Here is a 57,671-nt window from a genome sequence, read left to right as displayed (position 1 = left end):
AGCCGCAGGATTGGCAGCACCTCGCCCCGCAGGTCCAGGTAGCCGGTTTCGGTGCTCCGCTGAGGGGCCAGCTCGATACACTCCTCCACCATGTTCAGCGGAATCACGTAAGAAGCCTTGCCCACCCCGATCAGGAAACCGTCAATGATCGCCAGCGTCAGCGGCAGGCGGATGCGCACCGTGGTGCCCTGCCCGACTTCGCTCTCGAGGCTGACGCTGCCGCGTAACGCCGTGATATTGCGCTTCACGACGTCCATGCCTACGCCACGCCCGGACAGGTTGCTGACCTGGTCGGCGGTGGAGAATCCCGGCTCGAAAATCAGATTCAGAATGTCTTTGTCCGACGGCTGCTGGCCCTCTCCCACCAAACCACGCTCACGGGCCTTGGCCAGGATCTTGTCCTTGGCCAGGCCACCGCCGTCGTCGGACACCTCGATCACGATGCTGCCGGATTCGTGATAGGCATTCAGGCGTACCGTGCCCTGGGCCGGCTTGCCCCGCTGGAGGCGCGTCGACGCAGGCTCGATGCCGTGGTCCATGGCATTGCGCACCAAATGGGTCAGCGGGTCGCCAATGCGTTCGACGACGGTCTTGTCCAGCTCGGTCTCACCGCCGCCGATGTGCAGCACGATGTCCTTGCCCAACTCTTTTGAGACGTCCCGCACCACCCGCTGGAACCGCGTGAAGGTTGCGCCGATCTGCACCATGCGCAGGGTCAGCGCCGAGTCGCGTACTTCCTCGACCAGCCGCGATAACAGGCTGGTGGCTTCGATCATCTCGCCAATCCCACTGCGTACCGCCACCAGGTTGGCGCCGGCACCGGCAATGATCAGCTCGCCGACCAGGTTGATCAGTTGGTCCAGCTTGGCGGCATCGACCCGAATCAGGTTGCCTTCGTTACTCGCCGCGCTTTTGCCGGCCTTGACCGGCGGCGTTGTCGAATCCTGGACATCAGGCTCGCTGCGCGTTTCGACCGGTGCCTGCTCGGCGTCCTGGGTCACGAGCAAGGCCTGGGCCTCGGTCAGTGTGCCGCAACGCACCAGCAGCTCGATCAGCGCGGCGTTGTCTTCCGGCAACTCGTCGAGATGGGTCCGACACGCCTGCACCGTGGCATTCGGCGCAAGGATGCGAACCAGCGCGTCCTCGCGGACAAAATCAAAGGCGCCGTCGATGACCTCCAGGGACGCGTCGCTGGCCAGTGCGAGTTCAAACCCGAGGTAGTTGGTTTCCGGGTCCATGGCGGTCATGGGCGGCAACCCATCGAACAAGGTAACGGTGTGCAGCAAACGCCCCAGCGTGCTCAGATAGCGCAGGAACGCCAAGGGGTCCATGCCATTGCGCAACACATCCGGGCCAAAGCGCAGCGACAAATGCCAATGGCCGGGACTGGCGCCTGGCTCATCCGCCGGCGCCGGCGCTTGAAGGGTAGGCGCCGGGGTCGAGACCGCCGCGTCCAGATACAGCGACAGCCGCTCAATGATAGATTGACCCTGAGCCCGCACCGGTTCGTCCAGGCGATCCAGGTTGCCGTCCTCGGCCAGCAGGTCGATCAATTGGCCGATATGGTCACGGGCGTCGAGGAACAACGCACTCAACGCCTCGTCGACGCGCACTTCCAGGCTGCGCACCCGGTCCAGCACGCTTTCGGCGACATGGGTGAACTCAACGATCGGCATCAAGCCAAACAGGCCGGCCGACCCCTTGATGGTGTGGGCCACGCGGAACAGGCCGTTGATGGTGTCCAGGTCCTGGGGCGACTTCTCGATCTGCAGCAGCGCATCTTCCATTTGCAACAGAAGCTCGCGACTTTCGGCAATGAACGTCTGCAGCACGTCATCCATGTTCATACGCTTACGCTCCGACCGACTGGGTGAAACTCGCATTGGTGAAGTAGTCGTCAAGGCCGCTGAGGCGAAAGGCTTCGCTCACCGTCGAACTGGGGTTGCTCAGCAACAGCTGGGTGCCCTCCTTGAGAGACTCGCGCTTGATGAGGATCAACAGCTGCAAACCGGCACTGTCGAGTTCATCGACACTGGACAGGTCCAACTCGACTTCATGGGCCAGGGGAAACAACGACAACAGCACGTCCTTTTGCTCGGCAGCCGTGTAGATCGTCAAGGGGCCCTCCATGACCTGGATTCGACGTAGCATCGGGACGGAGCTTTTCATGCAAACCTCCTGGCCAGCGGTCGCTGGTCATCGCTATGGCAGGATCAACTTGGAGACGGCAGTCAGCATTTGCGCAGGCTGGAAGGGCTTGACCATCCAGGCCTTGGCACCGGAAGCCTGGCCTTGCTGCTTCATCGCATCGCTGGCTTCGGTGGTCAGCATGATGACCGGCGTAAACTTGTAGGCCGGCAACAGCTTGGCGGCCTTGACGAAACTGAGGCCATCCATGTTGGGCATGTTCACGTCGCTGACAATCAGGTGGATTTTGCGGCCGTCCAGTTTGCTCAGGGCGTCTTTGCCATCACAGCCTTCGATCACGTCGTAACCGGCGCCTTTGAGGGTGATGCTCACCACCTGGCGGATGGAGGCCGAGTCGTCGACGATCAGAATGGTTTTGCTCATCGGAAAAACTCCTCTAGAAAAACGTGATTTCGTTGGCAGCGGCCTGGGCAGGCGCTTTACCGCCATGAATGGCGTGCTGCTCCGGCATGGTGTAGGCCGTTGACAGCTCCTGCAGCCAACGGTCACTGCTCATTGGCGCCAGGGACTGTCCGCTGAGGCTCGACTCATGACGTTCGTCCAACTGCTGCTGCAACTTGTCGAGGTCGCGGGTAATCAAGGTCAACATCTGGCTGACGCGGTCCTGGAACTGCAGGGCAACCAGCACCTGGGCAATCTCGTCGGCGACGTTGGCGCTCTGCTGCTGCAGGTCATGGCTGTTGCGCACAATGGTCTGGGCGGTTGCGCGAAAATGTTCGATAACCTCCGACACCACGCGCTCCGAATCGGCGAGGGTCAGGGTGTCTTGTTCGGCGTGGTGGCGGGACATCTGCACCGTACGGGCGATGGCGGCGTTGACGGTGATCACGGTTTCGCTGATCTTGCGCCCGGTCTCGCCGGACATGCTCGACAACTTGCGCACTTCATCGGCGACCACCGCAAACCCTCGCCCCGCCTCCCCGGCTCGCGCAGCTTCGATAGCCGCGTTGAGGGCAAGCAGGTTGGTTTGACTGGCGATGTCGCCGACAAACTTGGCCATCTGCTGAAGCTGCTCGGTGAAGCCCGAGAGCTGCATGACTTCCTTGAGCTCATTCTCCTTATTGGTGAGCGCGGCGCGCAGGGCCACGACGATGGAGTTGAGGTCGGCCTGGCCCACCTCCAGCAAGTCGACCAATTGTTGCGAAGCGTCCTGGCCGCCATTGCTGGAGACGCTGTGGCTGATGTTGGATGACAGCGCGCCAAAACGCTCGCTGAGGCTGAGAATCGAGGTTTCACTGATCGAACGCGCCGCTTCTATCTGCCGCGACCAGATCGGCAGCACGCTGACGCACACCTGTGCCAGGCCGTTATCGACGGCCAGCGTCGGAGCAATGGATGCCGGTTGATCGAGCTGCTGTTGCAGGCCACGCCACTGCGCCCGGCACCTGCTGTTTGCCCACAGGCCCATGCCGATACACAACGTAAACAAGGCGCCACCAGCGGCCAGCGACACCATGCTGAAGCGCTCGCTCCAGGCAATCGCAAGCCCGCCCAGCAGACCCGCGAACGCAACCGGAAACAGGGTCAAAGCAGCGGAAGGGGGTGGTGTCGGTGCGCTCACGGTTTGTCTCCCTGTCAAGGCATGTCGTCACGACCTGACCGGTCATTCGACTGCTTGAAAGAGATACTGGCCCGATAATGGCACTGCCACCATCGGAGCATCCCTATTCTGGGGTAGGGATCCTGGAAAACCGCCTAGGAAAATCCCTACCCCCGTACACGCTTCACGAAATACCCAGGGTCATGGCGAAGCGCACAATGTCTGCGGTGGAGGAAAACCCCATTTTTTCCATCAGCCGGGTCTTGTGGGTGCTGACCGTCTTGTTACTGATGACCAACTGCTCGGCGATCTGGTTGACGCTCATACCGTGCGCCAGCAGGCGCAGGATCTGGAACTCGCGATCGGACAAACTCTCGACAAAGGTCTGCTGCTTCAAGCCACTGCTTTGCAGCGCGATCTGTTCCGCCAGCCCGGGGTCCAGGTAGCGTTGGCCACTGACCACTCGACGCATCGCGACCAACAGGGTTTCGGGATCGCGGTCCTTGGTCAGGTAGCCAAGTGCACCGGCGCGTAATGCCCGTTGCGCGATATGGATTTCGTTATGCATGCTCAACACCAGAATCGGCAGTTTCGGGTATTGGGTATGCAGGCGCGCAATCAGAATCTCGCCGCTGATACCCGGCATATTCATGTCGAGCAGCAACAGGTCGATCTCGACTTGGCGCAACAGTTCGATCAGTTGCGTACCACTCTCGGCTTCGGCCACCACCTGCACGTCGGCGACCAGCGAGAATAGTTGCTTGAGCCCTTCGCGCATGATGGTGTGGTCATCGGCGATCAGCATGCGAATCATCAATACCTATCCTTGTGCATCGGAATGAACGCCTGGACCGTAGTGCCCTGCCCAGGATGACTGAAAATGATCACTTTGCCGCCCAGCATCAGGCCGCGCTCACGCATGCCGGCCAAGCCCAGGGTCTGGCGGCCGACGGCATCGGGGTCAAAGCCCTTGCCGTTATCCTGGACCTCGAGCACCCAGTGCGTCTCCTGCGGGCTCAGGGTGACGCTGACCTGCGTCGCTTGGGCATAACGCGCGATATTGGTCAGCGATTCCTGCACGATGCGAAACGCTGCGGTCACGTGGGTATCCGGAAGGGTCAGGGGAATCAGCGGCAGGTTCAACGCACAGGGAACCTGGGTCAGGGTGACGAATTCGGCTGTCAGCCATTCAAGACCGGACACCAGCCCCAGGTTCAGCGCGGAGGGGCGCAGGCTCGTGGACACATTGCGCACGACCTGGATGGTCTTGTCGGTCAGCCCCATCAAGCGCTCGACCTGAGGGGTGAGCTCAGGCGTATCGGCGCCGAACTGAAACCTCAGCAACGAGATGCCCATGCGCAGCGCCGTCAGGTGCTGGCCCAGTTCGTCATGGATCTCCCTGGCAATCAGTTTGCGCTCCTCTTCCCGCGCCGTTTCCCGGCGGGTCGATAGGTCGCGTAATTGTGCGTTGGAATTGGCCAGGCGCCGCTCCGCCGCGCGCAGCTTGGAAATATCGCGCCCGACGGCCAGCACGCTGACAACGCGCTGGCCGTCGACCTCGGGAACAAAGTGGATCAACACCACCTTGGGCGCGGTTTTCAAACCCGACAATAAGAACTCCTGTTCCGTGGCTTTATTCTGGCGAATCACCTGGGCCACCAATTCTCGAAAAAGCTGGGACTGGGCGTTCAGGGGCACCACTTCATCCATGGGCATGCCCATCAGTTCCGGCCAGGCCCCGCCCACCCATTTTCGCAACTGCGCATTGACGTAAAGCACCTCCCCGAGAACACTCAAGCGAGCGACGGCGTCCGGGCTGTTTTCCACCAGGGCGTTGATGTCGTGCTGGCGTTCCAGTTCTTTCTGTCGGGCCCGGGTCAAATGGGTCACATCACGACCGATCACCAAGACCCGCGGGCCCAAGCTGCCCGAGTCGGCGACTGGCACCAGGGTAAAGTGCAGGTTGCGCACTTCGTTGCGCAGCACCATGCCCTCCTCTGACTCCACCACCCGTTCGGCGGCCCCGCATTGGTCATGAAGGGCCTGGATTTTTTCCGCGTTGAGCCGGCCAAAGATCGACGCCAGCGCCTCGCCAATAACCTCGCCATGGGGTTTCCCAAGTACCTGCAACAGGGCCGGATTGACCTCGACACAACGCAGCTCACCCCGTGGCGCTGCTTCCAGCAGGCACAACATGTCCAGGGTATGGTCGAAAATATCCCGGTAGCGGCGCTCGCGCTCCCTGAGCAAGGATTCGGAGCGCCAGCGTTCAATGGCAATCGCGGCAATGTGGCAGGTCTGGCGCACGCGCTGCAGGTCGCTCTCATCCAGCGCAGAGCCGGGCGAGCGCGACAACGCGAAAGCCCCAAGGGTCTGCCCCTGATTGTCGAGGATGGGCTCGTACCAGCAGGCGGAAGAAGGCTTGGATACCGACGAATCGAGGCTTTGCGGTTCAGCAAGCACTACGCCACAGGAACAGTGAGGCAAGGCCAGTTGAAGATAGCTCACCAGCAACCCCAGGGTTTCGTCCAGTGAGGCGCCCGTGGCCATTGTTTCGAAGATGCGCAGACGTGCGTCCTCAAGCACTTGCTGTTTGCGCAACTCAGTGATGTCGTGGGCCAGTGCCAGCACGCCTGCCACCTCACCGGATGGGCTGCGTTCAGCCATCAGGCTGACGACACAACTCACCGCTTCACCACCGGGGCCGGCCGGCCAACTGTTGAGGAATTGAGCGGTCTCGCCTGTGGATGCCACATGACGCAGATGGTCGAGGTAATCGCCGGGCTGCTCCCTGGGGCTGGCGCCTATGGCCTCGTCATAAGACATGCCGGTCAAGAGCAGGAACGTCGGGTTGACGTACGTACGCAACAGGTTGCGATCGTAGCGAACAATGATGTTGGGGGAATTCTCCGCCAGGGTGAGGAATTTCAGCTCGCTGCCCAGCAAGGTTTCGCGAAGCTGCCAGTTCTCGGTGATGTCTTCCAGTTGGGAGACAAAACAGATCGGCTGCCCCTGGTCGTCCCGCACCAGCCCCACGGTCAGGCGCACCCAGACAACCTGGCCGTCGTGGTGGATGTAGCGTTTATGCAAGGTAGCGCCCTGCCGTGCACCGCCCTTCAACTCTTCTATCAGCTGCTTGCCCACTTCGCGGTCTTCGGGGTGGGTCAAGGCCATGAACGTGGTGTTTTGCAGCTGTGCCTCGCTGTAGCCAAGCAGCCTGCAAATGACGCTATTGGCCCTCAGCCAACGACCGTCCAGTGACACGAGGGCCAAGCCAGTGCCGGAGGAATCGAAAATGGCTTCAAGGGGGATCTCGGAGAAGCGCTCGCTGTGGGAATGCGCGGTTGGGGGCCCAGGCAGGGGAAGGATTTCAACAATAAAATAGTCGTCGCGCCACGGTGTCATCGACAGGTTCAACCGGCCGGACTGCCTCGCGGTCGCCTCGAAACACACCCGGGATTGCCCATCGGCCTTTTCCAGCGCCGCATAAAAAAGCTGGCTGTCCTGCGGGCGCAGCAAGGAGAGAAACTCGGTGTTTGCCTCAGGAGAGACGCCGTTCTGACACTGCAACGTTGAAAACGCAGGGTTGCCCAACACGACCCGTGCAGATCGATCCAGGACCACAACCGCACCCGACAGGCAGGCAAATACGCCTTTAAGGGTTTGCAGCACTTCCTTGACTGCCATTACCGCTCCTGCATACGTCCACGCTTACGATGAAGACCCCACCGTAAATACTTCAAAAGTTGTTGCTGGTTCGGCCCATAAAAGCCTGGGTATCTGGCGAAGCCGGTAACCGAACCAGTCAATTGAATGTATGCCCAACGGGTGCCCACAAAAACAACACCCTATGGATAGCGTTGCCCGGCACTTGATGGAGACTATCGTAGTCTCATTTACGGCCGGCGCCAGCCAGACTAAAGATTTACGTTCAGCCGCAGGGAATCCTCACGCCGACCTCAGGCATGCCACCCCACGTCGATGTTTTGGATGTCGAACACTCAACCCACGCCAAGGCCCTACACATAATAAAAATAGATGATCTTATAAATTTACAAGATAACAATATCTAATAATTAGCTTATTCCAAAAAAGACTTTCCCCACGGTTTTTTATAGGGATATCTTCATTCCACACACCGACCCCATGCCTGGCGGAGGACGTACCCCCGATCACCAGGAGCCTTCAGCAGGCTTACATGGACCCTTCCCGACATGCCAGACATCGCCGCCCCCCTACCCCGCAGAAGATTCCACCTGTCACTGCTGACCAGTTCCCTGCTGCTGGCCGGCGCGCCCTCCTTCGCCGAAGCCGCCGCCGACGAGGCCAAGCTCGATACGGTGACCGTGATCTCCACCGGTTTGCGTGGCCAGCAACGCACCGTGGCCGACAGCCCGGCACCGATTGACGTGATCAACAGCGAACAGTTGCTCAAGACCGGGCGCGCCGAGTTGTCCGAGGCGATTGCCAAGCTGCTGCCGTCGTTCAACTTCGGCACCAATATCGCCGGCTACAACTCGGTGACGCGTCCGCTGAGCAACCGCAGCCTCGGCCCGGCCTATACCCTGGTGCTGGTCAACGGCAAACGCCGGCACAACGGCGCCACCGGCCAGCGCGGGTCGATCGACAACAGCGGCGCCAATGCGGTGGACATCGACCTGATCCCGGTCAGTTCGGTGGACCACATCGAGGTGCTTAAAGACAGCGCGGCGGCCCAGTACGGTTCCGATGCCGTGGCCGGGGTGATCAATATCATCCTCAAGACCGGCAACAGCGGCGGGCATCTGGAAACCAGCTACGGCCAGTTGTTTTCCGGCCAGGGTGAGACGATCAAGGTGGCCGGCGACCAGGGTTTCAAGCTGGGCGACGGCGGCTTTTTCCACCTCTCCGCCGACGCCCGCAAACGCGGCGAGGCCGCGTGGAACGACAAGGCCGACAGCAGCGTACGCGCCTTCAACGACCCGGCCAGGGAAGCGGCCTGGGACCGCGTGGCAATCAAGAACGGCGACCCCGACCTGAAGGCCTTCAACCTCGCCTACAACACCGAACTGCCCCTGGAAGACCTGACGCTCTACTCGTTCTCAACCTACGGCGAGCGCGATGCCGAGGCCGCCAACTACTTCCGCCTGCCGACCGGCCGGGCCGCCGTGCCCGAGGTGTTCCCCGACGGCTACTACCCGCTGAACAACATCAAGGACCGCGACTACCAACTGCTGTTCGGCGGCAAGGGCCAGGCGGCCGAGTGGAACTGGGACCTGAGCACCACCTACGGACGCAACAACGTCCACCATTCCAGCGACCTGAATATCAACCCGTCCCTGGGCACCGCCTCGCCGACCAGGTTCGACAACCTGGCGACCTTTCGCTTCGAGCAGTGGGTGAACAACCTGGACGTCACCCGCCGCTACGACAGCCTGTTCAACCTGACCTCGCCGGTGCAAGTGTCGGCCGGCCTGGAGCATCGCTGGGAACATTTCAGCACCTTCGCCGGTGACCCCGAAGCCTATATCACCGGCACCTACCCGGCGGCATCGGGCGCACAGGCGGCGGTGACGATTCGCCCGGAGGATGAAGTCAGCCTGATCCGCAACAACTACGCCGGCTACCTGGACCTGGGCTTCGACCTGACCGAACGCTGGTTTCTCGACGTCGCCGGGCGCATCGAACATTACGATGACGACTCGGGCAACACCTTCGGCCTCAAAGTGAATTCGCGCTACGAGTTGACCGACAGCGTCGCCGTGCGCGGCACCGTCGGCACCGGCTTCCGGGCGCCATCCCTGACCCAGATCGGCTACACCGTGGCCGACAACCGGGTGGCCGTCGACGTGAACGGCAACGTGGTGCCCGCCGTGACCCGCCTGACCCCGTCGGGCAGCAACCTGGCCAAGGCCTTGGGTGGCGATGACCTCAAGCCGGAAAAGTCACGCAACCTCGGGCTGGGCTTGACCTGGCAGCCGGCACCGCGCACCAGCATCACCGCCGACGCTTACCTGATCGACATCGACGACCGCATCGCCCTGACCAGCAATATCTACGATCAGGGCAACGGCGTGATCAACGGCATCCTCACCGCCCAAGGCGTGCCCTCGGGGACCTGGGTCAACTACTACACCAACGCCTTCGATACCCGCACCCGTGGCCTGGACGTGGTCGCCGACCACACCACGCCGCTGGATGCCTGGGGCGATGTGCGCTGGAGCCTGGGCTTCAACTGGAACAAGACCACTATCGAAGGCACACGGGACACCCCGAGTGCGCTGGCCAACTCCGGCGTCACCCTGGTGGGCCGCGACCGCGAAGGCGATCTCACGCAAGCCTCGCCCAAGACCAAATGGATCCTGGGCGCCAACTGGAAGGTCGAGGACCTCGCAGTGAACCTGCAAACCAGCCGCTACGGTGCGGTCAAGACCCTGGCGGTAAACCCCTCCGGCGACCGCAGCTTCGGTGCGAAATGGATCACCGACCTGGACGTCAGCTACACCTTCGTCGACCAGATCACCGTCAGCATCGGCGGCACCAACATCTTCGACGTGCGCCCCGACCGGCACGCCGTCTACAGCAACCTGGGCCTGGCGCCCTACGGTAACCCGCCGTTCTACCCCGGCGGTGGCTACTGGTACACCAAGCTGGCCTACGACTTCTAAGCCAATCGCCATACGAGGGCATCCCATTGAACACCTCCAACTTGATGAGCCGTCTATTGGCCCCTTGCGTCCTGATGTTAAGCCTGGCCGCCTGCTCACCTGCGGGCAGTGACAGCCAGGCCGGCAAGACCCTGAACATCGCCTTCTTTGGCGACAACACCATCCTGGTCAGCATTGATCCGTTCCAGGTCTACTGGCTCGAACACCGGGTGCTGCTGCGCAATATCGCCGAATCCCTCACCGACCAGGACCCGCAGACCGGCAGGATCATTCCCTGGCTGGCGAAAAGCTGGGAAGTCAGTGACGACGCGTTGACCTACACCTTCCACCTGCGCGACAACGTCACCTTCAGCAACGGCGAACGCTTCGATGCCAAGGCCGTGAAAACCGCGTTTGACAGCAACAAGGCACTGGCGACCGAGCTGCCGGCCACCTTCGGCGCGACGTACCTGGCAGGCTTTGATCACGCCGAAGTGGTCGATGACTTGACCGTCAAGCTGGTGCTCGCCAAACCCAATGCGGGCTTCCTGCAGGCGACCTCCACGACCAACCTGGCCATCCTCGCGCCGGCCTCCTACGCGCTGAGCGTCAAGGAACGCTCACTCGGCAAGATCATCGGCACCGGCCCGTTCGTATTGGCCAGCTACACCCCGGAAGTCGGCGCGCACCTGACCAAGCGCAAGGGTTACGCCTGGGCGTCGGCCAATATGAAAAACCAGGGCGAAGCGCACCTGGATGCGGTGGACGTCACCTACATCCCCGAGGAAAGCGTGCGTAACGGCCTGTTCCTGCAAGGCAAGGCCGACATCCTGTGGCCCCGCAACCCGTTCTCGGAAGTCGACCTGAAACTGTTCCAATCCAAGGGCGCCACCATCCAGAGCCGCTCGCTGCCGGGGCCCTCCCTGAACCTGTTGCCCAACACCCGTGGCGGTCGCGTATTGGCCGATAAACAGGTGCGTCTCGCCGTGCAGAAAGCCATCGACCGCAAGAGCTACGCGAGTACCGTCTACAACGACGAGTTCGCGGTGGTAGACGGCATCTTTGATGTGACCACGCCTTACTTCAAGAGCCAGGGCGCCAAGCTCGCCTATGACCCGGTGGGCGCCGAGCGCCTGTTGGACGCTGCCGGCTGGGCCAAAGGCGCAGACGGCTATCGGCAGAAGGACGGTAAGCGCCTGAGCCTGAACTACAACGTCATGCAGGCCGAGACCGCCGGCGATGTGCTGCTGCAGGACCAACTGCGCAAAGTCGGCATTGAGGTAAAACTCAGCGTGGTAACGCGTGCCGAATGGGTCGCCAACAACTCCGCCGGCAACTACGACCTGACGATCAGCTACATGACCCGCGCCGATCCGATCATCCTGCAAACCATCCTTGATCCACGTACTGCCAACAGCTCAACCGTAGCGACGAACATCTTTGAGCCGCAGGTGCTTGAGCGCGCCAAGGGCCTGTTTGACGCCGGCATCACCGCCACCCAAAGCGCTCAAAGGGCGGCAGCCTACGGCGACCTGCAGGACCTGCTGATCGACGAGGGCTCGGCGTTCCCGGTGTATGAGCGCGTGTGGCAGGCCGCGACGTCGCCCAAGGTGAAAAACTTCCGCTGGACCGCCGAAGGCTTCGCGCTGCTGGGCGATATCGAGGTCGGCACGCCATGAGCCGCTACCTGATCGGCCGGGTCGGCCAGGCGCTGCTGGTGCTATGGGGGGCCTATAGCATCACCTACTTCATCCTTTATCTGCTGCCGGGCGATACCTTGTCGATCATGCTCAGCGCGTCCGGCATGGAAGCCGACGCCCTGTCGGTGGAAGACCTGGCCAAGGCGCGCGCCTACTACGGCTTGGACAAAGGCCTGTTCGAGCAATATATCGACCTGCTGCTGGGGGCATTGCGCGGGGACTTCGGGCAGTCGCTGTCACTCAATCGCCCGGTGGCCGAATTGCTCGCCGAACGCCTTCCCCAGACCCTTTCCCTGGCCGGCCTGGCGATTGTGCTCTCGCTGCTCGGCGGTAGCGGCCTGGCTTACCTCACCGCGTATATCCGCTGGCAACCGTTGAAAAAGGCATTGGCGCGCTTGCCGTCCCTGGGCTTTTCGGTGCCGGTGTTCTGGATGGGGTTGCTGTTGATCCAGGTGTTTGCGTTTGGCCTGGGTTGGTTTCCCGCCACTGGCAGCCGCGGGGTTGAAAGCCTGGTGCTGCCGGCGATCACCCTGGCGATTCCCAGCGCAGCGGTGTACGCCCAGGTGCTGCAACGCAGCTTCCAGGGCGTGTGGAAAGAGGCCTATATCCTCACTGCGTACGCCAAGGGCTTGAGCCGGGGCCAGGTGCAGGCGCGCCACGGGTTCAGGAACGCCGCGCTGCCGATCCTCACCCTGATCGGCCTGCAGGTGGGTAACACCGTGTCCGGCGCGGTGCTGGTGGAAACCATCTTCGCTCGCTCCGGCATCGGCCGCCTGGCCCAGGAAGCGGTGCTGCGCCAGGACATTCCGGTGGTGCTGGCCATCGTCGCGGTCTCGGCGGCGGCATTTGTCCTGGTGAACCTGCTGGTGGACCTGCTTTACCCCTGGCTCGACCCGCGCATCTCCCACACGCCCAAGGTGTCCTAGACCATGACCACGCTTACCCGGAAACTGATCCGCAGCGAACCACTCTGGCGCCGCCGCAGCCCCTTACAACGCGCAACGGCGACACTCCTGCCATTGCTGCGCCGCCCAGGGTTCAGCCTGGCGGTGCTGGTGGTGCTGTTCTCGCTGGTCGCCGCCGTGACGCCGCAGTTGCTGAGCAGCTTCGACCCTTACGCCACCGCGCCCGCCGCCAAACTCAGCGCCCCCAACCTGACCCACTGGTTCGGCACCGATGAGCTGGGCCGCGACCTGTTCACCCGCGTGGTCTACGGCGCCAGCCTGTCAGTGCTGGCCGCCTCCCTGGCGGTCGGCATCGCCCTGGTGGGCGGGTTGGGGCTGGGCATTTTGTCCGGGTTTGCCGGTGGCCGTATCGATGCCCTGATCATGCGCTTTGTCGATGTGCTGCTGGCCCTGCCCGGCCTGTTGCTGGCCCTGGCGATTGTCACGGCCATTGGCTTCGGTACGGTACCCGTGGCGATTGCCGTGGGCATTGGCATCATTCCCGGCTTTGCCCGCACCACCCGTGCCGAAGTGCTGCGGGTGAAAACCCTGCCCTATGTCGAAGCCGCTCGCCTGGGCGGTGCCAGTTGGGGCCGCACGTTGTTGCGGCACATCCTGCCCAACGCCTGGGGCCCGGTAGCCGTGCTGGCGACCCTGGATTTCGGCGCCGCGATCCTCGCCACCGCAGGCTTGAGTTTTCTCGGTTTCGGCGCCGCCCCACCGGCGGCGGAATGGGGCACCTTGATAGCCAACGGCCGCCACTTCCTGATCACTGCTCCGTGGGTGTCCTTGTTGCCTGGCCTGTTCCTGGTGGCCGTGGTGTTCAGCCTCAACCATATCGCCCGCACGTTCGAGGAGATCCAGCGATGAGCACCCAGCCGCTTTTAATCGATGTGCGCCAACTGAGTGTCGACTACCGTTCCGGCGGCCAGCTCAATCCGGCGGTGCGCAGCCTGTCGTTTTCACTCACCCAGGGCGAGACCGTGGCGATTGTCGGCGAGTCCGGCTCGGGCAAATCCACCCTGGCTAACGCCATCCTAGGCCTGCTGCCCGAGAATGCGCAGATCGGCGCCGGTGAACTGTGGGTGGATGGCCACAACCTGACCCACGCCAGCGAACGGCAGAAACGCAAGCTGCGTGGGCGCACCATCGGCCTGGTGCCCCAGGACCCGATGGTCAGCCTCAACCCCACATTGCGCATCGGCCAGCAAATCGCCGAGGCGCTGGTACTCGCCAAGGGCAAACGCTACCCCGCTGTCGACGCCGACATTGTCGAGCTGCTGCAACAGGTGGGCATCGACAAGCCGGTACTTCGCGCACGCCAGTATCCCCATGAACTCTCCGGCGGCATGCGCCAGCGCGTGCTGATCGCCATCGCCCTGGCCGGCAACCCGCGCCTGATCATCGCCGACGAGCCCACCAGCGCCCTCGACGTGACCGTGCAGCGCAAGATCCTCGACCACTTGCAGCGCCTGGTCAGTGAACGCGGCATTTCCCTGCTGATCATCACCCATGACCTGGGCGTGGCGCTCGACCGTGCCGACCGCATCCTGGTGATGCAACAGGGTGAAGTGGTAGAGCAAGGTCCGCCACGGCAGATCCTCGCGCACCCCAGCCACGACTACACCCGCGCGCTGATCGCCGCCGCACCCGCCTTCGCCAGGCGGCGTGAACCGTTGCTCAACCTCGACCTGGGACGTGAGCCGATCCTGAGCCTGCACAACGTCGGCAAGACGTTTGCCCTGCCCAAGGTCAAGGGCGAGCCCTCGACCTTCGTGGCCCTGGAGGATCTGAGCCTGGAGGTCTACCCCGGCCAGACCCTGGCCATCGTCGGCGAGTCCGGCTCGGGCAAGAGCACCGCGCTGCGTATCGCCCTGGGCCTGGAAAAGCCGACCCAGGGCCGGGTGCGGTTCGAGCAGCAAGACGTCACCGACCTGAGCTGGCGCGACTTCCGCCCGTTGCGCCAACGCCTGCAACTGGTGCAACAAAACCCCTTCGCGGCGCTGGACCCGCGCTTCACGGTATTCGACAGCATTGTGGAGCCGCTGGTGTCGTTTGGCTTGCTCAAGGGCGCCGCCCTGGAGCAGGCGGCGCGGGCGTTGATCAGCCGCGTGCACCTGCCGGTGAGCTTTCTGGATCGTCTGCCCCGTGAACTGTCGGGTGGGCAGTGCCAACGGGTCGCCATCGCCAGGGCCTTGGCGTTGAAACCCGACCTGCTGTTGCTGGATGAACCGGTCAGCGCCCTCGACGTGTCGGTGCAGGCGCGCATCCTCGACCTGCTGGAAGAGCTGCAACGGGAGATGGGCATTGCCTATGTGCTGGTGTCCCACGACTTGTCAGTGGTGGCCAACTTCGCCCATGAGGTGCTGGTGCTGCGCAATGGCCGCGTGGTTGAGCAAGGCTCGGTCGCGCAGATCTTCAACCAGCCGGCCAGCGACTACACCCGCGAACTGATTGCCGCCATCCCTGGCCGGCAACTTACGGCAAGCGCCGCCTGAGGTTTACTGTGCCGAGCAATCACGCGCCACGATGCCCTTCTCCTGGGCATACGCGGCGGACTTGGCTTCGATCAACGGACGCAAGGTGGCGCGATCGGCCTGCAGCCAGTCGGTCACCAGCACCCATTTTTGCCCATCCCACTGCTGCACCCGGGCGGAGCCGCCACCTTCGTGGTCGGCGCAGGACAGCTTCAACGGTGCCAGCAGACCTTCGAAGCCCATGGCCTTGAGGCGCGCGGCGTCGATGTCCAGGTGCTCGAACGCCCAGCGGGTTTCCTCGCCGTTCAGCGCGCGGTTGCCGAATTTGGCCTGGCCGGTGCGCAGCGCTTCGACGGCAATCGCGGCGTTGATCAGGCCGATGTTGTAGTAGACCTTGCCGAAGTAGCTGGGGTCCTTGAGGTTGCTCTTGCCGGGATCGAGGATGAACTGCCTGAGCTTTTTATGGATGTCGAAACTGTCGCCACCGGGGAACGGCGCCAACGCCTGGTAGCCTTTAGCGGCGGTGCCGGCGGGTATCACGTCGGCTTCGGAGCCGGCCCAGACATCACCGATCAGGCGGTCCACGGGGATGCCAAAGCGCACGGCGGTCTTGATGCCGACGGGGGTGGACACGCCCCAGGTGCGCAGGAACACCCAGTCCGGGTTGATCTGCCGCACCTGGCGCCACTGGGTCGACTGCTCGTTGCCGGGGTCGGCCACGGGGATCTGGATGTTCTCGAACCCGTATTTTTGCGCCAGCAATTGCATGGCTGCCTGGGTTTCGCGGCCGTAGGCGGAGTCGTGATAGACGGTGACGATCTTCTTGCCCTTGAGCTTGTCCAGGCCGCCTTCGCGCTGGGCGATGTAGTTGATGCCCACCGACGCCTGGCCGTAGTAGTTAAGCAACAACGGGAACGCGTAGGGAAACACGCGGCCATCGGTGGATTCGGTACGCCCGCCGGCGCCATCGATCAGCGGGATGTGGTCAATGGCGGCACGGTCCATCAGCGCATAGGAGGCCGGTGTGCTGTGGGTGAAGAAGAACCCGGTGGGTGCGCCGTCGAGACCGGCTTTGTAGCGCTCATAGCATTCGATGATGCGGTCGGTCTTCCACTCGGTCTCGCACTCCTGCCAGACCAGCTTGACGCCGTTCACGCCGCCTTCGACTTCGTTGATGTAGCGGAAGTAATCAATCTCCCCCGCCCACCACGGAATGCCGCTGGAAGCGTAGGCGCCGACCCGGTAGGTGGCCAGCGGGATGAACTGTTGATCGTTGGCGGCCTGGGCAACCGGCCCGCCCAAGGCGCCGAGTGCCAGCAGGCTGGCGATGACTGTGCGATGCAAGACGTTGTGCATGGGTGTGGTTTCTTATGAAAGGTGAGGTTTCCCTCCCGTTGTCGGGTCAGCGCCAATCGGGTCACAACACAATTCATGCCAAGCCTGGAAGCCCCTCACTTCGAGGGTTGGCGCTGTACCAGTCACCCTTCATCGCCAGGAGAATCGAACACTTTATTGAACCGCTGTTGCGCCACCAACACCGCGCTCGGTCGTCAGGGTTGACCTGCAACTGAAAAACCTCACCAACCGCTACTACGGGTACGCCTGGTATGGCCCGGACGGCGCCAAAGCGTCGCTGCACTCACCGGGTGACGGGCACACCGAGCCTGGGCGAGGTGCCGAGTGGTGAGGGTGGTTGCTTCCGTGGCGGCCTTCGGGCCGACCATGCGCTGGATTTGACCGAGTACATATCCGTTGCTGCGGTCACGGCTGCTTATGGTTCCGCTCTTACAGCGGGTCACTTTTGGAAAAGAGCCCCAAAAGTAACCAAAAGGGCTCTTGCCCCAACACTCGGCACCTCGCCTAGGCTCGGTGTTCCCTCACTCCGGCTTGAATCCGTGGGCCGCCGTCATGGGCCATCCTTGGCCCAGGACGGCTAACCCGGCGTCCTGCCGGGTTACCCACGGATTCAAGCCTGCGTTCGGCCAGCGTGTTTAACGGGGCGCCTGAGATCAAGATCAAAAGCCAGAGCCAGAGCCAGAGCAGATCAAAAGATTGCTGACTTCGTCAGCGATTAAGGAAGTAGAAGCCATACCGCGTACGCTTCAAAGATCAGGTCGGCTTTAAGGCCGCCTCGCTTTGTTTTTGATCTGGGATCGCCCCGTCAAACACGCTGGCCGAACGCAGGCTTTGGAGCGTGGGTAACCCGGCAGGACGCCGGGTTAGCCGCACTGGGCCAAGGATGGCCCATTGCGGCGGCCCACGCTCCAAAGCCGGAGTGAGGGCACACCGAGCCTAGGCGAGGTGCCGAGTGTTGGGGCGAAGCGTTTTTGGTTACTTTTGGCGCTCTTCCAAAAGTGACCCGCTGTAAGAGCGGAACCCTAAGTGGCCGTTACCGCAGCAACGGATATGTACTCGGTCAAATCCAACGACATGGTCGGCCCGAAGGCCGCCACGGAAGCAAACCACAGACCTCTGAAAGTTGTGTAGATACCTATGACCATCGGAGGCCCCCTCCCACATTTAGGTCGCAGGGCATCAGTTGGATAGGCGCCGGATCCCGAGCCGTCACAGCAACAATCTCCCAGCCCCAACAAAAAAATGCCCCCCCGCCAAGGGATGGGCATTTTCCCTCCAACCATTACTGCTTGGCGTGCTTGGCCTGTACTTCAGGCATCGCCGAAGAATGATGGTTAAGAATTTTCCACTGGCCACCCACCTGCTCATAGACGAAGGTGTAGCGCGCCTGCACCTGACGCACCTTGCCATCCGACTCGGTCAGGGTGAAGGTGTAGACGCCACTGTCCATGGCCACGTTGCTGCCCAGCTGGCGGATCTCGCGGTAGTTGATCTGGCCCACCGGCTTGAGCGCCAGGAAGTGGTCGAAGTAGTCGGTGATCTGCTCCGGCGTCGTGCGCACCTGGTTGGAAACGGTCGGCTGCAACACAGCGCCCGGCGCGTAGAGGTCGACCACGGATTTCGCGTTGCCGGTCTGCAGGGCGCTGTTCCAGCGGTCGAATAAACCGGCAATCTCGCGGTCTTTGACATTGGCCGGCGCCTGGGCGACTTCACGGTAGACATACGGGGCCGTCTCGGCGGCATGAACAAACGGTACGCTCAGGGCAAACATCAGGGCGATCGGGGCGATATCGAATTTCATTGCATTACTCCAGTGGTCGTCGTTGAGGCCACTTTGCCAACCTGCCCGCCAGCCGCCATCGGCCAACCGGAGGTATTTACCTATGCCATTTGGCAGATAGCGCCCAAGGGGTCCGACCATGTCTAATAGATCCCCCTCGCGCCCGCAGCAATGGAGCATCAACCATGCATGACACGCCCCATGATCCCGGCAGCGCCCTGGCCATGCGCGCGCACTTTCGCCAATCGCAAAGTCGTACGGCGCGCCTGCGCCTGTTGGTGGATACCGGCCAGGAATTGCGCCAACTGGCCCCCGACGCCATGCGCGAACGCGTGCTCGCGCGGGCCTGCGCGTTTCTGGCCATGGACCACGGGCTGCTGCAGGAGTGGGACGCCGAGGGCATCGCCTATACCAGCGCCCGCCATGGCAACCCGTCGCGCTTGGGCAGCCTGGCCGCCCTCGCCGACCGCAGCCTGCGCACGGCGTGCTGGCAGGAGCGTCCATCCGAGGACGTGCCCAGCGTCTTGCAAGTGCCGTTGCGCGCCGGTGACGGCGATGCCTTTGGTGTACTGGTGCTGGGCAATAGCGTCAGCCTGCGGGCGCCGGAGCACGAAGACAGCGAGTCCCTGCAACTGCTCGCCACATTACTGGCCGCCCACCTGGAAAACGACCGGCTGCTGAGCACCCTCAAGCTGCGCGACAAAACCCTGTCCGACCTGGTCAACCGCTTGCTCCGCGCCCAGGAAGACGAACGCAAACGCGTCGCCTACGACCTCCACGATGGCCTGGCGCAAACCCTGGCGGGCCTGCACCAGCGGCTGCAAGGCTTTGCCGGGCGCTGCCCGCCGCTGCCGGAGGCATTGGCCGCCGACCTGGAGGCGATTCTTACCCTGGCCCAACACTCGGTTGGCGAGGGCCGGCAACTGATTGCGGGCCTGCGTCCCACGGTGCTGGATGATTTCGGCTTGTTCAAAGCCCTCGATAAGGAAGCCGACCGCCTGCGTGACGCCGGCATCAACGTGGTGTGGCTGGCGCACTGTGAGACGCGCTTACCCAGCCAGGTGGAAATCGCCTTGTTCCGGATCGGCCAGGAAGCCATCAACAATGTGCTCAAGCATGCGCGCGCAAGCCAAGTGCAACTGGTCCTGGCGCTGCACGACGGCCAGGCGTCCCTGCGGCTGGACGACAATGGCCGAGGCTTCAAGGCAGAGCCATCAGCAGATGACGTCCAGCATCTGGGCCTCGCCACCATGCAGGAGCGCGCCAGCCTGTTGGGCGGCAGCTTCACCTGCGTCAGCACCGTCGACGGCGGTACCCGGCTGCACGCCCGCGTGCCTGCGCACTTGATTGGAGTCCCGCAATGACCCACGTCCTGCGCCTGGTGCTGGCGGACGACCATGAAGTCACGCGCACCGGCTTTGTCTCCCTGCTGGCCGGCCACCCGCAGTTCGAGGTGGTCGGCCAGGCCAGTGATGGCCTGCAGGCGGTGGAACTGTGCGAACAGCTTCTGCCGGATATCGTCATCCTCGACATCCGCATGCCCGGGCTCAACGGCCTGGGCGCCGCACGCTTGCTGCAACAACGCCTGCCGGCGGTGAAGGTGGTGATGTTCACCATGGACGACAGCCCCGAGTACCTGGAGGCGGCCATGAATGCCGGTGCGGTGGGCTACTTGCTCAAAGACGCCAGCCGCGCCGAGGTGATCCATGCGCTACAACAAGTGGCCGCCGGTGGCGAGGCGCTCAACACGGCGGTCAGCGCCCGGCTGTTGCGGCGCATGACCGAACGCCAGGCCAGCGGTGCCGCCCCCGGCGAACCGCTCACCCCACGGGAACGCCAGGTCCTCGGCTTGGTCGCCAACGGCATGAGCAACCGCGCCATCGGCGAACACCTGGGCATTACCACCGGCACGGCCAAGGCCCATGTCGAGCGGGTGATCGGCAAGCTCGGCGCGGCTGACCGTACCCAGGCCGCCGTGCGGGGCATCGCCTTGGGCCTGGTGACACCCACATGAGGCGGCCCAAATGAGAAAGCGTTGGGCCGACCTGCCGCTGCGCGGCAAGGCGCTGGTGGTGATTTCACTGCCACTGGTGGTGCTGTTGCTGTCCCTGGTGCTGATCTACACCACGGAACGCCAGACCGCCCGTGCCGAAGAGGATGTGCGCCGGGTTTTACGCGTGCAAGGCGATATCCAGGCCGTGCATACCCTGCTCGCGGAAGCCGCCGCCAGTGTGCGCGGTTACCTGCTCACCCGCCGCGAAGACTTCCTGCCCAGCTACCTGAACGCCAAGCCCCAGATCGAGTCGGCCCTGCGCCGACTGGACCGCAACGTACGCGATCAACGGGTGCGCGAGCAGCTCAGCGCGATCAAGCCGCTGATCGACGGCAAGGTCGACGGGCTGGAGGAAATGCTCAAGGACAGCGACGCCACACCGGAGTCCATCAGTGCCATCCTGATCAGCAACAAGCACATCCTCGATGCCCTGCGCCAGCACATCAGCACCATGCTCACCCTTGAGGCGTCGTTGCTGGCCGAGCGCAGCGCCGCCGCCTCCGAAACCCGCCAACGCTTGTTGCTGTCGACCTGGCTGGCGGCGATCTGCGGCTTGTTCGGGGCGATTGTCGCGGTGCTGTTTCTGTCCAAGGGCATTGTCGCCCGGGTGCAGAATGTGCAGCGCAATGCCCAACGCCTGGCCCTGGGCTCGCCGCTGCTGCCACAGCCGCCGGAAAAAGACGAAATCGGCCAGTTGGGCACCAGCCTGGTGGAGGCCGGACTGTTGCTGGCCGAACGCGAACGCGCCTTGCGCGACAACGAAGAACGCTTGCGGCTGATCATCGATGGGGTCAAGGACTACGGGATCTTCGCCCTCGACACGGCGGGCCATGTCACCAGTTGGAACAACGGCGCCGAGCGGATCAAGGGCTATACCGAACAAGAGATAATCGGCCAGCATTTCTCGCTGTTCTACCTGCCCCAGGAATGCCCGCAGCACCCGGACATGGCGTTGCGCGAGGCCACCCGCAACGGTGATTACACCGAAGAAGGCTGGCGCTGCCGCAAGGACGGCACGCGGTTCTGGGCCAGCGTGGTGATCACGGCGCAATACGACGGCACCGGCGCCCTGCGCGGTTTTTCCAAGATCACCCGCGACATCACCGACCGCCGCGCGGCGGAGATCGCCCTGCGCACCGCCCGCGAGGAAGCCGAACGCGCCAGCCGCGCCAAAAGCCAATTCCTGTCGCGCATGAGCCACGAACTGCGGACCCCGCTCAACTCGATCCTGGGCTTTGCGCAACTGCTGGACATGGACGCGCCCAAGGCGCAAAAGGCCGATGTCGGTCATATTCTGCGCGCCGGCCAGCACCTGCTCACGCTGATTAATGAAGTGCTGGACATCGCCAAGATCGAGGCCGGAAGCCTGGCGTTGAATATCGTGCCGATCCCGCTTGCGGGCACCTTGCAAGAGGCGCTGACGCTGGTGTCGCCCATGGCCGCCGACGCAGGCGTGCAGTTGCGGCCGCTGCCGGCACTGGCGGCGGATACGGGCATCGTTGCCGACCGCCAGCGCCTGACCCAGGTGCTGCTGAACCTGCTGTCCAATGCGATCAAATACAACCGGCGCGATGGCCAGGTGAGCCTTGAGGTCGATATCCGTGGACAACGAGTCAGCGTGGCTGTGTGCGATACCGGCAACGGCATCGCAGCCGATCATATGGGGCAACTGTTCAAGCCTTTCGAACGCCTGGGGGCCGACCCGAATGTGGAAGGCAGCGGCCTGGGCCTGGCACTGAGTAAAAGCCTGCTGGAGAACATGGACGGCCGACTCAAGGTGCAGAGCCAGCCCGGCGTCGGCTCGCGCTTCACCCTGGAACTGCCCTTCGTGCGCGTGGCCCACGCCCAGAGTATTGCCACGCCCGGCATCGACACCGAATTGAAGCGCCCTGCTCCCGTCGTCAGCACCTTCGAGGGCAAGGTGTTGTGCATCGAGGACAACCTCTCCAGCCTGGCGCTGATCGAAACCCTGCTGCAACGTCGGCCCGGCATACGCCTGCTGTCGAGCATGCAAGGCCAACTGGGCCTGGACCTCGCCGCGCAGCATGCGCCACAGCTGATTCTGCTGGATGTGTCGCTGCCGGACATCAATGGTTTGAAGGTGCTGCAACGCCTGCGTCAGTCACCGATCACCCGCGAAACACCGGTGCTGATGATCACCGCCGACACCAGCGACCTTACCCGCCAGACCTTGCAGGAAGCCGGCGCCACCGCGGTATTGAACAAACCGATCAACGTGCCGGCGTTTCTCGCCCACCTCGACCAAGCTTTTCCGGAGCCCGCGTGAACCTCGACCTGCGTATCCTGATCATCGACGACCAACGCCCGAACCTCGACCTGGTGGAGCAACTGCTGGCACGCGAAGGGCTGACCAACGTGCTGAGCAGCACCCAGCCGCTGCGCACCCTGGAGTTGTTCAACAGCTTCGAGCCGGACCTGGTGATCCTCGACCTGCACATGCCGGAGTTCGACGGCTTTGCGGTGCTGGAGCAACTCAACCGGCGCATCCCCCAGGGTGAATACCTGCCGATCCTGGTACTCACTGCCGACGCGACCCGCGACACGCGCCTGCGTGCCCTGGCCCTGGGCGCCCGGGACTTCATCAGCAAACCCCTGGACGCGCTGGAAACCATGCTGCGGGTATGGAACCTGCTGGAAACCCGGGTGCTGTACAAGACCTTGCGTACGCTGGTGCCGGCGGACCGGATTGAGTTGTTGCAACGTAGCGGATCAACGGCTATTCGACGCTGCTAGGGCGATTGGCTCACAAATCCACCACGTCGCCACGCCGGGATGTTGTATACGGCGGCCCGACACCGGACAATCCCGCGCCCGTCCATTTCGCACTACAGGGATATTCCGCGCATGGCTGCTTCCAATAAATGGCTGATGTCATCGGTTGCTTATTACCTCGATTTCTTCACCGTTCCGCTGTTTGTGGTAGCTGCCCTCTATCTGGCGCCCTTTGAGCCCTGGCTGGCACTGTCGGGCCTGCTGGCCTGGACGCTGGTGGAGTATTCGGCGCACCGTTTCCTGTTCCATTCGCTGTATCGCCGCGAGCATTGGACCCACCATATCGACGTGCTGGCCTACATCGGCGTGTCCAGCTGGAAAACCAGTTCGACCTTCGCCGTGCTGTTGTTGCTCGCCTGGTCCATCGGCCTCACCTCGGCGTTTATCGGCGCGGTGACGGGCTATTTCGTCTACATCTCGCTGCACTACGTGATGCACCGCCCGCAGCATTGGGCCTACGCCTTTATTCCGGGATTGGTGGCCAATCACGACCTGCATCACCGCAAAGGCATCGAGAAGAACTTCGGTGTGTCTTCGCCGCTGTGGGACCATGTGTTTCGCACTTATATTCGGGTTGAGGCGGATGCAGAGCCGGCCTGAGCCCCCTCAGTGCTGATAAATCTCCCCAGGGGGGATGCCTCGGGGAGCAGCAATTTACTGCGCTCAAGGCAAAACGGCAGGATCCAGAGTTTCAAGCCCTCGGCGCTCTTGAAATCGAAAACGGGCAAGGGTTCGCAGAACGACTCTGTCCATGGATAGATCAGAACGGCGTGCCCTGTGTCCTTCAAGTAGAGGTGGGCGTACGCATGGAGCTGGTAAAAGTCGGCCTGGCTGAGCTTGTACTTCTCGAAACGGTTGCCTTTGGCGCGATCCAATAACTTCCATTTGGTGTCGAGCACCATTCGCGGCTGCGTGCCCTCTTGAACCAGCAGGTCGGGCTTCAGGCGGAACCAGTTCTCGTCCTTGTGCACCACCAGGTGCTCGCGGCTGACCTGGGTTTTCAGGCCAAAGCCGTCCTCCAACTGGCGCGCCAGATGCTTCGCCACATAGGCCTCAAAAACCGCCTCCATCGGAAACAACAACGACGGCACGTGATGCTGGCCGGCGCCCGGTACGGGGCTGTTGCCCTGCAGGATGAGCCGCGCCCATTCAAGGGCAGGTTCGTAATATGCCATGCCCCGGTCCAGCCGGATGCGTTTGAAGTCCTGCGCCACATCGGTGGGCAGCGGCACATCAGCGAAAACAAAACACAACTCGCGCGCCAGACGCTGATTGGCGGGCGCGCTGCACATACCCAGTGCTTTGCGCAGGGCCGCATGAATCAGGCGATTTTCAGCACGGTCCGGAGTGAACTCATCGTGCTCGGTAAAGAACCGGTCGCGCCGCACCAGATTCTCCGAGAGGTGACGCGCCATCACCAGCTTGCCGCGCAGGCTGGATAAGTTGGCTTGCCGGGCGGTGTAATCACTGCGCAGCCCTTTCCTGACGACATGCCTGACCGTCTCGAGAAACTGTTGCAGGAACACCTCGAGTAGCGGCATTCGGTCAGCCTGAAGATCGGCATTCAGCGTCTTGAGGTGACGAAAACCGCGCAGGCACTTGAGCATCTCGATCAGTTTCCGGCGCGCCAGGGACGCTGATGTTTCGCTGCCGATCTTGGGCAGGATCTCGATCTGGAAACCGCAAGGTGCACGCAGGACGCCCACGTAGCTGGTCACCTGGATAACGCGCTGCCCTCGGCGGCTGGTCAGTCTGAGCCAGGCAGGTGCGTGCTCGTCGGCTTTCAGGCATTGCTCTTCCAGCCAGGCAAATACGCGCCCGGGGATTACCGTTGCGCTCACCCCGTCGCCAGACTCCACCAGCCTGCCGTACTCAAAGATCTGTACGGCACTCATTCGGCGACAGGCTTGAATAGCGTCGAATAGATACCGATGTACGCTTGCGGTGTGTTGAAGGTGTCAGCATTCAGGCTATAGCGTGGCCGTAGCGCATACTCGTCCCACTCATCACTCGAACCAAACAGGTTCGTGGCCCCTCTGCCCGACTCAACATCGCGTACAAACTGGAGCTCAGGCGCTTTCTTTTGGTTGTCGCCCAGTACCAGCCTTATTTTCTGCCAATCGTCGAAAAAGTACTCCTCCAGCAGCGGGATGATCCGGGTTCTGAAAAGCGTGGCCAACGCCCCGAAACGCTGCTCCGAGGACATGCCTTTCAATGGCGTGAAATAGGCATGCCCGATGGTGTGCTCACGGTCATACAACGCTTCGATGCGCATGTTCAGGGCGGTCAACAGTTGTTCCAGGTCAATCTGGTGATCGCCCTTGGACACCGTGACACCCTTCAATACACGGGGATCCGGCATCAGTTCGATGAACTCGAAGCGGCGGCGCAAGGCGGTATCGACCAGCGCCAACGAACGGTCGGCGGTGTTCATCGTGCCGATCACGTCGACGTTCAAAGGCACGCTGAACGGCTTGCCTGAATAGGGCAGTGTCAGTGTCACCGAATTGACCTCACCTTCACGCTTGTCGAGTTCGATCAAGGTGATCAGTTCGCCGAAAATCTTGCTGATGTTGCCTCGGTTGATTTCGTCGATCACCATCGCGTACTGATGCGCAGGGTCCTTCCTGGCCCGCTCGCACAGGCGCAAGAAAGCACCCGGTTTAATCTCATAACGAACGTCGCCGGTGGTGGTCGCATCCGCATGAGCAGCGGTGCTGTCGAAAATCACCGGACGCAGCCCTTCGACAAATTCTTCGTAGCCGTAAGACTGGTGGAAGGTAACGAATTCGAAGCGTTGCGAAGGGTAGTCGGCCTCGAGCAGACGTTGCAAGGTCCAGGTTTTGCCCGTGCCGGGCGGCCCGAAATAGATTTGATTGCGGGTGATGATATTGGCCTCAGACAGCGCACTGTCACCCAGCAATACGTCCTCTTCCATGGCGACAACCTCTTCGATGCGGTACTGATCCGGCCAATAGCCAATGCGGCTGGAACGCTGGCCTCGTTTTGCCGAAACGCCCTGTTTCTGCGCATTGGCCGCTTCAACCAACGCCACCAGTTCAGGGCTCAACTTCTGGTTCAGCGGCACGGCATCCAGGCCGTCAAACGCCAACCATCGGACTTCGACACAATCAAAGCGCACAAACAGTGCCGCCATCGTCGATCCCCGAATGGCGCTTTTTTCTTTCCCGCCGAATACCAACTGCGTGTTGGTGGCTTTCGTGGCCCACCAGTCAAAACCCAACTCATGAACCGCGATGGCAAGACGCACAAACAACTGCGTCATTTCGCTGCTCCACTTTGGCTGCCGTTCTCTGAAATCCTTGCAGCACTGAAAATGCTGCAACAGTTGCGCAGCGTTCGGCGTTGTAATCAAACCCAGTTGTTCGGCCACTTGGTTGTACCCGATTGGGAAATGGTTGATGGCGTGTGCGCTCCACTCGATGATTCCCGAGAGGCCTATCGCCAGGCCTTCTTCGGCCGACATGAGCGCAACAATCGGCGAGTCGTGGTAAGGCCCACGGATTTCGTCGTAGCGCCTGCGCAGGGAGGCATCGTCGAGTTTGGCGTCGACCAGATCGATCTTGACGAAGAAACCGTCAACGGCGTCGATGCCTACGGTGTAGGCCAGCTCCAGGGGAGCATCCGCGTACGGATAGATACGCGACCAGTTGTAGGCCACGAACTTTCTGTTCCACTGGTCTATGGGTCGGCGAATGGTTTTAGTGGTGCCTTGGGGGAAGAGACGCTCCTGTAAAGTCTCAGCCCACCGCTTGGTGATGTCATAGGCGTTGCGCAGTTGGCTGTAAGCGTCGCGATGGGTGGTATCGGTCTTGTCGAAGACCTTTTCGTGCCATTCGCTCAGGCATGCGAATTGGTCACGGGTAAAGTTGGTGGGTACCACGTGCTGAAATTCCTTCCCTTGAAAGTGATTTCATACTGCCATCAGTGCTTAAGACTTGGATAGTAGCGAGGTCAAAATGTTTACGGAAAGTCGCGCGTCTGCTCCACAGCCTGCTTGGCGATTGTTTTTATTACGAACAAATCTAGCCGCCCATACACCTGCGCCGCCAACCTTATCTACGCTCTAGCCCGTGCCAGGAGGCGCATTGAAGAGTCCATGACGGACCCACTGTCTCCCGGCGCCTGATGCCTAGGAGATACCGATGAGAATGGAAACCCATCGCCCCCGGCCCGGGTTCGGCTGTGCGCTGTTTGGCGCGTTGCTGAGCCCCCTGGTCGTCGCGGCCCCCACGTTGTCTACGCAAATACCCTTCGATGTCACGGCGACCCCGCCCTTTTCCCTGTCCAGCCTGCAAGCCAACTTCGATGAAATGTCGTGGCAGACGTTCATCGCGCTGAACTGGCCGGCCCTGGACACGGGTCAACCCAACAGCGCTGTGCAGATCGGCCAGCAGGACGCGGCCACCGTGTGGGAAAGCTATAAGGAGAGCTATCAGATATTCCTGGCCCAAGGGCAGAAGCCGCTGCCCTTTCATGCGCCCGCCAGCGTGCCGAAAGCCTGTGAAGGCAAGGGTTCCGGGCGCTTGCTGCAACAGATGGGCAAGGTTCCGGATGTGCTCGACGAGTTTATCCAGCCGTTTGAAAGCGGCCCCCTGGTGGACCAGAGCGGCGTGTACACGCGCAATGAAATCGTGGCCAACCAAGCCATGTTCGACGGCATCGTCAACAACGGCCTCTACAGCATCCAGGGCCAACAGGCGTTTTTTGCCGCCAGCCCGACCAATGCCGTGGCGTTCAGTTGCGGTAACCCGAGCACCAGTGAGGTGGGTTCGCTGATGGTCAAGGCCGCGTGGAAGGTGTTGGACGGCAACGACAATCCCGCCAGCTTCCATAGCGTTGACGCGCTGGTGTATACGCCAGGCAACAGCGACCCGAGCAAGGGGCCGGTGGTGGCCGAGTCCTGCGTGGCCGAGCCGGTCGGGCTGGTGGGCCTGCATATCGTGCACAAGACCACCAGCGCGCCGCAGTGGGTGTGGTCGACCTTCGAACACGTCGACAATGTGCCGGAAAAGACCACGCCGCCCGCCGAGCGCAAAGGCCCGTACCTGTTCTACAACGCCAGCAGCCAGGCCGAGGTCAACCAGCCGCCGCCCCGGCCATGGAACCCGGCGGTGAAGGCCACGCCCTCGCAGATCGTGCGCGAGATACCGTTGACGGATGAAACCAAGGCCCTCAACACCACGTACCAGACCCTGCTGCGCACGGTGAACCCCAACAGCGTATGGGCCAACTACCAGTTGATCAGCACCCAGTGGCCGACGCTCAGCGGCCAGCCGCCGTGCCAGATCTCCGCAACCAGGCCGCTGGGCAACCCGGCGCCGTCGTTCCTCGCCAATGCCACGCTGGAGACCTATATCCAGGGCACCGTACCCCAGGCGTCGTCCAGTTGCATCGCCTGTCACGGCAATGCCGCCACCCACGTGACCCAGTCGCCGCGCACCAGCTTCGCGGACTTCACCTACCTGCTCGAACGCGCCCAATCCACCGGTGTGACAAGGAGTCAGCCATGAGTACCGACCTGGACAATTTCACCGGCCTGAGCGTGGTGCTCACCGGCATCGATCAGGAACTGCTGGCGCCCTCCGTGGACCCCATCGGCCTGCCCAACACCTTTCTCAACTTCATCGGCCCGCGCGTCGGCCAAAGCGTGCTCAGCGCCTTGCTGGCCCAGTACGCCGCGCTGGCGGCCGAGCAGGCGACACCGCAGCAAATCGGCACAGCGATCCTGATGCAGAACGGCCAACCGGCACCGACGCAAACCGCCCAGGTGGCACGCGCGATCATGAAGCTCTGGCTGCTGGGCGTGTGGTACCAGCCGTATACCCAGGGCGCGTTCCCGCTCGGCGAGCAAACCGTGGTGAGTGACGAGGCCTACACCCAGAGCTGGGCGTGGAGTATTGCCCAGGCCCACCCCATGGGCTACAGCGAGTTCTTCTTCGGCTACTGGAACAGCCCGCCGCCCAGCCTGGAAGACTTCACCGGGGTTAACGCCAGCACGCAGCCAGGAGCATCGTCATGAGTAGCGAACAAGCAGATGTGGTGATTGTCGGTGCGGGCCTTGCGGGCAGCCTCATTGCCTATCAATTGGGCCTGGCCGGGGTGCAAGTGCTGGTGCTGGAATCGGGGCCGGAGATCCCGCCCAATCGCAACCAGTACCTGGAGCGTTTCTATACCGCGACGTTGAAGACGCCCGAATCACCCTACCCGCCGGTGAGCACCTTGAGCCCGCTGCGCAAGCCGGCCGAACAGAACGCACCGCGCGCGACCATCGCCGACCTGATCAATGACAACTGGAAAAACCCCGAGGTCAGCTACCTGGTGCAAAAAGGCCCGCTGCCGTTCACCAGTACCTATGAGCGCGTGGGCGGCGGCACCACCTGGCACTGGGTCGCCACCTGCCTGCGCATGCTGCCGAATGATTTCCGGATGAAATCCCTGTACGGCGTGGGGGTGGACTGGCCGATCAGCTACAACGACCTGCAAAGCGCCTATTGCCGTGCCGAAGCGGAGATCGGTGTGGCGGCGAACGTGGCCGACCAGGCGTACCTGGGCATTACCTTCCCGGCCAACTATGAATACCCGATGACCAGCATCCCGCTGTCGCTGGTCGATGGCAGCTTCGTCAGCGCGGTGCAGGGCCAGTCATTCGAGGGCCTGCCCCTGGTGGTCAGCCCGACGCCGGCCGGGCGCAACTCGCAGCCGTATGCCGGGCGACGGGTGTGCGCGGGTAACACCAACTGCACACCGATCTGCCCGATCCAGGCCAAGTACGATGCCACGGTGACCATGAACAACGCGCTCAACACCGGCAATGTGCGGGTGCTGTACAAGACCGTGGCGAGCAAGGTCACCGTGGGGGCGGACAACAGCATCAGCGGTATCGAGTTCATCCAGTACCAGCTTGGTGACGGACCACCGACCGGCACCGGCGTTGCGGTGGGGCAACGTTATGTGATCGCCGCCCATGCCATCGAGACGCCCAAGTTGCTGCTCAATTCCACCAGCAGCGCCTGGCCCAACGGCGTGGCCAACAGCAGCGGCCAGGTCGGGCGCAGCCTGGCGGACCACCCGATCTACCTGGCCTGGGGCCTGATGCCCGAGGGCAAGACGGTGTTTCCGTATCGCGGCCCGGTGTCCACCTCCGGCATCGAAAGCCTGCGCGACGGCGCGTTCCGCAGCCAGCGCGCGGCCTGGCGGATCGAGATCGGCAACGAGGGCTTCAACTGGCCGATCGGCGATCCCTACACCACCGTCGCCGACCTGATTGATGGCACCAACGTCAGCAAGACCAACCCGCTGCCAAACACACCGGGCGCGCCCCAGGTGCTGTTCGGCACGGCGCTGGTGCAACAGCTGAACAACCTGCTCACGCGGCAATTTCGGATAGGCTTCCTGGTGGAGCAAGTGGAGGAAGATCCCAATAACGCCAACTGCTATATCGTGCCTTCCGGCCAATACAAGGACCGCCTGGGCATACCCCGCCCGGAAATCCACTACGACCTGTCCGACTACACCAAGGAAGGCTTCAAACAGGCGCGGATCCTGGCCAGCCATGTCATCACCGAACTGCTCGGGGCTACCGAACTGACTGCCGACATCCCGCCCGGGGTGTTCACCTACCAAGGGCAATCCTATTCGTTCCAGGGTGCCGGGCATTTGATGGGCACCTACCGCATGGGGGACGACCCCAAGACCTCGGTGGTGGACAAGACCCAACGCAGTTGGGACCACAACAACCTGTTCCTGGTGGGTGATGGCGTGTTCCCCACTACCGGCACCTCCAACCCCAGCCTGACCATCGCCGCGCTGTCGATCCAGGCCGGCGACACCCTGTGCAACGAGCTCAAGGCCGCGACAGTACAGGTGCAGGCCAACCAGCCATGGCAAGGCACTGGCGTGCAGATCAGCGGCCCGAGCCCGCGCCTGGTGCGGTATGTCAGCAGCAAGTGGCTGGCCAGCCCGGTGGGCGGCCTGGTCGATGGCAACGGCAGCCCCGGGCTGATCGCCAAGGCGGGCTACACCTTGCCGGGAGCCAATGAGGGCGCGCTGATTGGCCGTGTGAGCAGCAGCGGGACACCGTTTCTGGTGGGTGACCTGGCGGAGATTCCGGCGGGGCAGACCGGGGAATTGCAGCTGTGCATCAACGATGATCTGGAGGGGCGTTATGGCATTGGGTTGGGGGATAACCAGGGGGCGCTGACGGTGCAGGTGGGGTTCGGTACCACGTAGGGTCCTGGGCTGCGGGGAAAACCCGCAGCCCATTTTTTTAGGTGGCTGGCAGACAGTCGAAAATGGCTACTCGCCACTACTTGAATCGATAGGTAAACTTCAAACCCATGCACCTCGGGGGCGGTCCCCGGTCTCTAATGTCATAGGAAACAGGTGGACATTCATGGAAGAAAGTCATATCTGGCTCGGCGAGCTATTAGCACGCGCACAGGCCAGTCAGCTTCAGAGCGAGATGACGGACGCTCAATTCCAGCAGGTTTTGCTCTATGTCCTCGCCGTGCAAATCGTGGACTGGGACAGCCCTAAATGGGTCAAGGAGCGGGAGACTAAGTACTGGGTCTACCACGACACCATTCAGGCCTGCGTGCACATGCTGATGGAGCACTGTGGCCTCGCCGAAAAAATCACTGCATGCGACGAACAGACCTACGAACAGCTATCAGTGCTGTTGGATGAGGTCACGGAGCAACTGGACGGAGAAGAGTGCCTCAACCTGTTCGACGCACTTTTTTATTTTCTTGCCACCCAAGCCCGTTTCGACCGCCGCCATGCCCAGATCAGCGGAGCACTCGCCACCGGCTTGGCGCGCGATGAAGGGCTGATCGACCTGGAGCCCTATAGTGGCGAAGCCTTCGTCAAGCATTTCGACCTCCATCAGGGCCGGTTTGCATACTTGCTTGTTGAAGGTAGCGCGGCCCTACACCACTTGACCCGACTCAGACTGATCGTGCAAGGCGTCAATGCCGAACTGATCCAAGGTCTGCCGAATGACTTCAAACGTGAGGGCCTGTCACTGCTGGATAACCCGGTCTACTTGAAACAGCCCTTCGTCTCACTGTTACAACGGACCGAAGAAGGCACGTTAACGGGGCGAACACTGATGGTGTTCACGCCTGGCCGGACCCCAACCCCCGCCTCCCTGGATAAACTCAAGCAACACCTGTCCAGCAATGACCTGCTTGAAGCCGTGTTCGATTTCACGAGCTATAACGACGCTGGCAACGCCACCCGCTACTACGCCTGGTTGTTGAATAGCCAAAAATCCCAGGCAGACAGAACGTTGTGCATCGACACACGCAAATTGCTGTCTGGGATTCGGGGGGTCAGCGCAGAAGAGCTCGCCTACTTCTCAGCAGCGATTTACCAGATATGGAGGTCAGATGGAGCGTTGCGCTTTAGCCAATACCCTGAGTCGAAGCTGCTGGGTTCACTCAAAGGGCTGTTTGCCCAATGGTTCGACACTGGGTATGAGGATGTCGACGGCGTTTGCGTAGAATTGGACACCAAGGATGTGCTCAGGACCCGCATCGGCGGGACTCGGGTTCCGCCCGTTGATCGAGTACGGGAAATTTCACTGCTCGACCGGCGCCCGCTGGAGCACCTGCTCGCGCAACCAGGCAGCGTATCTTCCTGCACCTACGTCATCGGTAACAATGGTGCCGGCAAAAGCCTGTTGTTGGCTTCTCTGGTTGACCACCTGCAGCAACAGTCCACCGCCAGTGTGGCCATTGTGGTCGGGCCGATTGACCGTTTTCCCTTGGGCAATCGCGAGAAGTATCCTCATTATCGCTACCTGGGCGACCGGACGAGTACCGGGTATTCATCGCAAACCATCGAGCGCAAGTTGATCGACCTGTTGGTCGAAACGGTCGAGATACCTGAGCGCCTGGCGTTGCTGGAAAACCTGCTTGAGCGCATGGGCCTCAAACAGCGCCTGTACCTTGCGCCCAATGGTGCATTCAACGAACTGCTGCGACCACTCGACCTGGCCGCCCAAGTCATTCCCCTTGCCCTCGCGGTCAGTGAACATGTTTCCCTCAAGGGACTGAGTCTCGCATTGAGTCGCCAAGGCCATTCCAACCTGCTGAAATTCACCGACCTCAGCTCCGGCGAACAACAGGTGCTGCTCTTGTTCGCCAAAATCATGGCAAGCGCCGGCCCCGGCAAAGTGCTGCTGATCGATGAGCCAGAAGTGAGCCTGCATGTCGGTTGGCAGCAGTTGCTGCCGAGCCTGTTCAGCCTGATGGCAGAACGTCTGCAAACCCGGTTCGTGATTGCCACCCATTCACCGACGCTGGTTGCCAATGCCAAGGACAACCTGAGCCATTGTTTTATGGCCAAGGACAATCAACTGACAGAAATTGCGCCTGAACAGCGCCACTCAGTAGAGACCATCCTGCTCAAGGGCTTCGAGACCTACACCCCGCACAACCGGGAAGTCGCCGAGCGCTGCGCGGCGCTTGTGACAGAGGCGATTCGAGCAACCAACCGGGGCCAGGCGGGTAAGTATGCCCAACAACATGAAGACCTCAGGAAAGCACTGGAATACATGACAACCATCATGAAGACCTCCGGTGACGCCGAAGACAAGCGCTACCAACAGGACCTGCAACTCATCGACCACGCGAGTCTTGCCATCACCGAAACCTTTGCCCTTGCGCAACAGGCGTTGCCAGCATGACCCGCCCCACCGGCGAGCCGAAGGCAGCGCTCCCCTACAGCGAACAGCGCAAGTTTCTGCACGCATTGCGCAAGGGGGCAAAAGCTTTTGATAAAACTATCTGGGGCAAGCTGGGCGACCCTGCCAAAGCCGACTGTGCGGCGCTCAAAAAACGCTTGCGCGTAGCGCTGAAAAGCCGCCAGGAGCCCAGGTGTTGTTACTGCAAGCGCTGGTTGCTTAACCATGCGAGTGCAGCACCCATCGAACACGTGCTGTCACGCGACACCTATCCTCAATTCGCCTTGCATCCGCGCAACCTGGCGATTGCGTGTGTCGATTGCAATTCGGTCAAGGGCAAGGCCGACTGGGGCAAGTTCCCTGGCGCCCCGGCGCTTTACCCCACGGCAGACGTCATGACCTTCTTTCATCCCCGTCACCATCGCTACGATGAACATATCCGCTTCATCCGTATGGAAACCAATCGCCAGGAGTTCGTCAGCTATCACGGCCTCACGCCCCAAGGACAACACCTGTGCACCCAATTACTCAGCGCTGTGGTCGGTAAGCGCAGCCTTAAGCGCAGCTACCCCGCGCTGGCGGGCTGGCAACGCACCATCGACGACTTGGATGCCCAGGGCGACTCAACAGACCGCCCAGAACTGCAAGCCTTTCGCCATGCCATGGAAATAACGATTGCCGAACGGCTGAACGACGGCGGCAAGGCCAGCGCACTGTGGGTGGTTCCAGATGACGCCACCAAAGATGCTGCACCTAAAACATCGGGCCGCAAACACACTCGGTCACGCAAACAGCAACTCGCTCATGATCCCATTCGCGCTATCCAGGAACAGCTTGCATTCGACTGATCGCGCAGACGTCAAGCTACACCGCAATCTGGATATGTAGCCTCAACACAAAGGACCTGAGAGGTTCGTTACACACGCAACAACAGTCCTTTGTCATCACGCCCATTGATAGCCCCCTAACGAAACCCCCATGCTAGAGGGCTAACCCCGCGCTTATATCATTCCGAATGATAGTTACCTTTGCTTCATTCGATTCGTGACATACCGCCTCGCCGCGCATGATCCGCCCATCTCAAATACATTGGCGGATGCACCTCATGGAACAGTCACTCAAACATTTGCGCTTCCCCCTGGCGATCCTGGCCGTGGTGGTGATGAGCGCGTGCGGCAAGACCCCGGAACAAGCGGCCGCCATGCCACCGGCAAAAGTCAGCGTGGCCAAGGTGCTTGAGCAGCCGGTCAACGAGTGGGATGAATTCACCGGTCGCCTGGAAGCGCCCGAAACCGTACAGATTCGTCCACGGGTCTCTGGCCAGATTGACCAAGTCGCTTTCACCGAAGGCGCTTTGGTCAAGAAAGGCGACCTGCTGTTCCAGATCGACCCGCGTCCGTTCCAGGCCGAAGTGCGCCGCCTGGAAGCCCAACTGGCTCAAACCAAAGCCGCCGCCACCCGCAGCGACAACGAAGCCCAGCGCGGCGAACGCCTGCGCCAGAGCAATGCGATCTCCGCCGAACTGGCCGACTCGCGCACCACCGCCGCCCAGGAAGCCCGCGCCGCCGTCGCCGGGATCCAGGCGCAGTTGGACCTGGCCAAGCTGAACCTGAGCTTCACCCGCGTGACCTCGCCGATCAGCGGCCGCGTCAGCCGTGCCGAAATCACCGCCGGCAACCTGGTGACCGCCGACGTCACCGCGCTGACCAGCGTGGTCTCCACCGACAAGGTCTACGCCTACTTCGACGCCGATGAACGTGTGTACCTCAAGTACACCGAACTCGCTCGCCAAGGCCGTCGTGGCGCTACCACCCCGGTGTACCTGGGCCTGTCGAATGAAACCGGCAACCCGCACCTGGGCCAGATGAACTTCGTCGACAACCAGGTCAACCCGGCCACCGGCACCATCCGTGGGCGCGCCGTGTTCGATAACAGCAAGGGCGAATACACCCCTGGCCTGTATGCGCGCCTGAAGCTGGTCGGCAGCGGCACCTACTCCGCCGTGCTGATCAACGACGAGGCCGTCGGCACCGACCTGGGCAAGAAGTTCGTGCTGGTGATGGAAGGCGACAAGCCGGCGTATCGCGCAGTGGAACTGGGGCCGAAGATCGAAGGCCTGCGCATCGTGCGCAGCGGCCTGAACAAGGACGACACCATTATCGTCAAGGGCCTGCAACGCGCACGCCCCGGCTCGCCGGTCGCCCCGGAAACCATCCCGATGGCCAGCAAGGAAACCCTCGCCGCCTTGGCCCAACAACGACAAGCGCTTGAAGCCAGCAACCTGGAGCAAGTGGCGCCGGAAAAAAACGCGCCCAAGCTCGCAGCCGTTGCGTCTCCACGCGGTTAAGGGATACGACTCAAGATGAATTTTTCCAAGTTCTTCATTTCACGGCCGATCTTCGCAGCGGTGCTGTCGCTGCTGATCCTGATCGCCGGTGCGATCTCGCTGTTCCAGTTGCCGATCAGCGAATACCCGGAGGTGGTGCCGCCGACCGTGGTGGTGCGCGCCAACTTCCCGGGCGCCAACCCCAAGGTCATCGGTGAAACCGTGGCCGCGCCGCTGGAGCAAGCCATCACCGGCGTCGAGGGCATGCTGTACATGTCCTCGCAATCGACGGCCGACGGCAAGCTGACCCTGACCATCACCTTCGCCCTGGGCACCGACCTGGACAATGCGCAGGTGCAGGTGCAAAACCGGGTGACACGGACTCAGCCAAAACTGCCTGAGGAAGTGACGCGCATCGGTATCACCGTGGACAAGGCCTCCCCCGACCTGACCATGGTGGTGCACTTGACCTCCCCGGATCAGCGCTACGACATGCTGTACCTGTCCAACTACGCGATCCTCAATATCAAGGATGAGCTGGCCCGCCTGGGCGGCGTCGGCGACGTGCAGTTGTTCGGCATGGGCGACTACTCCCTGCGTGTATGGCTGGATCCGAACAAGACCGCCTCGCGCAACCTGACCGCCACCGATGTGGTCACCGCGATCCGCGAGCAGAACCGCCAGGTGGCAGCCGGTGCCCTGGGCGCCCAGCCTGCACCGTCTGACACCAGCTTCCAGTTATCGGTGAACACCCAGGGCCGCCTGGTCACCGAGGAAGAGTTCGAGAACATTGTGATCCGCGCCGGCGCCAACGGTGAAATCACGCGCCTCAGGGACATCGCCCGGGTCGAGTTGGGATCGAGCCAATACGCACTGCGCTCGCTGATCGATAACCAGCCGGCCGTCGCGATTCCGATTTTCCAGCGCCCCGGCTCCAATGCCATCGACATCTCCAACGATGTGCGCGCCAAGATGGCCGAGCTGAAAAAGAGCTTCCCGGCCGGCATGGATTACCGCATCGCCTATGACCCGACGGTCTTTGTGCGCGGTTCCATCGAAGCGGTGGTGCACACCCTGTTCGAAGCGCTGATCCTCGTGGTGCTGGTGGTGATCCTGTTCCTGCAGACCTGGCGCGCCTCGATCATTCCGTTGGTGGCGGTGCCGGTCTCGTTGATCGGGACCTTTGCGGTGATGCACCTGTTCGGCTTCTCGCTCAACGCGCTGTCGCTGTTCGGATTGGTACTGGCCATCGGCATCGTGGTGGACGACGCCATCGTGGTGGTGGAGAACGTCGAACGTAATATCGAGCTGGGCCTGGAGCCGTTCCCGGCGACTGAAAAAGCCATGAGCGAAGTGACCGGGCCGATCATCGCCACGGCGCTGGTGCTGTGTGCGGTGTTCATTCCAGCGGCGTTTATCAGTGGCTTGACCGGGCAGTTCTACAAACAGTTCGCCTTGACCATTGCGATATCGACGGTGATCTCGGCGTTCAACTCGCTGACCCTGTCCCCTGCCCTGGCCGCCGTGTTGCTGCGCGGTCACGACGCACCGAAGGATCGTTTCTCGAAGGTCCTCGACAAGCTCCTCGGTGGCTGGCTGTTCCGTCCCTTCAACCGCTTTTTCGAAAAGTCCAGCCATGGCTACGTGAGTACCGTACGCCGGGTGATTCGCGGCACGGGCATTGCCTTGTTCGTGTACGCCGGCCTGATGGTGCTGACCTTCTTCGGGTTTGCCCACACCCCGACCGGCTTCGTACCGGCCCAGGACAAGCAATACCTGGTGGCCTTCGCCCAACTGCCCGACGCTGCGAGCCTGGACCGCACCGAAAACGTGATGAAGCGCATGTCGGAGATCGCCCTGAAGCAGCCCGGTGTGGAAGCTGCGATTGCCTTCCCTGGTCTGTCGATCAACGGGTTCACCAACAGCCCGAACAGCGGCATTGTGTTCGTGACCCTGAAGCCGTTCGATGAGCGTAAAGACCCGAGCATGTCCGCTGGGGCAATTGCCGGTGCGTTGAATGGCCAGTACGCCAACATCGAAGAAGCCTACATGGCGATCTTCCCACCGCCGCCGGTACAGGGCCTGGGCACCATCGGCGGGTTCCGCCTGCAGATCGAAGACCGTGGCAACCTCGGCTATGACGAGCTGTACAAAGAAGTGCAGAACGTCATCACCAAGAGCCGTGGCGTGCCCGAGTTGTTCGGCCTGTTCACAAGCTACACGGTCAACGTGCCCCAGGTCGATGCCGCCATCGACCGCGAAAAGGCCAAGACCCACGGCGTGGCGATCAGCGACATCTTCGACACCCTGCAGGTCTACCTGGGTTCCTTGTATGCCAACGACTTCAACCGCTTCGGGCGTACCTACCAGGTCAACGTGCAGGCTGAACAACAGTTCCGCCAGGACGCCGACCAGATCGGCCAGCTGAAAGTACGCAACAACAAGGGCGAGATGATCCCGCTGGCGACCTTTATCAAGGTCAGCGACACCTCGGGGCCGGACCGCGTGATGCACTACAACGGCTTTATCACCGCCGAGATCAACGGCAACGCGGCACCGGGCTACAGCTCCGGCCAGGCCCAGGCGGCGATTGAAAAACTGTTGAAGGATGAACTGCCCAACGGCATGACCTACGAGTGGACCGACCTGACCTATCAGCAAATCCTCTCGGGCAACACTGCGCTGTTCGTGTTCCCGCTCTGCGTACTGCTGGCGTTCCTGGTCCTGGCCGCCCAATACGAAAGCTGGAGCCTGCCGCTGGCGGTGATCCTGATCGTCCCGATGACGCTGCTGTCGGCCATTACCGGGGTAATCATCTCCGGTAGCGACAACAACATCTTCACCCAGATCGGCCTGATCGTACTGGTGGGCCTGGCGTGCAAGAACGCGATTCTGATCGTCGAGTTCGCCAAGGACAAACAGCAGGAAGGCCTCGACCCGCTCGCTGCGGTACTGGAAGCCTGCCGCCTGCGTCTGCGGCCGATCCTGATGACCTCGTTCGCCTTCATCATGGGTGTGGTGCCACTGGTGTTGTCCAGCGGTGCCGGTGCCGAGATGCGTCATGCCATGGGCGTGGCGGTGTTCTCCGGGATGATCGGGGTGACCTTCTTCGGCCTGTTGCTGACACCAGTGTTCTACGTACTGATCCGTCGCTATGTGGAGCGCAGCGAAGCGCGCAAAGCGGCCAAGGCCTTGAAGCTGGAGACACAGCAATGAGTGTGAAAGTATTCCTGCCGAGCTTGCTGGTCCTGGCGCTGAGCGCCTGTGCCGTGGGCCCGGACTACAAGACCCAGACCCCGGAGGCGGTGAACATCACCGCCGCCGCGGATGCCAAGCAGTATGACCACGCCAAGTTCGAAGGCATCTGGTGGCAGCAGTTCGACGACCCGACCCTCAACCAGTTGGTCACGCAATCGCTGCAAGGCAACCGTGATCTGCGCGTGGCGTTTGCCCGTCTGCGGGCCGCGCGGGCGATTCGTGATGACGCCAGCAACGACGCCATGCCGACCATTACCAGCCGCGTCAGCAGCGACCAGGGCAAGGGCCAGATTCCCGGCCAGACCACCCGCCGGGTCAAGACCGAGCGTTACGACCTGGGCCTGGACATGGCCTGGGAACTGGACCTGTTCGGGCGCATCCAGCGCAACCTGGAAGCCACCGACGCCGACCAGCAAGCCGCCGAGGCCGACCTGTACCAACTGCAAGTCACCCTGATTGCCGAACTGGTGGACGCCTACGGCCAACTGCGCGGCGCGCAACTGCGTGAACGCATTGCCCTCGACAACCTGAAGAACCAGCAGGACTCGCGCACCATCACCGTCAGCCTGCGGGATGCCGGCGTGGGTGACCAACTCGACGTGGAGCGTGCCGACGCACGCCTCGCAGCAGTGGAGGCCAGCGTGCCGCAACTGCAGGCCGAACAGGTGCGTGAGCGTAACCGCATCGCCACCCTCCTCGGCCAGCGCCCCGACAAGCTGACCGTGGACCTGGGCCCGAAAGACCTGCCGGCGATTGCCAAGGCGTTGCCGATCGGCGACCCGGGGCAACTGCTGCAACGGCGCCCGGACATCCTCAGCGCCGAACGCAAACTGGCCGCCGCCACCGCGCGTATCGGCGTAGCCAAGGCCGACCTGTTCCCACGGGTCAGCCTCAGCGGCTTCCTCGGCTTCACCGCCGGGCGCGGTTCGCAGATCGGTTCGTCCGCCGCAAATGCCTGGGCCCTTGGCCCGAGCATCACCTGGGCCGCCTTCGACCTGGGCAGCGTCCGCGCCCGCCTGCGGGGTGCAGACGCCGAAGCCGATGGCGCCCTGGCGACCTACGAGCAGCAAGTGCTGCTGGCGCTGGAAGAGTCCGAGAATGCCTTCAGCGATTACGGCAAGCGTCAGCAACGCCTGGTCTCGCTGATCCGCCAAAGCGAATCCAGCCGCGCCGCCGCCGACCTCGCCGCGATCCGCTACCGCGAAGGCACCGTGGACTTCCTCGTCCTGCTCGACGCGCAACGCGAACGCCTGGCCGCCGAAGACTCCCAGGCCCAGGCCGAAGTGGACCTGTATCGCGGGATTGTGGCGATCTACAAGGCGCTGGGAGGTGGCTGGAAGCCAGACACCGTCGTGGCGACTGCCAAGTAACGTAAAGAGCTCCTTTGGTTGGTCGCATCCAGCCAATTTTTAGCCCCGTGGCCTATTTGGTCATGGGGCTTTTTTTGTTTGGAGCGTCCTAAAATGTTGAAAGTTACTTCTGTAAGCGAAACAAGAAGTCCTTCGTAGGTCACTTCCTAATACCGCGCTGCGCCTGGCAATCAGGAGTACATGCTTTTTATTGCGGCTGCCATTTCTTCTACAACACAGAAAATGAGGCCTTCTAAAAAAAATGGATGCACCTTAAACTTTAAATATCGTCAGCTTAAAAAGACAGATATTTAAATAAAAATGAGCACCCTGAACCCACTCAAAAACAAGCACGACAACCTATATTACTCCTTATCAATCTTTATGAACCTTGATGTCCAAAGAAGCCTGTTTGTACTTTATCTGCTGCAACTTGGAATCACACAAGGAGAAATAGGCATTCTTCAATCTTTTTTATTCTTCTCTTCCGTAGCGTTAGAAATCCCATCCGGTTTGCTCGCGGATCGATATGGTCGTAAATGTTCTCTCATACTCGGCTTTTTAGGGTTATTTATAAGCGGCATTGGATTTCTGCTATTTTCCTCCTTTATTCCTTTCGCCATAATATTTTGTCTGTTCGGCGCCAGCATTGCCATGGGCTCCGGTTCGGACAGGGCATTACTGTATGATAACTTACTGGCCCAGCATCGCGCCGAAGAGTATCCTAAAATACTCTCACGCGCCCGTGCCATTGGTGCGATTTCATTAGGCTTATCTATGCTGCTTGGTGGCGTATTACAAGACACATGGTCTTGGAACAGTGTTTATATTTGTTTTGCGGCATCAAAGCTCATTGGAGCTGTTGTTGTGACATTCATTCCCGAAATGAAGCTCCCGGCGTTCTCACTGAATTTGAATAAAAAAAGTCACAAAATTAATGAAAAAACGGAGGGACATCTCACCTCGCTGATTAATTTTTTTCGGTCTAAAAAAGGCGCATTTCTTATACCTTTGTTTATTGGATATGCTTTATTCGAGCTTTCAACGATCCCCTTGTTCATCTATGGCCAACCCTTTTTTTCCATGCAGGGTTTAGAGGTACCTATCATCGCTGGCATTTATGCTGCTGTTGAAGCCCTGTCGGCATTAATGTTCATGGCTGCTGGCTTTTTTTGTTCTCGTTTTTCTCTCGGCATAATTGCTTTCTCTACCACCCTTATTGCCACCTTTCTTCTTTTCATTCTTTCATTGAATATCGGTACAACCACTTCGGTCGCAAGCTTCCTTCTAATCATGTCGCTCCCTGCCATATATGAAACCTCATACGAAACCTATATTCATGACAATATTGAGTCACACATCCGAGCATCGTGCCTATCTGTTGCGAACTTGGTTAACTCAGTTATTATCGGCATCTCCTATACTGTTTTCGGCGGTTTGTTGGATGCATATGGTTTTTCGGTGACGTTGATCATCGTTGCAGTCTCCTGTTTTGTTGGTTTATTGGGTGTAAGTACAACATTGCTGTCAAGTGGGCAAAAAGACCATTTAAAAAAACAAGAAGCTTGAATCGTCCCAGGTTTTCCACGGGGCCGTCGAGTCGTTGAACTATCGTGGTTTTAAACGGCAAATTTCAGCCAATCCGTCTTTCCCCAGTGCATTCAAACATGCGCTTCAGTGCCACTTGAACACCTCTTGAACGACATCGCTGACAGACCGTGGAGCGTGAGGCCCGTGCCCGCCCGGCCGGGGGAGCCGCTCCAGCACCTGGACGATTTTGCCGGTCTGATCATGGCGCACCAGCACAAAGCGCGGTAAAGGAGCGCTGCTGACTGCACGCTTGCGAATAATCCTGACGGGCAATTGTTCGGTAATTACACCACCTGTGGCCTTGGCCTTGTCCAGTGCCTGTTGAATCGCCTCCACATTTTCCTCGTACAACGCCCGGTTGTTTTTAGCCTGGTCCAGCAACGCAATGCCGAACAGGGTCGAATCGGCGTTATGCGCCTGGGGCGCCTTGGCGAACAAGCTCAAGGTCGCCTCCTGCACCTCGTCCCCCAAGTGGCGAAAGTGCTTGGGGTCCGTGGTGTTGCCCAGGTTGAGCAAGTCTGCAATGTCCTCGCGTCCGCCTTTGATCGCGCCGGAATAGACATAATCCTCATCACCGGGGAAACCATGGGCCTGCTCATGGATCAGTGTGTTGGCCATGGCATCGTCGCTACTCCCCATGCTGCGGTAATAGTCCGTGGCGCCGTTCACATTAACCTCTATGTATTTTTCCTGGCGATAGCCTGCTTTGTAACGGCTATAGGACGACGGCAGGAGCTGGGCCTGCCACTCCGTGCCTTCGTTTTCGAGTAAGTTGATGTTGGAAAGATCCAGCTTGTCCAAATCAACTTTCATGGTGCGCTGCTTGCGCGTAAAGGCAGCCACGACGTCCTCGGAATCCGCGCCGAAGAAGGTTTTGCACACGAATTTGAGGTCTTTCTCGAACTCAGGATCGGACAACGCACTCAAGGCACCATTGAGTCGCTCCCGGGCGATGGGCAGTGCTCGTTCAATGGCTTGACGGCTTTGCTCAAGGAGGGGTGTCGCGGCGGGCGTCCCGGCGGTCTCCAGAGTGGGCAGTTGAGCCGGGTCGTGAGGACGTGGTTGCTCACCGTCAACGGAAGGCCTGCGCATTTTCCGGGGACGCTCGGTGGCAAAAGGCGGCGCGCCCAGTTGCTCCTTCATCGCGGTCTTCCAGGTCGCACGGAGCTCCCCCAGCGGCCTGCCAAGACGAAAAACAGGGCGGCTGCTCAACCATTCGTAGCCTGCCTTTAACGGCTGCTCCAAACCCGCAACAGGGTTGAACAGGTTATTGCTCAGCGCACCAAACGCTCTGGTGGCCGCCGACATCTTGGACAAGGCAGTCTCCGCCCGACTGACAGCCTGCGCCCCTTCCACAACCTCGCCAGCGACCACGGAGCCGATCATCACAGCGTCGAGCGCACAGCCGGTGAGCGCGCCCAGCTCGGTCTTCACGCGCCCGGAGGCGATGTCGTCGTAGCATCCCTTGAACGGAATAAGCAGGTCTTCAATGGTCTTGACCGCTTCCTGCGTGCGCGCCTCGAAACGCTCACGCGGCGTCGTGCCCATGGCGGAGTCCAGGAGTTCCTGGCGATTGAGCACCAGGTCATGGCGCCGTACATAGGCGGCAAAATCCCTGGTTTTCTGCGAAAAGTATCCGCCGTCTGCCAATGATCCGCGCCCGCTGCCGGCCGGCAGGGTTTCGCGCAAGGCGCGTATCTGTACCTCGGACTCCCCGGCCCCATGGCCGTCCGCGTGGGATTGCAGTTTCGTCACCCACACACGGGGCACCTGCGCTTCGCCTCGGGCCAGTGCCTTGAGGAAATCGGGACGCTCGAAGTACTCGCCCCTCAAGGGCCAAAACTCAAAACATTTCGCATTGTCACCCTGTCCCGCCTGGACGATAAAACCATAGCGCCCCTTTACCCGCTCCGTTTGTTCCGCCGCATCGCTGATGGCCTTTCCTTCGGCGGTGATGGACTCGCCCTCGACCCGGTAAAACGTCAGTTCTTCTCGCTCAAGCAGCTGTCGGTCCTGATAGGGCATTTTGCTGAACAGTTCCTTGAGACGTGTGGTGATGGCTGAGGTGAACGTGTCGCCCCCCGACTTTACCGAACGGTCGAGCATGTCTTTGGTAAACCGAAGCCGATTAAAACCCGCCTGCAGGTCGGCGAGCTCTCCGCCCGTTTCTGCCGTAGTCCCGCCAAAGGGACCGTTGGCCACTTTTTGCGCATACTCACCGTTCTTCAACGCCCCCATCATATGCAGGTCGATCAAGCTCAATTCATGGGAGGGATCAGCCATGAAAAAAGGCATCGGATAGGTATCTCTCTGCACGGGCTTATCCAAGTCTCGCCCTGGGAACACCGCCTTGAGGTCCGCCTGGGCCAAGGCTCTGCGCGTCACGGGAGGGGTCTGCAGGACCGCAGTGGCCTTTTGCGTGGTCTGGATATAGTCCTTGTATTTGCCCGCGCTCTTGCGCAGATCTTCCACGGTGTAACGGTCATCGGCACGGCCCGCGATCACGCCATTGAGCACGCCCCAATCCAGCAACGGATCTGCCTCGGCCGCCTGGAACAACGGCACCAGTGTGGGTGTTGGAGGCTGGAGAGCCGCGCGCTCCAGCACTTGAGCATAGGTCAGGGTCCGACTCGATCCTGGCGCGAGGGCTTCAAGCAGGGCAACGGTTTTCCTCAACACCAGCCAGGCGGGAGAACCGATATGCACGGTGTCGGGGATATCCCGCACCAGAAACTCCGGCGCGACAGTCGCCAGGAATAGATGGCTGACAACCTCCACGGCGTCCGGACTCACGCCTTTGTTCTGCACCAGGTGCATGTGCAGGTCTTTGCGGGCATCGGCCATCTTGAGCCCGGCATTTTGCAGCGAGTACAGGTCATACCCCGCCACGTGATTTCTCTGCTGCCCCAGGTGCGGATCAATACGCAACAGATGGGCGGTGACCTGCAACTGATTGAGCTGCTGTTTGCGCAAACCATCGTGGGGAGCGTTCAGCCCTTCCAGCAAACGGTGCTGGCGGTACACATTGAGATTCTTCTGGCTGCGTAACCGCCCAAGGATGTGCGCATCGACATCACCGGAAAGAGGCTGCTGTTTATCCAGCCACTGCGGGCCGACGAAGCGTTCAAAGGACCCAACCAGCGTTTGGCGGTCTTGCTGGCTCAGTTTCAGCGGCGAGTCCAGCGCCAGCCAGGGCCCGGTATAGTTGCCCATCGGCGGGCTGGAGGGAAGCGGATGGCGCTGCCAGCCAATCAGGTTGCGAATGACCTTGGCCGAACGCGGGACATCCTGCCCGTCGGCGTTGGGTAGCGTCACGCGCAGCATCTGCAATGCATCGACTTCGCCCGTGGAATGGAGGATATGTCCGGTGGTTTGCGCCATGTCCAACAGCGTGTCGAAGCGTTTCTTCAAGCCTGGCCGGGCGGATACAGGCTCGCTCAAATCGATCCAGCGCCCTGCACTGTCCAATACCTCCAAGCGTCCATCGAAGATGCGTAGATGGGCGGTCTGGCTGTCGATTCCATATTTTTCCCAGGCCGCCTGCATGCCTGGACGATTTGCCAAAGCGGCCAGGGCCTTGCGCCCACGCTGTACATCGGTCGCCAGCGTGGATCTCGTGACGCTTGAAAAGCGGATCTCGGCGAGGTCGATAGTGTCCTGATCCGCCTTGCCCTGCACGTGGCGCTCCAAGGCAGCGATCCAGCGTTCCTTATTTCTGGCTTCCAGTATCGCCGTGTCGAGCAGGGCTTGCGAAAAATCGCTGATGCCCTGCAATTGGCCGGGGATGTGATGAACCAGCGTCGAAGGGCGCAGCAAAGGCTCCGGACGGATGACCTCTGGGGAACGATCTGGCTGAATCCCGGTGGCCGTGGATGGAAAACCCACTGCAACGGGTTCAGGCGTAGCAACGACCTTGGACATCAGGAGAACTCGCTTTCACGATTGAAGAGTGTCTACCCTGCCCCGAATGGATGGGATCGGAAAAGTCCTGGCCGCCAGCAGCCTGTGCGCGACTCAACGAGGTTCCCCCAGGATCAAACTGCGGTAATGCCCAGGATTGGACCCCACCCACTTGCGAAACGCCTTATAAAACGAACTGGTATCGGCAAACCCCAACCGCGCCGCGATCTCGGCAAAGCTGATCTGCGGTTCGGCCAGCCACACAATCGCCAACTCCTTGCGCACGCTGTCCTTGAGCCCCTGGTAGCTCTGCCCTTCTTCCGCCAGGCGGCGGCGCAGCGTGGAAGCGGAGATACACAGCGTGGCCGCAAGGCCCTCGGTCTCAGGCCAGGTGTCGGGAGGCATTTGCCGCAGGTCGTGCTTGATGCGTGTAGCCAGGCTGTCGGGGTTGCGGTATTTGACCAGGATGTTGGCCGGCGCATGGCCGAGGAAGCGCTTGAGTTCTTCCGGGCTGCGCTTGATCGGCAGGTCGAGGCAGTCGGCGGAGAAGATCATCCGCGTGCGTGGCCGATCAAAACGCAGGTTGTCGGAAAACATCACCTGGTAGTCATCGCAAAAGTCCGGCTGCGGGCAGCGCAGTTCGATGGCCAGGATCGGGATGCGCCGGCCTGCCAGCCAGCAGGCGACGCCGTGCACGATCATCCAGTAGGTGAAATAGGTGAATGCGCGCTTGGGCGCTGGCTCGGGTTCTTGCAACACAATTTCCGCCAGGCTCTGTTGGCGCACCAGCTGGGCTGGCAAGTGTTCCAGCATCAGCGAGAGGAACCCCAGGCCGGTTTGCAGGCCCGCTGCCAGGCTGGGCTGTGCAATGGCGGCGCGACAAAGGAACTCGAGGCTACCGGACTTGAGCTTGCGCGGGTCCATGCCGAAGAACTCATCGTCCATGCGCCTGGCCAGCAGACGCCACAAACGGGCGTAGGCGGTGGCCGGAACGCGGGCCACGGGCTGTTCCAGCAATGCCGGATCGATCCCGACCTTGCTCAAGGCTTCGACGGTGGCCGGCCCCGGTGCGCAGCTCTGCAACAAAGCTTCGCGCACGAGATGGATGGAGATGGTGTCTTTTTCCGACATGGGAGGTTGGGCAATCCGGCGGCATTCGAGATGCCGTGCATCATAAGGTGGGTTGCGATTCGCCACCACCGTTCAGCCATTGTTCAGCAAACGTCAAGTTTTCCTGTTTAGCAATGAGTATCATTATGTTACAACTTAGCTTCCTACCTACTTAAGCTGCGGTGCCCGATGCTCGTTCCCTTTTTAATCATGCTGCGCGAAGGCATTGAAGCTGCGCTGATCGTCGGCATCATCGCCAGTTACCTGCAACAAACCGGCCGCGGCCAGTGGATGCCCGCCGTATGGATCGGCGTGTTCCTCGCCGCGGCCCTGGCCTTGCTGGTGGGCGGTGGCCTGGAACTGGTCAGTGCCGAGTTTCCGCAGAAGCAGCAGGAATTGTTCGAGGGCATCGTCGGCCTGGTCGCCGTGGGCATCCTCAGCTCCATGGTGTTCTGGATGCGCAAGGTCGCGCGCTCCATCAAGCATTCGCTGCACGCCTCCCTTGACCAGGCGTTGACCGGTTCCAAACACCAGGTCACGGCGCTGATCCTCATGGTGTTCTTTGCCGTCGCTCGTGAAGGCCTGGAAACCGTGTTCTTCCTGCTGGCTGTGTTCCAACAGAGCGAAGGCCCAGGCGCACCGATTGGCGCCCTGCTCGGCCTGGTCCTGGCGATCATCGTCGGCTTCCTGATCTACACCGGCAGCATGCGCCTGAACCTCGGTGCGTTTTTCCGCTGGACCGGCCTGTTCATCCTCGTGGTCGCCGCCGGCATCCTCGCCAATTCGGTGCAAGCCCTGCATGAAGCGGGCGTGTGGAACCACTGGCAGACCGTGCTGTTCGATTTCAGCGCCGAGCTGCCGATGGACAGCCCGCTCGGTTCGGTACTGGCCGGCATGTTCGGCTACCAGGAAGCGCCGACCGTCAGCACCCTGGGCGCCTATCTGATGTATCTGGTGGTGGCGCTGGTGATGTTTTTCCTGCCCGCGGCACCGCCCAAGCCTGCCGCCAGCCCTTCTTCCGTTTCCAGCCAGTAAGGACCGTCTCTTGTCCAACCCAACGCCTCAACCCGCTTCGCCCCCCCGCGCCCTGCGCTGGGCGGTAGCCGGCTCGGTGGTCGTGATGATCGCCGCCGGTGGCCTGTTCTATTACGCCTCGCAGCTGGCGGCCAGCAAGCGCCAGACCAACCACGATGAAATCGCCGTGACCATCCATGGCCATGCCTGCGAGCCCAATGCACTGACGGTGCCGGCCGGCCGTGCGAGCTTTCGCATCATCAACCGCTCTGACCGGGCGGTGGAGTGGGAAATCCTCGACGGCGTGCTGGTGGTCGAAGAACGCGAAAACATCGCCCCCGGCCTGAGCCAGGTGATCAACGCCAACCTGCTGCCAGGCGACTATGCGATCACGTGCGGCCTGCTGAGCAACCCGCGCGGCACCCTGCATGTGACGCCAACCGCAGAATCCGACGCCCAGGCCAAGGCCAAGCCGTCGATGGTGGCGTTTATCGGCCCGCTGTCGGAGTTTCGCGTGTACCTGAGCAGCCAGGGCAGTGCCCTGGTCAAGGCCGTGACCGCCCTGCAACAGGCGATCGATGCCGGTGACCTGGCCCAGGCGCAAGCGCTGTACGTGCCGGCCCGTGAGGCTTACCAACGTCTGGCCCCGGCCTCGCAGCGCCTGGCCGAGCTGGACAACGCCATCAACGCCCGGGCCGATTACTTTGAAAAACGTGAGCAAGACCCGGCCTTCAGCGGCTTCCATCGCCTCGAATACAGCCTGTTCCAGCAACGCAGCCTTGATGGCCTGGGGCCGATTGCGCAGCGCCTGGTCACCGATGTCACCCGCCTCAAACAGCAGTTGCTGGCGCAGTCGCTGCCGCCGGAACAACTGGTGAGCATCGTGGTGCGCAACCTCAACAGCCTGGCGGATGTACGCGCCATCAGCGGTGAAGAAGAGCGCTACAGCCATGTCGACCTGAATGGTTTCGCCGCCAACCTGGAGGCCGCGCACAAGGTGGTCGAACTGATGCGTCCGCTGCTGACCAAGTCCGCCGCCGACCTGCTGCCGACAGTCGACAGCGCCCTCGCCGCCTTCGATGCCGAGCTCCAGGGCTTCAAGCTCGACAAAGGCTACGCCACGTATGACAGCGTTACCGCCGATCAGCGCAAGCAGATCGCCGACAAGGCCAAGGCTCTGGCCGCCGCACTCGATGGAATCGACCCCGCCCTTGGCCTTTCCGGCCTGCAGTGAAGACGACCGCACACATGAGTGATTCAGAACAGTTTTCAGCACAACGTCGCCGTGTCCTCCTGGGCATGGCCGCCACCGGTGCCGCCATCGCCGGCAGCACCCTGACCTGCCCGGCCATGGCGGCCGCCGCCGAGCAAGTCACCACCGCACCGCGCAGCGACAAGACCCAGGACCACCACGATTTTTTCGGCCAGCACCAGAGCGGCATCGTCACCCCACGCCCGGCCTGCGGCATGCTCGTGGCGTTCGATGTCCTGGCCAGCGACCGCGAAGACCTGGAGCGCCTGTTCCGCACCTTGAACGAGCGCATCGGCTTCCTGATGACCGGCGGCACCGTACCCCAGGTCGACCCGAAGCTGCCGCCCACCGATTCCGGCATCCTCGGCCCGGTGGTCACGCCGGATAACCTGACCATCACCGTGTCCGTCGGCGCATCGTTGTTCGATGAGCGCTTCGGCCTGGCCGCCGTCAAACCCAAGCGCCTGATCCGCATGGTGGGCTTCCCCAACGATGCGCTGGAACCGGCGCAGTGCCACGGCGACCTGAGCCTGCAATTCAGCTCAAACACCCCGGACACCAATATCCACGCCCTGCGCGACATCGTGAAAAACCTGCCCGACCTGCTGCTGGTGCGCTGGAAGCAGGAAGGCAGCGTGCCGCCCCAGGCACCGGCCAAGCCCGGCGAACCGGCACAAAGCGCGCGCAACTTCCTGGGTTTCCGCGACGGCTCGGCCAACCCCAACTCCAACGACAACAAGGCCATGGACCAAATTGTGTGGGTCCAACCCGGCAGCGACGAACCGAGCTGGGCGGCCCATGGCAGCTATCAGGCGGTGCGCATCATCCGCAACTTCGTCGAACGCTGGGACCGCACGCCGCTGCAAGAGCAGGAAAGCATCATCGGCCGCGTGAAGACCAGCGGCGCGCCCATGGATGGCCAGAAAGAATCCCAGGTGCCCGACTACAGCAAGGACCCGGAAGGCAAGCTGACCAAGCTCGATGCCCATATCCGCCTGGCCAACCCGCGCACCCCGCAGACCCAGGCCAACCTGATCCTGCGTCGGCCGTTCAACTACTCCAACGGCGTCAATAAAAACGGTCAGCTGGACATGGGGCTGTTGTTCATCTGCTACCAGGCTGACCTGGAGAAAGGCTTTATCAGCGTGCAAACCCGGCTCAACGGCGAACCCTTGGAGGAATACCTCAAGCCGGTCGGCGGCGGGTATTTCTTCACCTTGCCGGGGGTCACGGGGCCCAAGGATTTCATCGGGCGCACGCTGCTCGCTGCAACGCCTTTTCAAACCACTGCCCACACCTAAAACAAACCAGAGCGGAACACGTCCCATGAAGAAGTCGACTATCGCGTTGTCGTTGTTAATGACCCTTTCGCCGCTGGCAGCGTTTGCCGCTACCGCGCCGTTGGACCTGGTAGGCCCGGTGTCGGACTACAAGATCTACGTCACCGAAGAAATCGGCGAACTGGTCACCCAGACCCAGGCGTTCACCGACGCCATCAACCAAGGCGACCTGGCCACCGCCAAGAAGCTCTACGCGCCGACCCGTGTGCACTATGAGTCCATCGAGCCGATCGCCGAGCTGTTCAGCGACCTGGATGCATCGATTGACTCCCGGGTCGATGACCACGAAAAAGGCGTGACCGCCGAAGACTTCACCGGTTTCCACCGCATCGAGTACGCGCTGTTCTCCCAGAACACCACCAAAGGCCTGGAAGCCCTGACGGCCAAGCTCAACACTGACGTCAACGACCTGAAAACCCGTGTCGACGGCCTGACCTTCCCGCCGGAGAAAGTCGTCGGCGGGGCCGCTGCGTTGCTGGAAGAAGTTGCCGCCACCAAGATCTCCGGTGAAGAAGACCGCTACAGCCACACCGACCTGTATGACTTCCAGGGCAACATCGACGGTGCGAAGAAAATCGTCGACCTGTTCCGTGGCCAGATCGAGAAACAGGACAAGGCTTTCCTGGCCAAGGTCGACAAGAACTTCGCCAGCGTGGACAAGATCCTGGCCAAGTACAAGACCAAGGACGGCGGCTTCCAGACCTACGACAAGGTCAAGGAAAACGACCGCAAGGCGCTGGTGGGCCCGGTCAACACCCTGGCCGAAGACCTGTCGACCCTGCGCGGCAAGCTGGGCCTGAACTGATACGACCTCCCGCGCCTGGCGCGGGAGGTCGTCGGCTCAACGGGTTGGCTCGAAGCCGTTCAGTGGCGTGCCGAAAGGCGCGCCGCTGCGCGGGTCAATCGCATACCAGCGGCCGTTGTATGGCGTGGCGTGCATGTCGACCTCCCGATAACGCCCCGCCTTGCCCGCTGTCGGTGTCACCACGGGCGCCTCCGCGCCGCTCGCCTGCCCGGCTGCAACCAGCAGATACGCACGCAATTTCTCCTCGGCGGTCACCAGGTGTGGGACCGTCTTGCCCCACTTCATTGCCCCACCCGCCAGCAACGCCGGCAGTTTTACCAGTCCCTTGGTCGCGGCATTGATCATCTGCGGGTAACCATCCAGCGGGTTCAGCGCCGCACTGGTAAACAAACCGGACTGCTTGATGAAGTCAAATGCTCGATCGCTGAAACTCGCTCCAGCTTTCACCTGGGGCACTGCAATCGCCGATGGCTTGAGTCGTGTAACAAGCTGGGTCAGGCGGCTGGGCACCAGGGCCCTGGCAGAGCGGATCAGCGCCCGGGCCTGGCTACCCGCACCAATGGCCACGCCGACTACATCCAGTGCCAGGTTGGTCAGACCTGCGCTGATATTGCCTTGTTTGAACTCCTGATACGCCCCCACGAACGGCACGAACCCCAATAGAAAGGCATGATCGCGTGCCCGCGCCTCACGATGCTTCTCCAGCGGCAGTGACTCGCTTGCGCGTTGCAACATGCTTTCGGTGGGCTCGTAAAAGTTGTCCTGGGCGATCCTGTTGACGATGCTCGCTGTTTTTCGCGAACTGTAGGTGTCCGGGACGAACGATTCCGGCGTATGGCTGAGAGGTAATTCTCGCGCAGCAAATGCGCCGCCCAACGCCGACACGATCACCGCCTGGAACGCTGGGTTGGGATCAGGATGGGAGCCGTTGGCATAGGCGTCCAAATCAAGGTTCATCTGCGCGCCGCGCACCACCGGTAAATACACCAGGCCGTGGGGTGATGGAAAACCCTCGCGGTGAATGACGCCGTCGAGCTCCATCGCGTCGGTTAGATCCGTACGCTTGATGATCTTGCCGTTGGCGAACACCTCGAAATGCACGACCGTGGGTCCATGCTCAACGCGCATCAGGGTGCCGTGGCGCGCCCTGCTGGCGTCTTTGAGTGCGTCGGTCTCCTTGGCCTGGATCTCCCCGGTTTCCCGGCGCAAGGTGAAAAGTTCGACCTTGCCCAGTTCAAGCAACTTGCGATCCTCCAGAGGCAACTCGGCAAACATCAGCTTAAGCTTGGTGGCGTACGCGTCCTGGAGCTTCTTCCGGTGCTGGAGCACCGAGTTTTCCAGCAACTTATCCATCTCGGGCAGACGGCGAATACGTGTATCGAGCCTGGCCCGCGCCGCCTCGGTTACCTGGGGGGGCCGCGCGTGCTGGTAAGGCGTTTTCGCCGCCGCCGGGAAAGCAGGCATGTCGTCACTGAGCACCCATTTGCCCGGTGCCAGGTCGCCGGTCATATAGGTCTCCACCAACGAGCGGGTGCGCGGTTCCGAGATCGGCAGGTTGCGACGATCCTCTGCACTGGCCACATGCACGGTCATGCCTTCCAGTTCGGCCTGGGTGATACCAGGAAGCACGCGCAGCAATTCCTTGATCGCCAGCGCCTTGCGCGTCGGCAGTTCACTGCTCGCAGCCGTGAAGGCGGTGGCGACGTCTTCGCGCTGGCGGAAAAATACCCGCGCAGCCTCCTGGATATCCCCCGACGAGTATTCACCGTCACTGCGCTGCCTGATACAGCCGTTCAACACCCCCCAATCAGCGATGACTTTCAAGGCATTGAGTTGCATCAGCGTCGCCTGCGCGTCACTGACGGGTTCCAGGGTGGTCAAGTCGGTGACCTGCTGTTCATTCATCATCCTCGACGTCCCTGGCGCATTGTGATCGGCCAATGCGCAGCCCAGGCGCAGCTCCATCCAGGCCGGCGTGCCGATACTCACGGACTCGGGCACGTCGCGCACGAGCATTTCCGGCGCCGCCTGCGCCAGGCACACCTGGGCAGCCAACACCGCCAGCTTGGGTTCCAGGCCTTTGTTGTGCTGAAGGTGGCGCTCGATATCACGGCGTACCTGACTGAACGAGCGCCCCATGTTCGTTGGCTGGTAGATCGAATAGCCAGCCACTTCCCCGGGCTTGTCGGACATCGAGGGATCGACGTGCAGCTTGATCGCGGCGGTTACCAGTTGCTGGAGCAGCGTCCTGGGCAGCGTCGAGTTAGCGCCCTGGCCCACCTGCCAGCGCAGCGCGCCAGCCATTTGCTCGCCGAACGCCAAGGCATCCGGGCTGTCCAGCAGCCTGTCCAGGTGAGCCTGCGGGTCGGCCTGCAACGCCTGCAATGTGACCCCGGACAATGCGCTGAACCCACGAGCCAGGGGACCGCGCAGGCGGATGTCGGCCATGGTGCCCATGTGCTTTTGATCGTCTGCGGTCAAGGTGCCCGGCTTCCAGTCCCGGGGCAACAACGCGCCGTAGTCCCCCAATGGCGGCGGCGTTGGCAAGGCAGTGCGCAACCAGGCAACCAGGTTGCGCGTTTCACTCACGGTACGCGCCGAGCCCAAGCCCTTGAAATCCAGGAGCTGGCGCATGTCGTAGCGTGGCGTCGAGTACAGGGCGTTGCCCAAGGGCACGCTGAGCGCCGCCAGTGCCTCGAGCTCATCGTTCAGTTCCGGTACGGCTTCCACATAGCGGGTCAGATTCACCCAACCGCCTACCGGACTCAGGCGCTCAAGCCTGCCTTCAGACACCCTGAATGGCGCACCGGCCCAGGCAAAGCCCTCCTGCTCCAGCAGGCGAACCATTTGCGGGCACGTGACAAACCGCTGCAAACGCTCCACCGCAGCCTGGCTATGCCGGGGCAATGACGATGCCGGTGAAAGCTCGGTCTCATGATCCGACCAGTCCGTACGCGCAGTGTCCGGCAGTTCTTCAAGTTCTGCTTCAAGGCGATCGGCCAGGGCAAGGCGCTCCTCCAGTTCGCTGATCACTTGCCAGGTCTGCTCAAGGTTGCCGGCAGTGATCTGGCCGAGCCCTTGGCGCGGCAGCCACAATGCGTCGTCTGACCCGATAAAAGGCAGCCCCTGGTCCGAGGGGTCCAGCAGTTCTCGAATCGGCCTCAGGGTGCGGGAAACTTCGTTCCAGCCGGAGTTATCGGTCAGGCTGAATCTGACGGCGCTGCGTACACCATTATGGTTGGCATAACCCTCGATATGATCGCGGTGAAAGGTCAGGGTCGCAGGTTCAAGGCGCTGCTCGGCAATCCACTGTTGCAACGCTGGCCGGTTCAGCAGGTGTTGGTACAAGCGCGTTGCCATGCCCGGACTGCTGTCCGGCGGCACCTCGACCATCGTGTAGCCGCTGCTTTCAGCGGCGGCAACGCGCTCAGCCAACTGAGTGTCGGCGGCGGCAGTGCGGGCCTGATCCCGGGGAGGCAGTCGCGTCCACGGGCCAGCCGCGGCCGGCGTTGCATCGGCAGTGGATCGCCGCCTGCGCAGGGCGGGTGGTTGAGTCGGTATGGGATCAGGCGCAGCAGGCACTGCGCTGGGTGGGGTGGGAAACTCCGGAACGGATGGGCGGCTGTGAGGCAGTAGCATCAACATAGTCATCGCTCTCTCGGATGAGTCCATTAAGAATGGATCCGTCCATCCGTGAACGGTGAGAGGCACTGTAAAGACGCTTATCCCAGGCTGGATATAGGAACTGTCCGATACCCTCTACGATTGCATTGCTGATGATTTCACAAGGCGGCTTAAAGGATTCGGTACAGCAATCGCTCAATCCTCACCCGGCTGACGCGACGCAGGAACTTGCCCACCGCCTGCGGATAATCCACCAGGGTTTGCAAGTCCTGGTAACGCTCGATCCGCGTGGTGTGCTGGAAGATCTGCGCCAGTTCCGTGCGTCGCGGCTCCAGCCACTGGCCTTGGGGGTCATCGACGAGCAAGGCGTTTTCCAGGTCGAGACGAAACGCCCGTGGGTTGAGGTTGTTGCCGGTGAGCAAGGTGTAGCGCTGATCGACCCACATGCCCTTGAGGTGGTAGGTGTTGTCGCCGTCGCGCCACAGGTGCAGGTTCAACTGGCCGCTGTCGATCACCGGTTGATGACGCTTGGCAAAGCGGCGCAGGCTGATTTCATACAGGTACGGCAGTGCCGAGATCACCTTGAAGGGCTCGCTGGGCGGGATGTAGAAATCGTTGGCGGTCTTGTCGCCGACGATGATGTCGACCTTCACCCCACGCGCCAGGGCGCGGTTGATCTCCCGGGTCACCGGCAGCGGCAGGTTGAAGTACGGCGTACAGATGGTCAGTTGGTGCTGGGCGCTGGCGATCAGCTCGAGGATCACGCGGTTCAACGGGTTGTTCTTGCCCACGCCGAGCAACGGGCTGACAGACAGGTGGCCGTTGGGCAACTGCCCTGCCGTGGTGTCGTAGGCCGCGTGCTTGAGACGGCTGCGCAGGTCGCCGATGTCGTTGCGCAGGCTGCGGGTGGTCGGCGGGTTGGGCAGGTCGAGGCGGTGCACGGCCTTGGAGGTCACCAGGCCGTGTTCCACCAAGTGCTGCATGGAGTCCGCCAGGGGCTGGCTGTGGATCAGGTGGTAACGGTCGAAGCGGTATTTATCGAACTTGTGCAGGTACACGTTGTTAAGGCTGGCACCGCTGTACAACACGCTGTCATCGATCACAAAGCCCTTGAGGTGCAGCACACCGAACAGCTCGCGGGTTTGCACCGGTACGCCGTACACCGGCACTTCACTGGCATGGCGCTGCGTCATGGCCTGGTACCAGGCGCTGTTGCCCGGTTGCTTGCCGGCGCCGATCAGCCCGCGCTGGGCGCGCAGCCAGTCGACTACCACCACGATGTCCAGTTCCGGCCGTGCGGCCTTGGCGGCGTGCAGGGCGTCGTAGATCTCCTGCCCTGCCTCGTCCTGCTGCAGGTACAACGCGACGATGTAGATGCGGCGGGTGGCCGTGGCGATGTTCTCCAGCAGGCAGCGACGGAAAGCGTCAGCGCCGGACAGCACGTCAATGGCGTCGGGAGTCAGGGGAAAACCGCGCAGTTTGGGCAACAGGGAGCGTTTGAAGAACGACGGCATAAGGCTCGCAATGGGTCGAATCCGAAGAGGCCCCGAGCTTACACCATGGGGGTGCTCAGGTCTTGCAGTGGCAGAGAGTAAAATTCTTGTTGACCAAGAAGAACGATCGTTCTACTTTTCAAGCCATGAACGATATGACTCATAACGAAACACGCGACATTATCCTCGACGTCACCGAGAAGTTGATCTATCGCCACGGCATCGCCGCCACCGGCATGGACTTCCTGGTGAAAACCGCCGGCGTCTCGAGAAAAAGCATTTACCGTTACTTCGCCAATAAAGATGAGCTGGTGATCGCGGCCCTGCAGCGCCGTGACGAGCGCTGGATGCACTGGCTGCGCGGCGAAGTGGAGCGCGTCGATGGCAGCGGCGCACGCTTGCTGGCGCTGTTCGACGCGCTC

Annotated in this window: 38 protein-coding genes (2 of these 38 running past the window's edge); 24 read left to right on the top strand and 14 right to left on the bottom strand. The window is 61.5% G+C overall.

What is annotated here, in order from left to right; all coding sequences use genetic code 11:
• The 6 genes from BLW22_RS12810 to BLW22_RS12785 all read right to left on the bottom strand — a co-directional run.
• On the bottom strand, positions 1-1,847 hold the 5' portion of the coding sequence (locus BLW22_RS12810; protein WP_074846638.1) for a chemotaxis protein CheA. It extends 286 nt beyond the left edge of the window; the window shows 1,847 of its 2,133 coding nt (coding positions 1-1,847); its start codon is at positions 1,845-1,847; its stop codon lies beyond the left edge, outside the window.
• Between the two features lie 4 nt (positions 1,848-1,851).
• Positions 1,852-2,169 (bottom strand): STAS domain-containing protein, encoded by a 318-nt coding sequence (locus BLW22_RS12805; protein ID WP_065927713.1) that lies wholly within the window; start codon positions 2,167-2,169, stop codon positions 1,852-1,854.
• A 33-nt stretch (positions 2,170-2,202) separates the two neighbouring features.
• Positions 2,203-2,571: a response regulator gene (locus BLW22_RS12800; protein WP_027605685.1), complete on the bottom strand. Its 369-nt coding sequence runs from the start codon at positions 2,569-2,571 to the stop codon at positions 2,203-2,205.
• A 13-nt stretch (positions 2,572-2,584) separates the two neighbouring features.
• Positions 2,585-3,616, bottom strand: a complete 1,032-nt coding sequence (locus tag BLW22_RS35585; protein WP_256098235.1) for a methyl-accepting chemotaxis protein — start codon at positions 3,614-3,616, stop codon at positions 2,585-2,587.
• A 316-nt stretch (positions 3,617-3,932) separates the two neighbouring features.
• A complete protein-coding gene (locus tag BLW22_RS12790; protein ID WP_065927714.1) occupies positions 3,933-4,562 on the bottom strand; it encodes a response regulator in 630 nt (209 codons plus the stop codon).
• Positions 4,562-7,435: a PAS domain-containing sensor histidine kinase gene (locus BLW22_RS12785; RefSeq protein ID WP_074846636.1), complete on the bottom strand. Its 2,874-nt coding sequence runs from the start codon at positions 7,433-7,435 to the stop codon at positions 4,562-4,564. Before BLW22_RS12785 ends, BLW22_RS12790 begins: the two co-directional genes overlap by 1 nt.
• A gap of 527 nt (positions 7,436-7,962) precedes the next feature.
• Between BLW22_RS12785 and BLW22_RS12780 the strand changes: the two genes are divergently transcribed.
• The 5 genes from BLW22_RS12780 to BLW22_RS12760 are packed head-to-tail and all read left to right on the top strand — an operon-like array spanning position 7,963 to position 15,516.
• Entirely contained in the window at positions 7,963-10,395 is a 2,433-nt protein-coding gene (locus BLW22_RS12780; protein ID WP_065927716.1) for a TonB-dependent receptor plug domain-containing protein, read from the top strand.
• A gap of 44 nt (positions 10,396-10,439) precedes the next feature.
• The gene (locus BLW22_RS12775; RefSeq protein ID WP_074846634.1) at positions 10,440-12,053 is read left to right on the top strand and encodes an ABC transporter substrate-binding protein; all 1,614 of its coding nucleotides are present in this window, start codon (positions 10,440-10,442) and stop codon (positions 12,051-12,053) included.
• Positions 12,050-13,000 carry an ABC transporter permease gene (locus BLW22_RS12770; protein ID WP_074846632.1) on the top strand — a complete coding sequence of 317 codons (951 nt, stop codon included), beginning with the start codon at positions 12,050-12,052 and terminating at the stop codon, positions 12,998-13,000. Before BLW22_RS12775 ends, BLW22_RS12770 begins: the two co-directional genes overlap by 4 nt.
• Before the next feature lie 3 nt (positions 13,001-13,003).
• Positions 13,004-13,888: an ABC transporter permease gene (locus BLW22_RS12765; protein ID WP_065927719.1), complete on the top strand. Its 885-nt coding sequence runs from the start codon at positions 13,004-13,006 to the stop codon at positions 13,886-13,888.
• Complete coding sequence (locus BLW22_RS12760; RefSeq protein WP_065927720.1) at positions 13,885-15,516, top strand: dipeptide ABC transporter ATP-binding protein; 1,632 nt, start codon at positions 13,885-13,887, stop codon at positions 15,514-15,516. The genes BLW22_RS12765 and BLW22_RS12760 overlap by 4 nt, the downstream gene beginning before the upstream one ends.
• Before the next feature lie 3 nt (positions 15,517-15,519).
• Here BLW22_RS12760 and BLW22_RS12755 read toward each other — a convergent pair whose 3' ends face one another.
• Together BLW22_RS12755 and BLW22_RS12750 are read right to left on the bottom strand one after the other, a co-directional pair.
• Positions 15,520-16,851: an ABC transporter substrate-binding protein gene (locus tag BLW22_RS12755; RefSeq protein ID WP_065927721.1), complete on the bottom strand. Its 1,332-nt coding sequence runs from the start codon at positions 16,849-16,851 to the stop codon at positions 15,520-15,522.
• A 1,282-nt stretch (positions 16,852-18,133) separates the two neighbouring features.
• Positions 18,134-18,652: an SgcJ/EcaC family oxidoreductase gene (locus BLW22_RS12750; protein WP_065927722.1), complete on the bottom strand. Its 519-nt coding sequence runs from the start codon at positions 18,650-18,652 to the stop codon at positions 18,134-18,136.
• 164 nt (positions 18,653-18,816) lie between these two features.
• Between BLW22_RS12750 and BLW22_RS12745 the strand changes: the two genes are divergently transcribed.
• The 5 genes from BLW22_RS12745 (at position 18,817) to BLW22_RS12725 (ending at position 24,077) form a co-directional block, all read left to right on the top strand.
• Positions 18,817-19,995 carry a sensor histidine kinase gene (locus tag BLW22_RS12745; RefSeq protein WP_074846630.1) on the top strand — a complete coding sequence of 393 codons (1,179 nt, stop codon included), beginning with the start codon at positions 18,817-18,819 and terminating at the stop codon, positions 19,993-19,995.
• Complete coding sequence (locus tag BLW22_RS12740) at positions 19,992-20,645, top strand: response regulator (RefSeq protein ID WP_065927724.1); 654 nt, start codon at positions 19,992-19,994, stop codon at positions 20,643-20,645. The genes BLW22_RS12745 and BLW22_RS12740 overlap by 4 nt, the downstream gene beginning before the upstream one ends.
• A gap of 10 nt (positions 20,646-20,655) precedes the next feature.
• Complete coding sequence (locus tag BLW22_RS12735) at positions 20,656-22,971, top strand: ATP-binding protein (protein ID WP_065927725.1); 2,316 nt, start codon at positions 20,656-20,658, stop codon at positions 22,969-22,971.
• The gene (locus tag BLW22_RS12730; protein ID WP_065927726.1) at positions 22,968-23,438 is read left to right on the top strand and encodes a response regulator; all 471 of its coding nucleotides are present in this window, start codon (positions 22,968-22,970) and stop codon (positions 23,436-23,438) included. The genes BLW22_RS12735 and BLW22_RS12730 overlap by 4 nt, the downstream gene beginning before the upstream one ends.
• A gap of 111 nt (positions 23,439-23,549) precedes the next feature.
• Positions 23,550-24,077 carry a sterol desaturase family protein gene (locus tag BLW22_RS12725; RefSeq protein WP_065927727.1) on the top strand — a complete coding sequence of 176 codons (528 nt, stop codon included), beginning with the start codon at positions 23,550-23,552 and terminating at the stop codon, positions 24,075-24,077.
• Here BLW22_RS12725 and BLW22_RS12720 read toward each other — a convergent pair.
• Both BLW22_RS12720 and BLW22_RS12715 read right to left on the bottom strand, forming a co-directional pair.
• Positions 24,041-25,372 (bottom strand): McrC family protein, encoded by a 1,332-nt coding sequence (locus BLW22_RS12720; protein ID WP_074846622.1) that lies wholly within the window; start codon positions 25,370-25,372, stop codon positions 24,041-24,043. The genes BLW22_RS12725 and BLW22_RS12720 overlap by 37 nt on opposite strands.
• Positions 25,369-27,381 carry an McrB family protein gene (locus BLW22_RS12715; RefSeq protein WP_074846619.1) on the bottom strand — a complete coding sequence of 671 codons (2,013 nt, stop codon included), beginning with the start codon at positions 27,379-27,381 and terminating at the stop codon, positions 25,369-25,371. Before BLW22_RS12715 ends, BLW22_RS12720 begins: the two co-directional genes overlap by 4 nt.
• A gap of 262 nt (positions 27,382-27,643) precedes the next feature.
• On the opposite strand from BLW22_RS12715, the gene BLW22_RS12710 reads away from it, so the two are divergent.
• From BLW22_RS12710 to BLW22_RS12670, 9 genes are all read left to right on the top strand, one after another.
• Positions 27,644-29,011: a cytochrome C gene (locus BLW22_RS12710; RefSeq protein WP_074846616.1), complete on the top strand. Its 1,368-nt coding sequence runs from the start codon at positions 27,644-27,646 to the stop codon at positions 29,009-29,011.
• Positions 29,008-29,520 carry a sorbitol dehydrogenase gene (locus BLW22_RS12705; protein ID WP_074846613.1) on the top strand — a complete coding sequence of 171 codons (513 nt, stop codon included), beginning with the start codon at positions 29,008-29,010 and terminating at the stop codon, positions 29,518-29,520. The genes BLW22_RS12710 and BLW22_RS12705 overlap by 4 nt, the downstream gene beginning before the upstream one ends.
• Complete coding sequence (locus BLW22_RS12700; protein WP_074846610.1) at positions 29,517-31,730, top strand: GMC family oxidoreductase; 2,214 nt, start codon at positions 29,517-29,519, stop codon at positions 31,728-31,730. Before BLW22_RS12705 ends, BLW22_RS12700 begins: the two co-directional genes overlap by 4 nt.
• Before the next feature lie 163 nt (positions 31,731-31,893).
• A complete protein-coding gene (locus BLW22_RS12695) occupies positions 31,894-34,191 on the top strand; it encodes an AAA family ATPase (protein WP_074846607.1) in 2,298 nt (765 codons plus the stop codon).
• The gene (locus tag BLW22_RS12690) at positions 34,188-35,036 is read left to right on the top strand and encodes an HNH endonuclease (RefSeq protein ID WP_065927734.1); all 849 of its coding nucleotides are present in this window, start codon (positions 34,188-34,190) and stop codon (positions 35,034-35,036) included. The genes BLW22_RS12695 and BLW22_RS12690 overlap by 4 nt, the downstream gene beginning before the upstream one ends.
• A gap of 257 nt (positions 35,037-35,293) precedes the next feature.
• Positions 35,294-36,535 carry a multidrug efflux RND transporter periplasmic adaptor subunit MexE gene (mexE, locus tag BLW22_RS12685; RefSeq protein ID WP_074848148.1) on the top strand — a complete coding sequence of 414 codons (1,242 nt, stop codon included), beginning with the start codon at positions 35,294-35,296 and terminating at the stop codon, positions 36,533-36,535.
• A 15-nt stretch (positions 36,536-36,550) separates the two neighbouring features.
• Positions 36,551-39,730: an efflux RND transporter permease subunit gene (locus BLW22_RS12680; RefSeq protein WP_074846603.1), complete on the top strand. Its 3,180-nt coding sequence runs from the start codon at positions 36,551-36,553 to the stop codon at positions 39,728-39,730.
• On the top strand, positions 39,727-41,142 hold the full coding sequence (locus tag BLW22_RS12675; RefSeq protein WP_074846600.1) for an efflux transporter outer membrane subunit: 1,416 nt from the start codon (positions 39,727-39,729) through the stop codon (positions 41,140-41,142). Before BLW22_RS12680 ends, BLW22_RS12675 begins: the two co-directional genes overlap by 4 nt.
• Before the next feature lie 300 nt (positions 41,143-41,442).
• Entirely contained in the window at positions 41,443-42,690 is a 1,248-nt protein-coding gene (locus BLW22_RS12670) for an MFS transporter (protein WP_074846595.1), read from the top strand.
• A gap of 105 nt (positions 42,691-42,795) precedes the next feature.
• Here BLW22_RS12670 and BLW22_RS12665 read toward each other — a convergent pair whose 3' ends face one another.
• On the bottom strand, positions 42,796-46,632 hold the full coding sequence (locus tag BLW22_RS12665; RefSeq protein ID WP_143045126.1) for a hypothetical protein: 3,837 nt from the start codon (positions 46,630-46,632) through the stop codon (positions 42,796-42,798).
• A 93-nt stretch (positions 46,633-46,725) separates the two neighbouring features.
• On the bottom strand, positions 46,726-47,742 hold the full coding sequence (locus BLW22_RS12660) for an AraC family transcriptional regulator (RefSeq protein ID WP_065927739.1): 1,017 nt from the start codon (positions 47,740-47,742) through the stop codon (positions 46,726-46,728).
• 168 nt (positions 47,743-47,910) lie between these two features.
• Here BLW22_RS12660 and efeU point away from each other — a divergent pair, with 168 nt between their 5' ends.
• Genes efeU through efeO (BLW22_RS12640) form a run of 4 tightly spaced genes read left to right on the top strand, consistent with a single transcriptional unit; the run spans position 47,911 to position 52,132 of the window.
• Complete coding sequence (efeU, locus tag BLW22_RS12655) at positions 47,911-48,756, top strand: iron uptake transporter permease EfeU (protein ID WP_027607884.1); 846 nt, start codon at positions 47,911-47,913, stop codon at positions 48,754-48,756.
• Positions 48,757-48,766: 10 nt separating this feature from the next.
• On the top strand, positions 48,767-49,969 hold the full coding sequence (gene efeO, locus BLW22_RS12650) for an iron uptake system protein EfeO (RefSeq protein ID WP_027607885.1): 1,203 nt from the start codon (positions 48,767-48,769) through the stop codon (positions 49,967-49,969).
• A 14-nt stretch (positions 49,970-49,983) separates the two neighbouring features.
• Positions 49,984-51,288, top strand: coding sequence for an iron uptake transporter deferrochelatase/peroxidase subunit (gene efeB / locus BLW22_RS12645; protein ID WP_027607886.1), 1,305 nt, complete (start codon positions 49,984-49,986; stop codon positions 51,286-51,288).
• Between the two features lie 25 nt (positions 51,289-51,313).
• Entirely contained in the window at positions 51,314-52,132 is an 819-nt protein-coding gene (gene efeO / locus BLW22_RS12640; RefSeq protein ID WP_027607887.1) for an iron uptake system protein EfeO, read from the top strand.
• Positions 52,133-52,168: 36 nt separating this feature from the next.
• On the opposite strand, the gene BLW22_RS12635 is transcribed toward efeO (BLW22_RS12640), so the two are convergent.
• Both BLW22_RS12635 and pssA read right to left on the bottom strand, forming a co-directional pair.
• Entirely contained in the window at positions 52,169-55,771 is a 3,603-nt protein-coding gene (locus tag BLW22_RS12635; protein ID WP_143045125.1) for a hypothetical protein, read from the bottom strand.
• Between the two features lie 155 nt (positions 55,772-55,926).
• Positions 55,927-57,270: a CDP-diacylglycerol--serine O-phosphatidyltransferase gene (gene pssA, locus BLW22_RS12630; RefSeq protein ID WP_074846587.1), complete on the bottom strand. Its 1,344-nt coding sequence runs from the start codon at positions 57,268-57,270 to the stop codon at positions 55,927-55,929.
• Between the two features lie 125 nt (positions 57,271-57,395).
• On the opposite strand from pssA, the gene BLW22_RS12625 reads away from it, so the two are divergent.
• Positions 57,396-57,671 carry the 5' end (the start) of a TetR/AcrR family transcriptional regulator gene (locus tag BLW22_RS12625; protein WP_074846584.1) on the top strand. Its footprint extends 288 nt past the window's final position, so 276 of the gene's 564 nt are visible here — the first part of the coding sequence; the start codon lies at positions 57,396-57,398; the stop codon falls past the right edge of the window.

It is taken from the genome of Pseudomonas marginalis, assembly GCF_900105325.1.
In the GTDB taxonomy this organism is placed as follows: domain Bacteria; phylum Pseudomonadota; class Gammaproteobacteria; order Pseudomonadales; family Pseudomonadaceae; genus Aquipseudomonas; species Aquipseudomonas marginalis.
The sequence above is the reverse complement of the archived record's forward strand: the minus strand, read 5'-3'. Positions and strand labels throughout refer to the sequence as shown.

Bases quoted from the DNA above. Each gene is read 5' to 3' on its own strand.
- BLW22_RS12805 (WP_065927713.1), bottom strand. From the start codon at position 2,169: ATGAAAAGCTCCGTCCCGATGCTACGTCGAATCCAGGTCATGGAGGGC.
- BLW22_RS12800 (WP_027605685.1), bottom strand. From the start codon at position 2,571: ATGAGCAAAACCATTCTGATCGTCGACGACTCGGCCTCCATCCGCCAG.
- BLW22_RS35585 (WP_256098235.1), bottom strand. From the start codon at position 3,616: ATGGGCCTGTGGGCAAACAGCAGGTGCCGGGCGCAGTGGCGTGGCCTG.
- BLW22_RS12790 (WP_065927714.1), bottom strand. From the start codon at position 4,562: ATGATTCGCATGCTGATCGCCGATGACCACACCATCATGCGCGAAGGG.
- BLW22_RS12785 (WP_074846636.1), bottom strand. From the start codon at position 7,435: ATGGCAGTCAAGGAAGTGCTGCAAACCCTTAAAGGCGTATTTGCCTGC.
- BLW22_RS12780 (WP_065927716.1), top strand. From the start codon at position 7,963: ATGCCAGACATCGCCGCCCCCCTACCCCGCAGAAGATTCCACCTGTCA.
- BLW22_RS12775 (WP_074846634.1), top strand. From the start codon at position 10,440: ATGAGCCGTCTATTGGCCCCTTGCGTCCTGATGTTAAGCCTGGCCGCC.
- BLW22_RS12770 (WP_074846632.1), top strand. From the start codon at position 12,050: ATGAGCCGCTACCTGATCGGCCGGGTCGGCCAGGCGCTGCTGGTGCTA.
- BLW22_RS12765 (WP_065927719.1), top strand. From the start codon at position 13,004: ATGACCACGCTTACCCGGAAACTGATCCGCAGCGAACCACTCTGGCGC.
- BLW22_RS12760 (WP_065927720.1), top strand. From the start codon at position 13,885: ATGAGCACCCAGCCGCTTTTAATCGATGTGCGCCAACTGAGTGTCGAC.
- BLW22_RS12755 (WP_065927721.1), bottom strand. From the start codon at position 16,851: ATGCACAACGTCTTGCATCGCACAGTCATCGCCAGCCTGCTGGCACTC.
- BLW22_RS12750 (WP_065927722.1), bottom strand. From the start codon at position 18,652: ATGAAATTCGATATCGCCCCGATCGCCCTGATGTTTGCCCTGAGCGTA.
- BLW22_RS12745 (WP_074846630.1), top strand. From the start codon at position 18,817: ATGCATGACACGCCCCATGATCCCGGCAGCGCCCTGGCCATGCGCGCG.
- BLW22_RS12740 (WP_065927724.1), top strand. From the start codon at position 19,992: ATGACCCACGTCCTGCGCCTGGTGCTGGCGGACGACCATGAAGTCACG.
- BLW22_RS12735 (WP_065927725.1), top strand. From the start codon at position 20,656: ATGAGAAAGCGTTGGGCCGACCTGCCGCTGCGCGGCAAGGCGCTGGTG.
- BLW22_RS12725 (WP_065927727.1), top strand. From the start codon at position 23,550: ATGGCTGCTTCCAATAAATGGCTGATGTCATCGGTTGCTTATTACCTC.
- BLW22_RS12720 (WP_074846622.1), bottom strand. From the start codon at position 25,372: ATGAGTGCCGTACAGATCTTTGAGTACGGCAGGCTGGTGGAGTCTGGC.
- BLW22_RS12710 (WP_074846616.1), top strand. From the start codon at position 27,644: ATGAGAATGGAAACCCATCGCCCCCGGCCCGGGTTCGGCTGTGCGCTG.
- BLW22_RS12705 (WP_074846613.1), top strand. From the start codon at position 29,008: ATGAGTACCGACCTGGACAATTTCACCGGCCTGAGCGTGGTGCTCACC.
- BLW22_RS12700 (WP_074846610.1), top strand. From the start codon at position 29,517: ATGAGTAGCGAACAAGCAGATGTGGTGATTGTCGGTGCGGGCCTTGCG.
- BLW22_RS12695 (WP_074846607.1), top strand. From the start codon at position 31,894: ATGGAAGAAAGTCATATCTGGCTCGGCGAGCTATTAGCACGCGCACAG.
- BLW22_RS12690 (WP_065927734.1), top strand. From the start codon at position 34,188: ATGACCCGCCCCACCGGCGAGCCGAAGGCAGCGCTCCCCTACAGCGAA.
- mexE (WP_074848148.1), top strand. From the start codon at position 35,294: ATGGAACAGTCACTCAAACATTTGCGCTTCCCCCTGGCGATCCTGGCC.
- BLW22_RS12680 (WP_074846603.1), top strand. From the start codon at position 36,551: ATGAATTTTTCCAAGTTCTTCATTTCACGGCCGATCTTCGCAGCGGTG.
- BLW22_RS12675 (WP_074846600.1), top strand. From the start codon at position 39,727: ATGAGTGTGAAAGTATTCCTGCCGAGCTTGCTGGTCCTGGCGCTGAGC.
- BLW22_RS12670 (WP_074846595.1), top strand. From the start codon at position 41,443: ATGAGCACCCTGAACCCACTCAAAAACAAGCACGACAACCTATATTAC.
- BLW22_RS12665 (WP_143045126.1), bottom strand. From the start codon at position 46,632: ATGTCCAAGGTCGTTGCTACGCCTGAACCCGTTGCAGTGGGTTTTCCA.
- BLW22_RS12660 (WP_065927739.1), bottom strand. From the start codon at position 47,742: ATGTCGGAAAAAGACACCATCTCCATCCATCTCGTGCGCGAAGCTTTG.
- efeU (WP_027607884.1), top strand. From the start codon at position 47,911: ATGCTCGTTCCCTTTTTAATCATGCTGCGCGAAGGCATTGAAGCTGCG.
- efeB (WP_027607886.1), top strand. From the start codon at position 49,984: ATGAGTGATTCAGAACAGTTTTCAGCACAACGTCGCCGTGTCCTCCTG.
- efeO (WP_027607887.1), top strand. From the start codon at position 51,314: ATGAAGAAGTCGACTATCGCGTTGTCGTTGTTAATGACCCTTTCGCCG.
- BLW22_RS12635 (WP_143045125.1), bottom strand. From the start codon at position 55,771: ATGCTACTGCCTCACAGCCGCCCATCCGTTCCGGAGTTTCCCACCCCA.
- pssA (WP_074846587.1), bottom strand. From the start codon at position 57,270: ATGCCGTCGTTCTTCAAACGCTCCCTGTTGCCCAAACTGCGCGGTTTT.